This window comes from Nocardia sp. NPDC060249 (genome assembly GCF_042728755.1).
Classification (GTDB): Bacteria; Actinomycetota; Actinomycetes; order Mycobacteriales; family Mycobacteriaceae; genus Nocardia.
Genome location: NZ_JBHXAQ010000001.1, coordinates 480661 through 534565 on the forward strand (window position 1 = coordinate 480661; position 53905 = coordinate 534565).

At 68.3% G+C, this 53905-nt stretch carries 45 protein-coding genes and 1 riboswitch (1 of these 46 cut by a window edge); of the genes, 33 read left to right on the forward strand and 12 right to left on the reverse strand.

The genetic code is table 11. The annotated features are described in order from the left end of the window. From ACFWFP_RS02155 to rpmB, 3 genes are all read right to left on the reverse strand, one after another. A protein-coding gene (locus tag ACFWFP_RS02155; protein ID WP_379292692.1) for an enoyl-CoA hydratase/isomerase family protein crosses the window boundary here: on the reverse strand, positions 1 to 648 show its 5' portion. It extends 141 nt beyond the left edge of the window; the window shows 648 of its 789 coding nt (coding positions 1-648); the start codon lies at positions 646 to 648; the stop codon falls past the left edge of the window. 9 nt (positions 649 to 657) lie between these two features. After that, complete coding sequence (locus ACFWFP_RS02160; protein WP_379292693.1) at positions 658 to 1164, reverse strand: GNAT family N-acetyltransferase; 507 nt, start codon at positions 1162 to 1164, stop codon at positions 658 to 660. A gap of 99 nt (positions 1165 to 1263) precedes the next feature. After that, the gene (rpmB, locus tag ACFWFP_RS02165) at positions 1264 to 1455 is read right to left on the reverse strand and encodes a 50S ribosomal protein L28 (RefSeq protein WP_011210730.1); all 192 of its coding nucleotides are present in this window, start codon (positions 1453 to 1455) and stop codon (positions 1264 to 1266) included. Between the two features lie 313 nt (positions 1456 to 1768). Between rpmB and ACFWFP_RS02170 the strand changes: the two genes are divergently transcribed. Further along, positions 1769 to 3727 (forward strand): DAK2 domain-containing protein, encoded by a 1959-nt coding sequence (locus tag ACFWFP_RS02170; protein ID WP_379292694.1) that lies wholly within the window; start codon positions 1769 to 1771, stop codon positions 3725 to 3727. Beyond that, positions 3728 to 5986, forward strand: coding sequence for an ATP-dependent DNA helicase RecG (gene recG / locus ACFWFP_RS02175; protein WP_379292695.1), 2259 nt, complete (start codon positions 3728 to 3730; stop codon positions 5984 to 5986). Positions 5987 to 5999: 13 nt separating this feature from the next. Here the strand turns inward: recG and ACFWFP_RS02180 are convergent, their stop codons facing one another. Then, a complete protein-coding gene (locus ACFWFP_RS02180) occupies positions 6000 to 7424 on the reverse strand; it encodes a short-chain fatty acyl-CoA regulator family protein (RefSeq protein WP_379292696.1) in 1425 nt (474 codons plus the stop codon). Positions 7425 to 7845: 421 nt separating this feature from the next. Next, the gene (gene metE, locus ACFWFP_RS02185) at positions 7846 to 10110 is read right to left on the reverse strand and encodes a 5-methyltetrahydropteroyltriglutamate--homocysteine S-methyltransferase (RefSeq protein ID WP_379292697.1); all 2265 of its coding nucleotides are present in this window, start codon (positions 10108 to 10110) and stop codon (positions 7846 to 7848) included. Positions 10111 to 10252: 142 nt separating this feature from the next. Then, positions 10253 to 10450, reverse strand: a riboswitch (cobalamin riboswitch). 290 nt (positions 10451 to 10740) lie between these two features. Between metE and ACFWFP_RS02190 the strand changes: the two genes are divergently transcribed. Genes ACFWFP_RS02190 through coaD form a run of 3 tightly spaced genes read left to right on the forward strand, consistent with a single transcriptional unit; the run spans position 10741 to position 15188 of the window. After that, the gene (locus tag ACFWFP_RS02190; protein ID WP_379292698.1) at positions 10741 to 14139 is read left to right on the forward strand and encodes a pyruvate carboxylase; all 3399 of its coding nucleotides are present in this window, start codon (positions 10741 to 10743) and stop codon (positions 14137 to 14139) included. Next, positions 14136 to 14699 (forward strand): 16S rRNA (guanine(966)-N(2))-methyltransferase RsmD, encoded by a 564-nt coding sequence (gene rsmD, locus ACFWFP_RS02195; protein WP_379292699.1) that lies wholly within the window; start codon positions 14136 to 14138, stop codon positions 14697 to 14699. The genes ACFWFP_RS02190 and rsmD overlap by 4 nt, the downstream gene beginning before the upstream one ends. Positions 14700 to 14702: 3 nt before the next feature. Continuing rightward, a complete protein-coding gene (coaD, locus tag ACFWFP_RS02200; RefSeq protein ID WP_358187554.1) occupies positions 14703 to 15188 on the forward strand; it encodes a pantetheine-phosphate adenylyltransferase in 486 nt (161 codons plus the stop codon). Here coaD and ACFWFP_RS02205 read toward each other — a convergent pair. After that, positions 15185 to 15730 (reverse strand): GtrA family protein, encoded by a 546-nt coding sequence (locus tag ACFWFP_RS02205; protein WP_378992136.1) that lies wholly within the window; start codon positions 15728 to 15730, stop codon positions 15185 to 15187. The two genes, coaD and ACFWFP_RS02205, sit on opposite strands and share 4 nt — an antisense overlap. A gap of 252 nt (positions 15731 to 15982) precedes the next feature. On the opposite strand from ACFWFP_RS02205, the gene ACFWFP_RS02210 reads away from it, so the two are divergent. From ACFWFP_RS02210 to ACFWFP_RS02255, 10 genes are all read left to right on the forward strand, one after another. Further along, positions 15983 to 16756, forward strand: coding sequence for a DivIVA domain-containing protein (locus ACFWFP_RS02210; protein WP_379293725.1), 774 nt, complete (start codon positions 15983 to 15985; stop codon positions 16754 to 16756). Positions 16757 to 16866: 110 nt separating this feature from the next. Beyond that, positions 16867 to 17472 (forward strand): YceD family protein, encoded by a 606-nt coding sequence (locus ACFWFP_RS02215; protein WP_379292700.1) that lies wholly within the window; start codon positions 16867 to 16869, stop codon positions 17470 to 17472. Positions 17473 to 17552: 80 nt separating this feature from the next. Continuing rightward, positions 17553 to 17735, forward strand: a complete 183-nt coding sequence (gene rpmF, locus ACFWFP_RS02220) for a 50S ribosomal protein L32 (RefSeq protein WP_040708879.1) — start codon at positions 17553 to 17555, stop codon at positions 17733 to 17735. A gap of 24 nt (positions 17736 to 17759) precedes the next feature. Further along, positions 17760 to 18491 (forward strand): ribonuclease III, encoded by a 732-nt coding sequence (gene rnc / locus ACFWFP_RS02225; protein ID WP_379292701.1) that lies wholly within the window; start codon positions 17760 to 17762, stop codon positions 18489 to 18491. A 3-nt stretch (positions 18492 to 18494) separates the two neighbouring features. Next, a complete protein-coding gene (mutM, locus tag ACFWFP_RS02230; RefSeq protein ID WP_379292702.1) occupies positions 18495 to 19355 on the forward strand; it encodes a bifunctional DNA-formamidopyrimidine glycosylase/DNA-(apurinic or apyrimidinic site) lyase in 861 nt (286 codons plus the stop codon). A 64-nt stretch (positions 19356 to 19419) separates the two neighbouring features. Next, entirely contained in the window at positions 19420 to 20001 is a 582-nt protein-coding gene (locus ACFWFP_RS02235; protein ID WP_379292703.1) for a dihydrofolate reductase family protein, read from the forward strand. 5 nt (positions 20002 to 20006) lie between these two features. Further along, positions 20007 to 21044 (forward strand): PHP domain-containing protein, encoded by a 1038-nt coding sequence (locus ACFWFP_RS02240; RefSeq protein WP_379292704.1) that lies wholly within the window; start codon positions 20007 to 20009, stop codon positions 21042 to 21044. 93 nt (positions 21045 to 21137) lie between these two features. Then, a complete protein-coding gene (locus tag ACFWFP_RS02245) occupies positions 21138 to 22646 on the forward strand; it encodes a PstS family phosphate ABC transporter substrate-binding protein (RefSeq protein ID WP_379292705.1) in 1509 nt (502 codons plus the stop codon). A gap of 285 nt (positions 22647 to 22931) precedes the next feature. After that, positions 22932 to 24101, forward strand: coding sequence for a glycosyltransferase family 4 protein (locus tag ACFWFP_RS02250; protein ID WP_379293726.1), 1170 nt, complete (start codon positions 22932 to 22934; stop codon positions 24099 to 24101). Continuing rightward, positions 24098 to 26242, forward strand: a complete 2145-nt coding sequence (locus tag ACFWFP_RS02255; RefSeq protein ID WP_379292706.1) for a glycogen debranching N-terminal domain-containing protein — start codon at positions 24098 to 24100, stop codon at positions 26240 to 26242. Before ACFWFP_RS02250 ends, ACFWFP_RS02255 begins: the two co-directional genes overlap by 4 nt. 53 nt (positions 26243 to 26295) lie before the next feature. On the opposite strand, the gene ACFWFP_RS02260 is transcribed toward ACFWFP_RS02255, so the two are convergent. The 4 genes from ACFWFP_RS02260 to ACFWFP_RS02275 form a co-directional block, all read right to left on the reverse strand. Then, positions 26296 to 27165, reverse strand: a complete 870-nt coding sequence (locus tag ACFWFP_RS02260) for a potassium-transporting ATPase subunit C (RefSeq protein ID WP_379292707.1) — start codon at positions 27163 to 27165, stop codon at positions 26296 to 26298. A gap of 1 nt (position 27166) precedes the next feature. Beyond that, positions 27167 to 29308: a potassium-transporting ATPase subunit KdpB gene (gene kdpB, locus ACFWFP_RS02265; protein WP_379292708.1), complete on the reverse strand. Its 2142-nt coding sequence runs from the start codon at positions 29306 to 29308 to the stop codon at positions 27167 to 27169. A 1-nt stretch (position 29309) separates the two neighbouring features. Further along, positions 29310 to 30980: a potassium-transporting ATPase subunit KdpA gene (kdpA, locus tag ACFWFP_RS02270; protein WP_379292709.1), complete on the reverse strand. Its 1671-nt coding sequence runs from the start codon at positions 30978 to 30980 to the stop codon at positions 29310 to 29312. Between the two features lie 83 nt (positions 30981 to 31063). Continuing rightward, complete coding sequence (locus tag ACFWFP_RS02275) at positions 31064 to 31147, reverse strand: potassium-transporting ATPase (protein ID WP_067449012.1); 84 nt, start codon at positions 31145 to 31147, stop codon at positions 31064 to 31066. A gap of 223 nt (positions 31148 to 31370) precedes the next feature. Between ACFWFP_RS02275 and ACFWFP_RS02280 the strand changes: the two genes are divergently transcribed. The 10 genes from ACFWFP_RS02280 (at position 31371) to smc (ending at position 42622) form a co-directional block, all read left to right on the forward strand. Beyond that, entirely contained in the window at positions 31371 to 31595 is a 225-nt protein-coding gene (locus ACFWFP_RS02280) for a hypothetical protein (protein WP_379292710.1), read from the forward strand. Further along, the gene (locus ACFWFP_RS02285) at positions 31592 to 34102 is read left to right on the forward strand and encodes an ATP-binding protein (RefSeq protein ID WP_379292712.1); all 2511 of its coding nucleotides are present in this window, start codon (positions 31592 to 31594) and stop codon (positions 34100 to 34102) included. Before ACFWFP_RS02280 ends, ACFWFP_RS02285 begins: the two co-directional genes overlap by 4 nt. Positions 34103 to 34214: 112 nt before the next feature. Continuing rightward, positions 34215 to 34892 carry a response regulator gene (locus tag ACFWFP_RS02290; protein ID WP_379292713.1) on the forward strand — a complete coding sequence of 226 codons (678 nt, stop codon included), beginning with the start codon at positions 34215 to 34217 and terminating at the stop codon, positions 34890 to 34892. A 90-nt stretch (positions 34893 to 34982) separates the two neighbouring features. Beyond that, positions 34983 to 35426, forward strand: coding sequence for an OsmC family protein (locus tag ACFWFP_RS02295; protein ID WP_379292714.1), 444 nt, complete (start codon positions 34983 to 34985; stop codon positions 35424 to 35426). Next, complete coding sequence (locus ACFWFP_RS02300; protein WP_379292715.1) at positions 35423 to 35758, forward strand: acylphosphatase; 336 nt, start codon at positions 35423 to 35425, stop codon at positions 35756 to 35758. Before ACFWFP_RS02295 ends, ACFWFP_RS02300 begins: the two co-directional genes overlap by 4 nt. 31 nt (positions 35759 to 35789) lie before the next feature. Then, positions 35790 to 36563 (forward strand): hypothetical protein, encoded by a 774-nt coding sequence (locus ACFWFP_RS02305; protein WP_379292716.1) that lies wholly within the window; start codon positions 35790 to 35792, stop codon positions 36561 to 36563. Next, entirely contained in the window at positions 36564 to 37727 is a 1164-nt protein-coding gene (locus tag ACFWFP_RS02310) for a glutathionylspermidine synthase family protein (protein ID WP_379292717.1), read from the forward strand. A gap of 35 nt (positions 37728 to 37762) precedes the next feature. Continuing rightward, positions 37763 to 38218, forward strand: coding sequence for a DUF350 domain-containing protein (locus tag ACFWFP_RS02315; protein WP_379292718.1), 456 nt, complete (start codon positions 37763 to 37765; stop codon positions 38216 to 38218). An 87-nt stretch (positions 38219 to 38305) separates the two neighbouring features. After that, the gene (locus tag ACFWFP_RS02320) at positions 38306 to 38803 is read left to right on the forward strand and encodes a DUF1707 domain-containing protein (RefSeq protein WP_379292719.1); all 498 of its coding nucleotides are present in this window, start codon (positions 38306 to 38308) and stop codon (positions 38801 to 38803) included. Between the two features lie 192 nt (positions 38804 to 38995). Continuing rightward, positions 38996 to 42622, forward strand: a complete 3627-nt coding sequence (smc, locus tag ACFWFP_RS02325) for a chromosome segregation protein SMC (protein ID WP_379293727.1) — start codon at positions 38996 to 38998, stop codon at positions 42620 to 42622. Positions 42623 to 42656: 34 nt separating this feature from the next. Here the strand turns inward: smc and ACFWFP_RS02330 are convergent, their stop codons facing one another. Beyond that, on the reverse strand, positions 42657 to 43577 hold the full coding sequence (locus ACFWFP_RS02330) for an NmrA family NAD(P)-binding protein (protein ID WP_379292720.1): 921 nt from the start codon (positions 43575 to 43577) through the stop codon (positions 42657 to 42659). Between the two features lie 123 nt (positions 43578 to 43700). On the opposite strand from ACFWFP_RS02330, the gene ACFWFP_RS02335 reads away from it, so the two are divergent. Beyond that, positions 43701 to 44468 (forward strand): TetR family transcriptional regulator, encoded by a 768-nt coding sequence (locus ACFWFP_RS02335; protein WP_379292721.1) that lies wholly within the window; start codon positions 43701 to 43703, stop codon positions 44466 to 44468. A 47-nt stretch (positions 44469 to 44515) separates the two neighbouring features. On the opposite strand, the gene ACFWFP_RS02340 is transcribed toward ACFWFP_RS02335, so the two are convergent. After that, positions 44516 to 44905, reverse strand: coding sequence for a DUF2237 family protein (locus tag ACFWFP_RS02340; protein WP_067448994.1), 390 nt, complete (start codon positions 44903 to 44905; stop codon positions 44516 to 44518). A 154-nt stretch (positions 44906 to 45059) separates the two neighbouring features. Here ACFWFP_RS02340 and ftsY point away from each other — a divergent pair, with 154 nt between their 5' ends. The 7 genes from ftsY to ACFWFP_RS02375 all read left to right on the forward strand — a co-directional run bounded on the left by ftsY (position 45060) and on the right by ACFWFP_RS02375 (position 53701). Next, a complete protein-coding gene (ftsY, locus tag ACFWFP_RS02345) occupies positions 45060 to 46607 on the forward strand; it encodes a signal recognition particle-docking protein FtsY (RefSeq protein ID WP_379292722.1) in 1548 nt (515 codons plus the stop codon). Positions 46608 to 46921: 314 nt separating this feature from the next. Beyond that, positions 46922 to 48268 carry an ammonium transporter gene (locus ACFWFP_RS02350; protein ID WP_378992171.1) on the forward strand — a complete coding sequence of 449 codons (1347 nt, stop codon included), beginning with the start codon at positions 46922 to 46924 and terminating at the stop codon, positions 48266 to 48268. A gap of 5 nt (positions 48269 to 48273) precedes the next feature. Next, positions 48274 to 48612 carry a P-II family nitrogen regulator gene (locus ACFWFP_RS02355; RefSeq protein ID WP_067449485.1) on the forward strand — a complete coding sequence of 113 codons (339 nt, stop codon included), beginning with the start codon at positions 48274 to 48276 and terminating at the stop codon, positions 48610 to 48612. 91 nt (positions 48613 to 48703) lie between these two features. Then, complete coding sequence (locus ACFWFP_RS02360; protein ID WP_379292723.1) at positions 48704 to 51148, forward strand: [protein-PII] uridylyltransferase; 2445 nt, start codon at positions 48704 to 48706, stop codon at positions 51146 to 51148. 132 nt (positions 51149 to 51280) lie between these two features. After that, a complete protein-coding gene (locus ACFWFP_RS02365) occupies positions 51281 to 51595 on the forward strand; it encodes a hypothetical protein (protein ID WP_245914691.1) in 315 nt (104 codons plus the stop codon). Positions 51596 to 51675: 80 nt separating this feature from the next. Beyond that, complete coding sequence (gene ffh, locus ACFWFP_RS02370) at positions 51676 to 53241, forward strand: signal recognition particle protein (RefSeq protein WP_379292724.1); 1566 nt, start codon at positions 51676 to 51678, stop codon at positions 53239 to 53241. A gap of 184 nt (positions 53242 to 53425) precedes the next feature. Next, entirely contained in the window at positions 53426 to 53701 is a 276-nt protein-coding gene (locus ACFWFP_RS02375) for a hypothetical protein (RefSeq protein WP_379292725.1), read from the forward strand. Positions 53702 to 53905: the final 204 nt, after the last annotated feature.

Genomic DNA, 53905 nt, shown 5'->3' on the forward strand with positions numbered 1-53905 from the left:
GGCCAGCAGCTTTTTCATGGCCGTGTAGGTGGCGCGGGGGCCGTTGACGAAGGTCTGCGCCACGCGCAGGGCTTCGGTGCGGATCTCGTCGTCGGCGACTGTGCGGCTCAGGATGCCGAGGCGGACGGCTTCCTCGGCGTCGAGAACGGCGTCGGTGAGCAGGATCTCGCTCGCGCGACCGAGGCCGACGATGCGCGGCAGCAGCCAGGACATGCCGCCGTCGGGGGACAGGCCGATGCCGGGGTAGGCGGGGCGCAGTTTCGTCGAGGGCCCACCGATCGCGATGTCGGCGGCGCAGACCAGGCTCATGCCCGCACCCGCCGCCCAGCCCTGCACCGCGGCGATCACGGGGACCGGGGCGGCCGCGAGCGCGCGGACGAACTCGTGGAGTTCGTCGGCCAGCTGGTGCAGGTAGGCGCCGCGGTCATCGGCCGCGGCGAAGTTGCGGACATTGCCGCCCGCGCAGAAGTTCGCGCCCGCGCCGGTGAGCAGGATCGCGCCGACCGACGGGTCGAGGGCGCGCAGGGCCGCGGTGCCCGCGTTGATCAGGTCGAAATCCATCGAGGTGCCCGCGGCGGAGGTGGCGATGGTCAGCTGGAGCACGCCGTCGATGATCTCGGCGGCGGCGACCGGTTCGGTGGTACTCATGGCGTCACACTAACCCGGTTCGCGTCGCCACAATTGTTCGGGCAGCAGGGTGAACGGGTCGGTGCGGCGGATGCCGGTGTCGGTGAAGCCGTGCCTGCGGTAGAAGGCGTGGGCACGCGGATAGGCGGCGAAGACCCAGAGGGTGCACGGCGATCCGGGGGCGGCCGCTTCGATCAGGGCGTCGGCGATGCCGGTGCCGTGCCAGGCGCTGCGGACGTAGAGCGCTTCGAGTTCGGCCTCGGTGCGCGGGCCCGGGTCCGCCGGTCGACCGGGCACGGGCAGATCCCGCCCGGCCGCGAAACCGATCAGCCGGTCGCCGGCCAGCGCGACCGGCAACCGGTGGGTGCCCGCGGCGCGACGCCGTTCCCAATTGATCGCGGAGCGTTCGAGGTCGAAGCCGTCGAGGATGTGGCCGGGGACGAGCGCGTCGTAGGCCTCACGCCAGGTGGCGATGTGGCACGCGGCGAGGTCGGTGACCCGGTTCGCCGTGAGCGGCGCGATCCGCCAGTCAGACACGGCGAGCTCGTTCGGCGCCGCTGGGCCGTTGTACGACAAAGCCCCGGACCACCCACGAGGGGTGCCGGGGCATTGTCGGCAGAATGTACGGGCTGAAAATCAGCCGCGGACGACCTTGCCCGCCTTCAGGCAGGAGGTGCACACGTTCATCCGGCGGGTGTTGCCAGGGGCAACCTGCGCACGCACGGTCTGGATGTTCGGGTTCCAGCGACGGTTGGTGCGCCGGTGCGAGTGCGAGACCGACTTCCCGAAACCGGGGCCCTTGGCGCAGACGTCGCAAACGGCAGCCATGTCGCGAGCTCCTTCATGTCATAAGCGGACAGCGGCGCACGTAGGCCCGCTGAACCGGAAACTGATGTCGTCAAATGCCTTGCCGACTGTCGTCGGCCAGCGCAGACCCACGTGGGCCGCACAAAGCAACCCTGCAAGACTAGCGGGCCGGGCCTCGAAGTTCCAAACCGGGTATCCCGGTCGACCCGCCGAGCGCGGCCCGGCGGACAGCCTGTCCGAGGTCAGCGTAGTTCGGTCGGTAGCTGCCGCTAACCTGGCGTGCGTGCTCGGCGCGCGGGTACGCAGAACGGGGAGCGAGGTGGCGGTGGCGCACGTGCGGGAGTCTCTCGACGGCCACGATCTGCTGGTCTGGGCCCGCGGTTGCCGCACCGACCTGGAGCTACGCCGCGCGGAGATCGACGCGCTCAACGTGTTCCCCATCGCCGACGCCGACACCGGCACCAACCTCCTCGCCACCATGCGAGCCGCCGTGGCGACGGCGGAGCGGGCGGTGCTCGAGGTGGAGGACGTCACGTCCCACCTCGTTGCCCAGGCCTTGGCCCGCGGCGCGACCACGGGTGCGCGCGGCAACTCGGGCATCATCCTGTCTCAGGTCCTTCGCGGGATCGCCGAGGCCGTTGTCGCTGGTCCGTTGACCGGTGCCCGGCTGCAGGAGGCACTGCGACGGTCGGCCGTGCTGGTGCGCACGGGACTGAGTGCCCCGGTCGAGGGCACGATCCTGACGGTTCTCGACCGCGCCGCCGCCGCTGCCGCCGAGGTCACCGAACCGTCCCTGGACGCGGTGGCCCGCTCCGCCGCCGAGGGCGCCGCGCGTGCGCTGAGCCGAACTCCGACCCAGTTGGGCGTGCTGCGTGCGGCGGGAGTCGTCGACGCGGGGGCGCGCGGACTGCTGGTGTTGCTCGACTGCCTCGTGACCGAAGTCTGCGGTGAGGCACCCGCGCGAGTCAGATACACGCGGGGCGAACGGGCCGACCAGGGGCCGCAGCGGCGACCCGACGACGGCAACGCGCAGGGTGTCACTCTGCTCGGCCGGTCCGGTGACATCGATCACGGACGTGCGCGCGACGGCGAGGGCGAGGCCGTATCCGACGGCCGGGAGCGCCGGCTGTCCGACGCCCGCGACGAACACGATCACCGCGATCAGGACGCTGATCCGCACTTCGAGGTCATGTACGTGATCTCCGGTACCGACGAGACCGCGGCGGGTGGGCTGCGCGATCGGCTCGCCGTTCTCGGTGATTCGGTGGTGGTGGTCGGCGACGGTGACAGCACCTGGTCCGCCCACGTGCACTGCCGCGACGCGGGGGCGGCGATCGAGGCCGGGCTCGCGGTGGGCACGGTGACGAGCATCCGGATCGAGAGTTTCGCGGTGACCGCGCCGCACGGCGGCCACCACGAACCCGGCCACCACGATCACCGCCACCACACGCAGGGCGCCGACCGGCTCGGTGCGCGGCACGGGACGGGTGCGCGAGACACCTCTGCAGTGTGCGCGCAGGTTGCGAGCGGTGCCGGTGATCGACTGTCGCGTCCCGTGGATGGAGACGTCCTTTCCGTCACCGGCGGCGCTCGCGACGGGCGCGTCTTCGGCGATCCCGCCGCGCGCGGTGTCCTCGCGGACCGCGGTGTCCTGGCGGTGGTCGCCGGCGCTGCCGCCACGCGCCTGTTCGAAGATGGCGGTGCGGTGGTGTTGCGCGGGGATCGGCAGGTCGACACGAGCGCTCTGCTCACCGCGATTCGGCGGATGCCGCACCGTGAAGTGCTCGTCTTGCCCAATGGCGCCCTGCCGGCGCACGAACTCGTCGCGGTCGGTGTGGCCGCGCGTGACGGGTCGCGGGATGTGCTGTTGCTGCCGAGCGCGTCGATGGTGCAGGGCCTCGCGGCGCTGGCGGTGCACGATCGCGGCCGGATCGCGGTGGACGATGCGTTCGCGATGTCGGAGGCGGCGGCGACCACGCGGTGGGGTGCCTTGCGAGCGGCCCGGGTGCGAGCCCTGACGATGGTCGGCATGTGTTCTCCCGGCGACGGACTCGGACTCGTCGGCCAGGATGTGGTGGTGATCGACCCCGATGTGGTCGGCGCGGGACGCATCCTGCTCGACCGGATGCTCGGTCTCGGAGGGGAATTGGTGACATTGCTGATGGGCGCCGACACGGGGCCCGAGCTGGCGCAGGTGCTCGCCGACCATGTGACGGCCGGTTTCCCCGGCGTCGAGGTAGTCGTGTATTCCGGTGGACAGCAAGTGGATCTGGTGCAGATAGGGGTCGAGTAGATGGCGACGTTGAGTGACCGGCTCGACCATGTGCTGGGCGTCAAGGCGGCCGACCGGCTGACCGAGGCGTTCGACATGACCACGGTCGAGGATCTGTTGCGCCACTATCCGGTGCGCTACGCCACGCAGGGCCAGCCGCTCACCGAGGAGGAGCCGGAGGAGGGCGCGCACATCACCGTGATCGGCCGCATCACGAAAACCGAACTGCGCCCGATGAAGAACCGGCGCGGCTCGCTGTTGAAGGTGCAGCTCGACACCGGCGCCCAGCGGCCGCTGGAAGCCACCTTCTTCAACGGCGACAAGGTGCGCTATCTGGTGAAAGAGGGTGTGCGAGCGATGATGTCGGGCACCGTGCACTGGTGGCGCCCCGATCGCTGGAACCTCTCCCACCCCGACTACCTGATCCTGCCCGACAAGGCCGAAGCGGGCGTGGAGGAACTCACCTCCGTGCGCGGCAGCGGCGCGCTGCGCGGGCTGGCGCAGAGCGCGAAAGGCGCGGGCGGAGTGGATGCCTCGTTCTTCGAACGCGAATTCGTGCCCGTGTATCCGGCGACCGCGAAGGTCCAGAGCTGGGACCTGCTCGCCTGCATCCGTCAGGTGCTCGATCAGCTCGACCCCATCGAGGACCCGCTGCCCGCCGACCTGCGCGAGGAACGTCAACTGCTCCCGCTGGCGGAAGCGTTGCGGCTGATCCACCTGCCTGAGCACAAGCTGGATATCGAGAAGGCCAGGGACAGACTGCGTTTCGACGAGGCGCTCGCCTTGCAGCTCGTGCTGGCCGAACGCCGCCATGAGGTGGAGGGCCGCACCGCCCCGGCCTGCCCGCCCGCGGCCCACGGTATCGCCGCCACCTTCGACGAGCGCTTGCCGTTCGAGCTCACCGAAGGCCAGCAGCAGGTGCTCGCGGAGATCTCCGAGGACCTGTCCCGTACCCGCCCGATGCACCGCCTGCTGCAGGGCGAGGTGGGTTCGGGCAAAACGATCGTGGCGCTGAACGCCATGCTCCAAGTGGTGGACTCGGGGCGTCAATGCGCCCTGCTCGCGCCGACCGAAGTCCTTGCCGCCCAGCATTACCGGTCGTTGCGGGCCATGCTCGGCGACCTGGGCAACGCGGGCGAACTCGGTGCCGCGGAGAACTCGACGAAGGTCGTGCTGCTCACCGGATCGATGTCGACGGCCGCGAAGAAGGCGGCATTGCTGGACGCGATGACCGGTGAGGCGGGCATCGTCATCGGCACCCACGCGCTGATCCAGGATGCCGTCGAGTTCTACGACCTCGGCCTCGTGGTGGTCGACGAACAACACCGCTTCGGCGTCGAACAGCGTGACGCGTTGCGCGCCAAGGCGAAAGACGGCATCAGCCCGCACCTGCTGGTGATGACCGCGACCCCGATCCCGCGCACCATCGCGATGACCACACTCGGCGACCTCGAAACCTCCACGCTCACCCAGCTACCCAAGGGCCGCTCACCGATCGTGTCGAAAGTCGTTCCGCGCAAACTGCACCCGGGCTGGGTGGATCGCGCGTGGGAGCGCATCGTCGAAGAGGTCGGCCAGGGCAGGCAGGCGTATGTCGTCTGTTCGCGCATCGGCGAGGATCCCGACGCGCCACCGGCCAAGGGGAAGAAGGCGGAGAAGGAAGGCCCGACCACCGCGGCCGCTGTGGAGATGTACGAGACGCTGAGCGCGGGGCCGCTCGCGGGCGTGCGCGTCGGCCTGTTGCACGGCAGGCTGCCCTCCGATGAAAAAGACCACGTGATGCGCCAATTCAACGACGGCGCGATCGATGTGCTGGTGTGTACCACGGTGGTCGAGGTGGGTGTCGACGTGCCGAACGCGACCGTGATGGTGATCGTCGACGCCGACCGGTTCGGCGTGAGTCAGCTGCACCAGCTGCGCGGTCGCATCGGCCGAGGCAAGCACCCGGGCCTGTGCCTGCTGGTCACCGATGCCGCGCCCGGCGGGACGGCGATGGCGCGACTGGAGGCGGTGGCGGCGACCACCGACGGCTTCGAACTCTCGGTGCTCGATCTGCGGCAGCGTCGCGAAGGTGACGTCCTCGGCTCCGCGCAGTCCGGTACCGCCCGGTCGCTGCGGTTGCTCTCGCTACTCGACGACCTCGAGGTGATCACCGCCGCACAGGAACTCGCCCGCCAGGTCGTCGCCGAGGACCCGGGTCTGGTGAAGCACCCGGGCTTGGCGGGCATGATGCACGCCGCCGTCGACGGCGAACGCATCGAATACCTCGCCAAGTCCTGAAACCTGTCCGCGGTCAGCGCGGTAGGCGCGGGTACGGCAGGTCGGTGCTGGTGTGCTCGGTCACGGTCAGTGGCCGCCCGATCTGTGGGAACGCGCGCTGCGGGCACGACGGGCGCTCGCACACCTTGCACCCGGCCCCGATCGGCACCGCCACCTGTGGATCGTCCAGTTGCAGCCCCTGCGAATACACCAGCCGGTCGGCGTATTCGATGTCGCAGCCGAGTCCGATGACGAAGTTCTTCGAGGCCGCCCCGAACCCCTGCGCGGCGGCGGGAGTGGTGCGGGCGATCCACAGGTACCGGCGCCCGTCGGGCATGTCCGAGATCTGGGTGAGGGTGCGACCGGGGTGCGCGAACGCCTCGTGGGTGACCCACAGCGGGCAACTGCCGCCGACCCGGGAGAAGTGGAACGCGGTGGCGGACTGGCGTTTCGAGATATTGCCCGCCCGGTCGGTGCGCACCAGGAAGAACGGCACACCGCGCTGCCCCTGCCGCTGCAGCGTGCTGAGCCGATGGCAGACCGTCTCGAAACCGACCTCGAACCGCAGCGCGAGCAGGTCGACGTCGTAGCGCAATTCCTCGGCCGAGCGCAGGAACCGGCCGTAGGGCAGGATCAGCGCGCCGGCGAAGTAGTTGGCCAGCCCGACCCTGGCCAGCGTGCGGGATTCGCCGGTGAGCGCCCGGGATTCGGCGAGCACATTGTCGATCTCGCGGCCGTAGAGCAGCAGGGCGAGGGTGGTCGCGATCTGGAAGGCGCGCTGCCCGGGGCGCAATCGCCTGGCCAGAGTGAGGGTTCGGGTGTCGGGGTCGTAATGGCGTTTCGGGATGGCCGGGTCGGCGCCGTCGCCGCGGACCAGCACCGTGACGCCGGCGCGTTCCTCGGCGATCCTGGCCAGCTGACGATCCAGCGAGCCGATGCTCAGACCGGATTCCTCGAACAGTTGCTCGGCGGCGTGATCGAGGGTCGAGATGTGATTGCGGTGGTCGTAGAAGAAATCACGCACGTCCTCGTACGGCATGGGGGTGCCCGGCGCGCCCGCCGGTGTGTCCACGCGCGAGGACAGCAGGTCGAGCTGGTCGGTCGCCGCGCGCAGCCGCCGGTGCATCGCGATGACGATGCGCGCCACCTCGGGCAGCCGGGTGGCCAGTTCCTCGACTTCGGTGATCGGGGCGGTGTCGCCGCCGCCCGCGGCTTCCACCAGTACCTCGTGCAAGTCCGAGACCAGCCGGGCGTCGGAGTCGGCGGCGAAGAACTGCACGTCCAGATCGAAGGTCGAGTTGAGTTTCAGCAGAACAGGAATGGTCAGCGGACGCTGATCACGCTCGAGCTGATTGAGATAGCTGGGCGAGAGGTCAAGCGACTTCGCGAGCGCTGCCTGAGTCATCCGCCGTTCTTCGCGCAGCCTTCGTAGTCTGGCCCCCGCGTACATCTTCCGCACGTCGCAGATCCTAACGCCACCTGTTCGCAATGTTTGCTCAAAGTGGCGAATGCCTCGGGAGAAGTCCAGTCCTGCAAGGGATTCTACCTGTATCTACCCGTGCGTAACATGCGAAGTCGCGGCCGGCGGCAGGAAGAAGTTCGCTCGCGGTGACCGAATCATCGCGGCGGTGCGGTGCGGCGTTCCCTGAGCGGTTGCCGGAGAATTCACCATAGCGCTTCGGCATCGCCGTTTCGAGGCCGATCGCCGATCTTCCCGGCATCCGGCCATACCGATCGCCGAGGTAGCGGCGCCGATCCGGTCGCGGTGACCGCGCGCCGGTCCTGCGCCGAACCACTGCCCCGGACGGAAACGTCGTCCGGGGCAGCGGTTCTGTGTGCCGGTTACCGTCGCGGTGGTCGGCTCCGGTCGGCGGGTGCGGTCAGCGCAGTGCCGCGGCGGCCGTCACCAGATTGCGCAGCGACGCTTCGACCTCCACCGATCCGCGGGTCTTCAGACCGCAGTCCGGGTTCACCCAGAGCCGTTCCGCCGGAACGGCTTTCAGAGCGGCAGCCAGGGAGATCGTGATCTCCTCGACCGACGGCACCCGGGGCGAGTGGATGTCGTAGACGCCCGGTCCGACACCGAGCGCGAAACCGGCCGCGTTCAGATCGTCGAGGACCTCCATGTGCGAGCGCGCCGCCTCGATCGAGGTGACGTCGGCGTCCAGGCCCGCGATCGCCGAGATGACCTCACCGAACTCCGAGTAGCACAGGTGTGTGTGCACCTGGGTGGTGTCGGCGACGCCCGCGGTGGCGAGGCGGAACGAGTCCACCGACCACTGCAGGTAGGCAGGCTGTTCGGCAGCGCGCAGCGGCAGCAGCTCGCGCAGGGCGGGCTCGTCGACCTGGATGATCCGCGCGCCCTGGGCTTCCAGGTCGACGGTCTCGTCCCGGATGGCGAGCGCGACCTGGCGGGCCGAGTCACCCAGCGGCTGGTCGTCGCGGACGAACGACCACGCCAGGATGGTCACCGGGCCGGTGAGCATGCCCTTGACCGGCTTGGTGGTCAGCGACTGGGCGTACCCGATCCACGACAGCGTCATCGCCTCGGGCCGGGCGACATCGCCGAACAGGATCGGCGGACGCACGCAGCGGGTGCCGTAGGACTGCACCCAGCCCGCCTCGGTGACGGCGAAACCGTCGAGCAGCTCGGCGAAGTACTGCACCATGTCGTTGCGTTCGGGCTCGCCGTGCACCAGCACGTCGAGACCGAGCTTTTCCTGCAGGGTGATCACCTCGGCGATCTCGGCCTGCATCCGCCGCACGTACTCGGCCTGGTCGATCTCGCCCTTGCGCAGGGCGGCCCGGGCCAGCCGGATGGTCGAGGTCTGCGGGTAGGAGCCGATGGTGGTGGTCGGCAGCACCGGCAGGTCGAGGTGATCACGCTGGCGGGCGCGACGCTCGTCGGCGGGGGAGCGGGTCAGGTCGTTCTCGTCGAGCGCGGCCAACCGGCTCCGGACCTGATCGTTGTGCAGACGCGGATCGGTCCGGCGTGAGTCGGCGGCGGCGCGGGCCGCGGCCAGCTCGTCGGCGACGGCGTCGACACCCGCGGTGAGGGCGGTGGCCAGGACGCGCACCTCGCCGACCTTCTCGCTGCCGAAGGCCAGCCACGAGCGCAGCCGCTCGTCCAACCCGGTCTCCGGGGCCAGCGCATACGGCACGTGCAGCAGCGAAGACGAACTCGACACGGCCACCGAGCCGGCGCTGCCCAGCAGGGTGCCCAGGGTGCCGAGCGCCGCGTCGAGATCGGCCCGCCAGATATTGCGGCCGTCGACCACCCCCGCCACCACCAGCTTGCGGGACAGCGCGGGCACCGCCGCGACCGCCGAGACATCGGCGCCCGCGGTGAAGTCGAGAGCGACACCCTCGATGTCGGTGTCGGCCAGCACCGCCAGGGCGGCGTCGGGGTGGCCGAAGTAGGTGGCGACCAGGATCGCGGGCCGGTGCTGCTCGGCCGACAGCGCACGGTAGGTCCGGCCGACCAGGGCGAGCTCCGCCTCGGTCAGGTCGGTGACCAGCACCGGCTCATCGATCTGGACCCACTGCGCGCCCGCGTCCGCCAGCTGGGCCAGCAGGTCGAGGTAGAGCGGCAGCAGTTCGGGCAGCCGCTCCAGCGCCGCGTTGCCCGCGGCCTTGGCCAGCTTCAAGAAGGTGATCGGACCGATCACCACCGGCCGCGCGGGCACCCCGAGCTCGATCGCCTCGTCGAGTTCGGTCAGCAGCTTGCCCGGATGCAGGGAAAAGGTGGTGGCCGTGTCGATTTCGGGCACCAGGTAGTGGTAATTGGTGTCGAACCATTTGGTCATCTCCAGCGGAGCGACCGTGTCGGTGCCGCGCGCGGCCGCGAAATAGCGGTCGAGCGGATCGTCGATCCCGGCCACGCGCGGCGGCAGCGCGCCGAGCAGTTCGGCGGTGTCGAGCATCTGGTCGTAGTAGGAGAAGGTGCCCACCGGTACCGAGTCCAGTCCGGCCTCGGCGAGTTCGGTGAGCTGGGCGCGACGGAGCTGACGGCCGACCGCGTGCAGGTGCGCGGCATCGGCGCGGCCCGCCCAGTAGGACTCGGTGGCGCGCTTGAGTTCCCGGTTCGGACCCACGCGCGGTAGGCCGAGAACCGTTGCGGTGAACGGGGTATGCGAAACAGTCACGGAGATTCTCCAGTGTCGTGCGGGGAGAGCCGTCGCCTTTTCGCGGGCACAAGCCACACAGCCGACACCGGTCGCGACAGACACGACAGGTCGGCATCGGTGGTCCGCGCGCCCGATCCACGAGGCGGTGGCCGCCGGATACGGCGTATCCGGCACAGTCGGCAGGTCTTCGGACTCGCGGGCACCGGTCGTGTGATCGACCGACCTACTGGCCGTCGCTTCCCAGGCGTGCAGCCCAGTGCTGATGACGGCGGTCGTTCCTGCTCACCGCTGCGGGACAGTCCCGGATTCTCACCGGGTTCCCTCTCACCCGGTGCGGAACATGATCCGCACCCGGGTTTCGACGCCTACGCGGGAGGTCGGGGCTCCGACTCTTCCACCGCGCATGCGAACCAGCTGCCTGCTCAGCATAGGCCCTCAATGGGGTCATAGGTCACCTCCCCATCCCGAACACGGCCGTGACCTGCGGTTGCGCCCACGGTGTCCGCGCGCACCGCGCAGCGCCGCCCACGGTGAGATGTGACGGCCTGATGAACGCAACTTCGCAGGTAGGCAGGTGTTCGGTGTGAAGATTGCTGCGAAGCCACCTTGCGTGTCCGGCCCCGGCTCCTGGCCGGGTACCGTAGGCCAATGTTCTCGAAAGTCTTGGTCGCAAATCGTGGTGAGATCGCTATCCGTGCCTTCCGCGCGGCCTACGAACTCGGCATCGGAACGGTCGCGGTGTTCCCGTACGAGGATCGCAATTCCGTCCATCGCCTGAAGGCTGCCGAGTCCTATCAGATCGGTGAAGAGGGTCATCCCGTTCGCGCGTATCTGTCGATCGAGGCGATCATCGAGGCCGCCAAGAGCGCCGGTGCCGACGCGATCTACCCCGGGTACGGGTTCTTGTCGGAGAATCCTGACCTCGCTGCGGCGTGTGCTGCCGAGGGCATCACGTTCATCGGTCCAACCGCTGAGATTCTCGAGATGGCGGGTAACAAGGCCACGGCTATCGCGGCGGCGAAGGCGGCCGGGCTGCCGACGTTGAAGTCCAGCGAGCCCTCGGCCGATATCGATGAATTGCTCACCGCCTCGGCCGAACTCGAATACCCGATCTTCGTTAAGGCCGTTGCCGGTGGTGGTGGCCGTGGTATGCGCCGGGTTGCCGCGCCTGAGCAGTTGCGTGAGTCGATCGAGGCCGCGTCGCGGGAGGCGGAGTCGGCGTTCGGTGATCCGACGGTGTTCCTCGAGCAGGCGGTGGTGAACCCGCGTCATATCGAGGTGCAGATCTTGGCTGATCAGCACGGCAATGTGATGCATTTGTTCGAGCGGGATTGTTCGCTGCAGCGTCGTCATCAGAAGGTGATCGAGCTCGCGCCCGCCCCGAACCTGTCACCGGAGTTGCGTGAGCGTATCTGCGCTGACGCGGTGGCCTTCGCCCGCCAGATCGGCTATATCAACGCGGGCACCGTGGAGTTCCTCCTCGACGAGCGCGGCAACCACGTGTTCATCGAGATGAACCCGCGTATCCAGGTGGAGCACACGGTCACCGAGGAGATCACCGATGTCGACCTGGTGCAGTCGCAGCTGCGTATCGCGTCGGGCGAATCCCTCGCCGACCTGGGGCTGAGCCAGGAGACGGTGCAGATTCGCGGCGCCGCCCTGCAGTGCCGCATCACCACCGAGGACCCGGCCAACGGGTTCCGCCCCGACACCGGCCGCATCACCGCCTACCGCACCCCCGGCGGCGCGGGCATCCGCCTCGACGGCGGCGCGAACCTCGGCGCCGAGATCGGCGCCTACTTCGACTCGATGCTGGTGAAGCTCACCTGCCGTGGTCGTGACCTGCCCGCCGCCGCCGCTCGCGCCCAACGCGCGCTGGCCGAATTCCGTATCCGCGGCGTGACGACCAACATCCCATTCCTGCTGTCGGTGCTCGACGACCCCGACTTCCAGGCCGGCCGGGTGACCACCTCGTTCATCGACGAGCGTCCCGAACTGCTCACCTCGCGCGGATCGGCCGACCGTGGCACCAAGATCCTGACCTATCTGGCCGACGTCACCGTCAACAAGCCCAACGGTGACCGCCCGACCACGGTGTACCCCTACGACAAGCTGCCCGCTGTCGACCTCACGCTGCCGCCGCCGGACGGTTCGCGCCAGCGTCTGCTCACCCTCGGGCCGGAGGGTTTCGCGCGTGCCCTGCGCGAGCAGAAGGCGCTCGGCGTCACCGACACGACCTTCCGTGACGCGCACCAGTCGCTGCTGGCCACCCGCGTGCGCACCAACGGTCTGCTCGGCGTGGCGGGCCATGTCGCGCGGCTGACCCCGGAGCTGCTCTCGATCGAGGCGTGGGGCGGGGCGACTTACGATGTGGCACTGCGATTCCTGCACGAGGACCCGTGGGAACGCTTGGCGGCCTTGCGCGAAGCCGTGCCGAACATCTGCCTGCAGATGTTGCTGCGCGGTCGTAACACGGTCGGCTACACGCCTTACCCCGAACAGGTCACGCGCGCTTTCGTTTCCGAAGCCGCCACGACCGGTATCGATATCTTCCGAATCTTCGATGCCCTCAACAACGTCGACCAGATGCGTCCGGCCATCGACGCCGTGCGCGAAACCGGTACGGCCGTAGCCGAAGTCGCCCTGTCCTACACCGGTGACCTGCTCGACCCGAACGAGTCGCTCTACACCCTCGACTACTACCTGAAGCTGGCCGAACAGATCGTCGACGCGGGCGCACACGTGCTCGCGATCAAGGATATGGCCGGTCTGCTGCGCGCCCCCGCGGCTGCGAAACTGGTGACCGCGCTGCGCAGCAACTTCGACCTGCCGGTGCACGTGCACACCCACGACACCCCCGGTGGCCAGCTCGCCACCTACCTCGCGGCATGGCAGGCCGGGGCCGACGCGGTCGACGGCGCGTCGGCGGCGATGGCGGGCACCACGAGCCAGCCCGCGCTGTCGGCGATCGTGGCCGCGACCGCGCACACCGAACACGACACCGGTCTGAACCTGCGCAACGTGTGTGATCTGGAGCCGTATTGGGAAGCGCTGCGTAAGGTCTACGCGCCGTTCGAGTCGGGTCTGCCCGCGCCGACCGGGCGTGTGTACACCCACGAGATCCCGGGTGGTCAGCTGTCGAACCTGCGTCAGCAGGCGATCGCGCTCGGTCTCGGCGACCGGTTCGAAGAGGTCGAGGCCAAGTACGCCGCCGCCGACCGGTTGCTGGGTCGGTTGATCAAGGTGACCCCGTCGTCGAAGGTTGTCGGTGACCTCGCGCTGGCGCTGGTCGGCACCGGTGTCGAGATCGAGGACTTCGCCACCGATCCGGGCCGCTACGACATCCCGGACTCGGTGATCGGATTCCTGCGCGGCGAACTCGGCACCCCCGCGGGCGGCTGGCCCGAACCGTTCCGCAGCAGGGCACTGGCCGGGCGCAACGAACCCAAGCCCGAGACCCCGCTGAGCCCGGCGGATCAGAAGGCCCTCGACGGTTCCTCCGAGGAGCGCCGGGCCACGCTGAACCGGCTGCTGTTCCCTGGCCCGACCGCCGAGTTCAACGCTCACCGGGAGAAATACGGCGACACCACCGGGCTCTCGGAGAACCAGTTCTTCTACGGCCTGCGCCGCGGCGAAGAGCACCGCGTGCAGTTGGAGAAGGGTGTCACCCTGCTCATCGGCCTGGAGGCGATCTCCGAGCCCGACGAGAAGGGCATGCGCACGGTGATGTGCATCATGAACGGGCAGTTGCGTCCGGTCGCGGTGCGTGACCGGTCCGTCGCCTCCGAGGTGCCCGCCGCCGAGAAGGCCGACAAGAACAACGCCGGTCACATCGCGGCACCGTTCGCCGGCGTGGTCACCCTGGCGGTGTCCGAGGGCGACGAGATCCACGCCGGTGACACGGTCGGCACCATCGAGGCGATGAAGATGGAAGCGGCCATCACCGCGCCGCGCGGTGGCGTGGTGGGCCGGATCGCGACCACCAAGGTCGCCCAGGTCGAGGGCGGCGACCTGCTGGTGGAACTGGTCGCACGCGAGTCGGAATGACACGCATCGTCGCGGGTGTGGCGGGCGGGCGGCGCTTGAAAGTGCCGCCCGCCGGCACCCGGCCTACCTCCGATCGGGTGCGTGAAGCGCTGTTCAGCGCGATCGACGCCCGCCTCGATCTGGACGGGACGCTGGTCCTCGACCTGTACGCGGGCTCGGGGGCGCTGGGCTTGGAAGCGCTCTCGCGCGGGGCGCAGCGGGCGCTGCTCGTCGAGTCCGATCGCAAGGCGGGCGACGTGGTGCGCGCCAATATCGCCGAGCTCGGACTGCCCGGCGCCGAACTGCGGCTCGGCAGTGTGTCCTCGGTGCTGAAGCAGGCCGCGCCCAGGGCCTACGACGTGGTGTTCTCGGATCCGCCCTACGACGTGAGCACCGAGGAGGTGATCGCCGACCTCACCGCGCTGGCGAACAACGGCTGGCTCGCGCCGGACGCGCTGGTGGTGGTGGAACGGTCGAGCCGCTCACCCGAGATCACCTGGCCCGCAGGCTATGTGGCGTTGAAGACACGCAAGTACGGGGAGACCAGAGTCGAGCTCGCCGAGTTCGGTGCTAGCGTCTGAGGTATGGCTGCAGCACTGTGCCCCGGCTCCTTCGACCCGGTCACCAACGGTCACCTCGACGTGTTCGCTCGCGCGGCCGCGCAGTTCGACGAGGTGATCATCACCGTCAATGTGAACCCCAAGAAGCAGGGGATGTTCACCGTCGAAGAGCGCATGGAACTCCTGCGCGAATCGGTCTCGCACCTGCCGAACGTGCGCGTCGCGTCCTGGCAGGGTCTGACGGTCGATTTCGCCAAGCAGGAAGGCATCAGCGCCATCGTCAAGGGTCTGCGCGACGCGGGCGACTTCGGCTACGAGCTCCAGATGGCCCAGATGAACCACAAACTGGCCGGCGTCGACACCTTCTTCATCGCCACCAACCCGTCGCTGAGCTTCCTGTCCAGTTCCTTGGTCAAGGAAGTAGCGGCCTACGGCGGCGACGTCAGCGACATGCTTCCCCCCGCGGTCCACAAGCGTCTGCTGGACCGCCTCGCCGAACGTAAGGGCTAGCTGGTCGCGGGGAGGCGGAACAAGCCTCTCAGGGCGAGGAACCGCATGCCGCCGACCGCGGCGGTGATGGCCAGGACGGTCAGCGCCTGCGTGATGTCACCCAGGCCGGGCGCCCAGAAATCCAGTCCGGCCAGACACGCGGTCGTGATCGCGAGCCCGATCAGCGCGATCCCGCCACCTTCCCACTGCGCGGTGAACCAGGTGACCCGGTCGGTGGCGTGGAACGTGAGCTGACGGTGGAATTCGTTGGCGATGATCGTGCTCACCACCGATCCGGCCACATTGGCGACCAGCGGGCCGATGCCGTGCATCGCGAAGAACAGCAGCACATAGGCGATATTGCTCGACCCGCCGACGAGGGCGAATCGGAAGAGCTGGGGGAGCGCGCGGTCGCCACGCAGGTACGTGAGCGCGCCCTCGAACTGCGGGCGCAGCGCGGGTGCGACTTCACTCGGCGTCACCACGGGGAACGGACCGGTCCAGGGAGTGAACATGCCCGCGACGTGCGACACCGGACTCCTAGGAGTTTCCAGGAGGGTCATGTTCGACTCCGATCCCACATGAACAGACGTCGAGGAGTACAACAGCGAAAAGGTTGCGGTGCTTCCCGGCGGACGGCGTTGTCGTGCCTACCGATGGTAGCCGAAGTGGAGGGCTGCACTCCACTTGATATCTGTGCGATCTTGGACACTGTCGCGACACACCGCGACGACATTCGGCACAGCCGCCCGCGACAGGCACACTGGGCGTCGGCGGTAGTGGTTTCGCCGTGAGTCCGCAGGAGGGTAGTGAGCATGTATCGCGTATTCGAAGCACTCGACGAACTGGTCGCCATCGTCGAAGAGGCGCGCGGCATCCCGCCGACCCGCAGTTGCATCGTGCCGCGCGGCGATGTCCTCGAACTGCTCGACGACGTCCGCGACGCGCTACCCGGTGAACTCGACGACGCCCAGGACGTCCTCGATCACCGCGACAAGATCGTCGGCGACGCTCGCAGCGGCGCCGAAACGACGGTCACCACCGCCAACGAGCAGGCGCGCACCACCATCGACGATGCCCGCGCCGAGGCCGATCGCATTCTCGCCGACGCCAAGGACCACGCCGACCGGATGGTCGCCGAGGCCACCGCCCACGCCGACCGCCTGGTGACGTCCGCCCGGGCCGAGGCCGATCAGGTCGTCGCCGACGGCAATGCCGAGTACGACGAGCTCACCGGTCGCGCCCAGATCGACGCCGACCGGGCCATCGAAGCGGGCAAGGCCTCCTACGAGCGTTCGGTCGCCGACGGAAAGGCCGAGCAGGCCCGGCTCGTCGCGCAGACCGAGGTGGTGCGGGTCGCGCACGCCGAGTCCGCGCGACTGATCGACGAGGCGCAGGCCGAGTCCGACCGGGTGCGCGCCGAATGCGACGACTACGTCGACGAGCGGATGGCCGATTTCGGGGGCAGGCTCGCGTCCATGGAGGAGACGCTCAACACCACGCGGCGCTCGATCACCCGCGGCCGCCAGCAGATGCGCGGCGCACCGGGCGCCGAATACCCGGAATACGCTGCCGACCACCGGCGCTGAGCGCAGCCGGCGCCGCCCGTGGAGGCGGGTGCGCGTTTTGAGTTCCGGCGGGGTCCTGCCGTACTGTGGAGTGGTTGCCCATTATCCCCTCGACGGTAAGTGAGTCCGTGATGTCCGCCGGTTCCGGTTCGTCCGCGCGTCCACGCAAGACCAGTGGTCCTGTGTCCGACGCCGGCTTTGTGCTGGATGTCCGCAATCTCGGCCGTCGGCCGGGAACGATGCGGGAGCTGCGTCGCACGGTCACCGACCACGAGCGGCTGGGTCTCGACCTGATCGCCATTCCGGCCGATGCCGAGGTGGAACTCGACCTGCAATTGCAGGCGGTCTCGGAGGGTGTGCTGGTCACCGGCACAGTGTCCGGGCCAACGGCCGGGGAGTGCTCGCGCTGCCTCGAACCGTTCGACGACCAGGTGGAGATTCGTCTGACGGAGTTGTTCGCGTATCCGGACAGCACCACCGAGCAGACGACCGAGGATGCCGAGGTCTACCGCATGGAAGACGACCTCGTCGACCTCGAGCCGGTGATCCTCGACGCCATCGGGCTGGAGCTTCCGCTGCAGCCGCTGTGCTCGCCGGACTGCGCGGGCCTGTGCCCCGAGTGCGGTGTGCGGATGGCGATTGCGGGTCCTGATCATGGGCATGAGATACTGGACCCTCGCTGGGCGAAGTTGGCGAATTTCGCCACTGACGAGCCCGGTACCGGCGACCCCGCCTGAGGGTTCCACCACCAAGACCAAACCGCTGCCGCGGCATCTGATGCCGGTGTAGTCAGCGAAAACCAAGAGGAGAAGTAGCCGTGGCTGTTCCCAAGCGTCGGATGTCGCGTTCCAACACCCGGTCGCGGCGCAGCCAGTGGAAGGCCACCGCGCCGACCCTGGTCACCTGCCCGAACCGTGCGTGTGGTGAGAAGACCCTCCCGCACATCGCGTGCCCGTCCTGCGGCACCTACAAGGGCCGCCAGGTCACTTCTGCAGTCTGATCGTTGTAGATCATTCCTAGCAACGTGACAGCCAGTAAAGACAATGTGGGCGCGGCGGATCACGCCAGCCTGCTCACCGCCCTCGGTGTCGACGTACGACCGGAGCTTCTGCGCCTAGCGCTGACGCACCGGTCGTACGCGTACGAGAACGGTGGTTTGCCGACCAACGAGCGCCTGGAATTCCTCGGCGACTCGGTACTCGGCCTCAGCATCACCGAGCGCCTGTATACCGAGCATCCGGAGAAGTCCGAGGGTGAACTCGCGAAACTGCGCGCCAGCGTGGTGAACATGCACGCGCTCGCCGAGGTGGCGCGTGGCCTCGGCGACGGCGGACTCGGTCAGTATCTGCTGCTGGGCAAGGGCGAAGAGCTCACCGGTGGTCGCGACAAGCCGAGCATCCTCGCCGACGGCATGGAGTCGCTGCTCGGTGCGGTGCACCTCGAGCACGGCATCGAAACCGCGCGCGGTGTGGTGCTGCGGCTGTTCGCCGACCTGCTCGAGCGCGGCCCCCGCATGGGCGCCGGACTCGACTGGAAGACCAGCCTGCAGGAGCTCACCGCCGAGCGTGGTCTCGGCGTGCCCGCCTACGAGATCACCTCCACCGGACCGGACCACAACAAGGAGTTCACCGCCACCACGGTGATCGCCGGTCATCCGTACGGTTCCGGCGTCGGTCGCTCCAAGAAGGAAGCCGAGCAGAAGGCTGCCGGCACGGCCTACAAGGCGCTGACCGCCGAATCCACAGATAACGCCTGATCCGTGCCCGAGCTGCCCGAGGTCGAGGTCGTTCGGCGCGGTCTCGCCGATCACGCCGTCGGGCGTGCGATCGACACCGTCACCGTCACCCACCCGCGTGCCGTGCGCAGGCACGCCGCGGGTGGTGCTGATCTGGCGGCCAGGCTCACCGGGCTGCGGATCGACTCCGCGCAGCGCCGCGGGAAGTATCTCTGGCTCACCTTCGACGAACCCGATACCGCGCTGGTCGTGCACTTGGGCATGAGCGGTCAGATGCTCGTGCAACCCGCCGACGCACCCGTCGAGAAGCACGCGCACATCCGGGCCGTGCTCGGTGACGGCGCCGAACTGCGATTCGTCGATCAGCGCACCTTCGGCGGCTGGTCCCTGGCCGATCTCGTCGAGGTGAACGGGACCGTGGTACCCGATTCCGTGGCCCACATCGCGCGCGATCCGCTCGACCCGCTGTTCGACCGCGACGCCGTGGTCGCGGCCATCCGCGCCAAGAACACCGAGATCAAACGAGTACTGCTCGACCAGACGGTGATCTCGGGCATCGGCAATATCTACGCCGACGAAGCTCTGTGGCGGGCCGGATTGCACGGCACCCGCGTCGCCGCCGAACTCACCCGCCCGGTCGTGCGCACCCTGCTCGACGGGGTCAGCGCGGTCATGACCGAAGCGCTGGCCGTCGGTGGCACCTCCTTCGACGCCCTGTATGTGAATGTGAACGGCGAATCCGGCTATTTCTCCCGGTCGCTGGCCGCTTACGGGCGCGAGGACGAACCGTGCGATCGGTGCGCGACGTTGCTGGTCCGGGAACAGTTCATGAATCGGTCGTCGTTTTCCTGTCCCAAGTGTCAACGGAAGCCGCGCCGCCGCTGATCCGGGCACGCTAACGTTTCCCCTGACAGGTCGTGACAGACCGGGTCCGTGCAGGGAGGACGTTATGCGCAAGCTGACCTATTTCGTGGCATCGACAATCGACGGTTTCATCGCCGCCGAGGACGGAACGCTGGACTTCTTTCCGGTAGGCGGTGATCACGGGCCCGCGATCATCTCGCAGTACCCGGAAACCCTGCCCACCAAGGTGCGCGAGGCGCGCGGGATCGCGGCGGGCAACATCTACTTCGACACCGTGATCATGGGCCGCAAGACCCACGACTTCGGGGTGCGCACCGGCACCGCCAGCCCGTACGAGCACCTGCGCCAGTACGTGGTGTCCACGACCCTGCCCGAAGCGCCCGCGCCCGGGGTGGAACTGATCGCCGACGACCCGACCGCCGCGGTGCGCGAACTCAAACGTGAAGACGGACTGGGGATCTGGCTCTGCGGTGGCGGTGAACTGGCACAGGCGCTGCTGCCCGAGATCGACCAGGTGTTCCTGAAGCTGCACCCGGTGGTACTCGGTACCGGCAGGCCGCTGTTCGGCGGCGGAGCGAAACTGCCCGCGCCGGAGAAGTTCCGGGTGATCACCAGCCGGGTGTACGCCGACGGCGTCGCGTTCCTCAAGTACGGCCGGATCAAGTAGCCGCGATGACATCGGCGGCGAGTCCGGGGCCCGTGGCGGCGCTGCGCGAGGTCGGGTTCTGGCTCGAACGCGGTCGTGCCGAAACGCACCGGGTGAAGGCGTACCGCCGTGCCGCCGATGTCGTCGCCGGGCTCGACGGCGACGAGGTGGCGACTCGCGCACGCGAACACAGTTGGCGTGAGCTCGCCGGGATCGGGCCCAAGACGGCCGCCATCATCGAACAGGCTTGTGCCGGTGAGGTTCCCGGCTATCTTGCCGAGCTGCGCGCACAGGCGAAGCCGATCGCGCCCGCGGGCGAGGAGCTGCGCGCGGCGCTGCGTGGTGATCTGCACACCCACTCGGACTGGTCCGACGGGGGAAGCCCGATCGCCGAGATGATGGGCGTCGCGGCCGCGCTCGGCCACGAATACTGTGCGCTGACAGACCATTCGCCGCGTCTGAAGGTCGCCAACGGTCTGTCCGCCGACCGGCTGTTGCGCCAACTCGACGTGATCGCCGAACTCAACGAGCGGATGGCGCCGTTTCGCGTCCTCACCGGGATCGAGGTCGACATCCTCGACGACGGCACCCTCGACCAGCGCGCCGATCTGCTCGAACGCCTGGATGTCGTTGTCGCCAGCGTGCACTGGCACCTGCGCGACGACAGCGACACCATGACCAAACGGATGGTCTATGCCGTCGCGAACCCCCACGTCGACATCTTGGGCCACTGCACCGGCCGCCTGGTCGAAGGGTCTCGCGGCACCCGCCCGGAGTCTTCGTTCGATGCCGAACTCGTCTTCGAGGCCTGTCGCCGCTACGGAACCGCCGTCGAGATCAACAGCCGTCCCGAACGCCGCGACCCACCCGGGCGTCTGATCGAGCTGGCCGTCGAGATGGACTGCGTGTTCTCCATCGACACCGACGCGCACGCGCCGGGCCAGTTGGCCTGGCAGGGATACGGATGTGAGCGGGCGTTGGCGCACGGTGTGACGGCCGAGAAGGTGATCGACACCTGGCCGGTCGAGGAGCTGCTCGCCTGGTGTTCGGAATCGAATGGGTGAAGTCTTGCCCAACAACTGATTTCGCTCGTCGATCGGCCGAACCCCGCCTGGTACACATCAACTCGCTGATCGACATGTTTAGTGGGGGGTTCGATGGATATTCCGGTGGAACTGATCGTGTCGGCGACAGGCCTCGCTGTCGCGTCGGCCGCGTTCGTTCGTGAGTTCGTCCTGGTCGGGCGACGTCGGCTGGGATACCGCTTCCAGATGGATACGCCGGTGACCGGCGAGACCGACACCGCGTCGCTGGTCGGTGCCCTGGCGAATCTGAGCACCCCGGAAGCCGGTGGTCCACACCTGGACCTGTCCAAGCTCTCGGTCGTGCTGGTCCGCATCGAGAACAGCGGCACGCTCGCCGTCGACCCCGACGACTACACGATGAGTGGAACCGATCCACGGGTCGGACTGCATGTCACGTTCCCCGGCCGTGAGGTCATCGGTCTGGCGGTGACCGAGCTGGACGGGCCGCTCCCCGACAATCTCGGCCCCGGATCGGGCATCGGCAAACGGGCCAGAGGCGAGGGCGAGAACTTCGCCGGCATCATCGATCTGCCGAAGGTCCAGCTCGAACGACGCCAGCACTACAAGATTCTCGCGGTGCTGAAGCGGGTACACGGCGACGGCGAGCCGGCGGAGCCGGTGCTGACCGGGCGCGTCAAGCGGGGCAAGGTTGTCGAGACCACGAGTCACTCCGGCCCGTCGAAGAAACTGATGGCGCTGTCGGGCTTCCTGGTCGCGCTGATCGCGGTGCAAGCGGTACTCGCCCTGCAACCGGACCCGCCACCGCGCGACTGTGCCGAGGGCGAGCTCACGCTGGTCGGTTCCACCGCGATGGCGCCGATGATTCGCACGGCCGCGCAGAACTACGCAAAGACCTGCACCGGAGCGAAATTCACCTTCGACTTCGCGGGAACCTCCGACGGGCTCGTCAAGCTGGTCCAAACAGGCCCGACGCAGGGGATGCTCGCGATCAGCGACGGTCCGAAGGGCAACGGCTTCGACAAGCTGGTCGAGTATCAATTGGCTCTCAGTTCCTTCTCGATCGTGACCCACCCGGGTGTCGACCTGCCGAATCTCACGACGCAGCAGATCCGTGATCTGTACCGGGGAAACATCAAGAACTGGAACCAGATCGGCGGGCCCGATCAGCCGGTGGTGCTGATCGACCGGGAGGCGGGCTCCGGCACCCGAACGGCGCTGGAAAGCCGATTGCTCGAAGGTAACCGAAAGGTGTTCCCGTTCATCCCGTGCGCCGGAAGGCCATCGGCGGGCGAACAATGCGAGGTCAAGACCACCGAGGGGGTGGCGTCGTTCGTCGCCCGGACTCCGGGCGCGGTGGGCTACATGGAGACTTCGGCGGTCAGCGGTGAGGTGAAGCTCGTCTCGCTGGACGGGGTGAGCGCGTCGGAGGACACCATGAAGGCGCGGACGTACCCGCTCACGGTGGTGGAGTACGCGGACACACACGGGCAGGTGGCCGGTGATTCGCTGGCGGCTCAGTTCATCGACTACCTGATGCACGGTCAGGGCAGGGCCACTATTCGGGAGTTCGGCAATATTCCGTGCCTGGATTCGGTTGGGCAGGCAATCTGTACGCCGTAGACCGATTCTGACCGCGTAATCTCCTGCCCTGGTAGGTAATCGATATAGAACATTTCCACAACACGCTGGTTTACTCTGCGGTAGCGGGGTACGTTCCTTGACGGCCCCTCTGTTCAGTCGGGCACCCGAATCGGGTGCGTATCGCGTCTGGCCAGGCCAACCATGCCCCATGGACGGCGGTGAAGCTCTCGTCTCCACCTCCGCCGAGGCGGCCATCTCTTGTTCGCGCAAGTGTTGCTAGGTTGCGTCCCTGGAAGGAAGGTCATGAGTACAGACACGTCGGCAATGTCGCCGACCGGTTTGTCCGCGTCCGATCTCTACTCGATCGATCACCACGGTGGTCCCCTGCGGATCGCGATGGTTGTTCCACCGTATTTCGATGTTCCACCCAAGGCCTACGGCGGCGTCGAGGCCGTAGTCGCCGATCTGGTCGACTCACTGTGTGAGCGTGGCCATCACGTCACCCTGTTCGGTGCGGGTGTCGACGGTACCAAAGCGGATTTCGTTCCGCTGTGGGACCGGATCCAGCCCGAACGGCTGGGCGATCCGTTCCCGGAAATCGTGCACGCGCTGCGGGTACGCCGCGCCATCGAGCGGCTGGCCGATACCGAAGGCATCGACCTGGTCCACGACCACACGTTCGCGGGCCCGCTGAACGCGCCCGCCTACGCCAATCTCGGGTTGCCGACGGTGGTCACCGTGCACGGCCCGGTGCAGGACGACTGCTACCGCTACTACAAGGAACTGGGCCAGGAGTGCTCGCTCGTCGCGATCAGCGACCGTCAGCGCGCGCTGGCGCCCGATCTGCCATGGGCGGGCCGGGTCCACAACGCGCTGTGTCCCGATCAGTGGCCCTACGAGACCGAGAAGCAGGACTACGCACTGTTCCTCGGCCGGTTCAGCGACGACAAGGGCCCGCATCTGGCGCTGGACGCCGCCCACGCCGTCGGCATGCCGCTGATCCTGGCGGGCAAGTGCAGCGAGGCGCCGGAGAAGGCCTACTTCGAGGAGTTCGTGCGACCACGGATGACCGATCAGGATCAGATGTTCGGTCTCGCCGACGCCGCCGCCAAGCGTAAACTGCTCTCCGGAGCTAAGTGTCTGCTGTTCCCCATTCGATGGGAGGAGCCGTTCGGCATGGTGATGATCGAGGCGATGATCTGCGGCACGCCGGTGGTCGCGTTGCGCGGCGGCGCGGTGAGCGAAGTGGTGGTCGACGGGGTGACGGGACGGATCTGTGACGATCCGGCCGAGCTGCCCGCCGCCATCGCCGAAGTCCAGACCTACGATCCGGCGCTGTGCCGCAAGCACGTGGTCGACAACTTCAGCGCCGACACCCTCGGCCGTGGCTACGAACAGGTGTACCGGGATCTGCTCGCCCGCACCACGATCGGGTACGACACCGCGTATGCGATGCCGATGCCCGTCGGGGTAGCGGCCAACGGGCGCGCATGAGCACCGACAGCGCCTCGGCGCCGAGCCCACTCAACGCGGGGGAACCCGCGGGGCTCGGTGGCGGCGGCGGCAACATCACCCTTGTCGAAGGCGGCACGTTCTGCCTGTCCGACCGGCTCGGCGATATCGAGCCGGGCAAGCCGCAGGGCCTGTTCTTCCGTGACGCCAGGGTGATTTCGCGCTGGGAGCTGATGATCGACGGCAAACGGCCCGAGGCGTTGTCGGTGTTGAGCCCGGAGGCCTTCGCGGCACGCTTCGTACTGCGCAGGTCACCGCAACAGGGCAGGGCCGACAGCACCCTGCTCGTGGTGCGGGATCGGCTCGTCGCCGAGGGGATGCACGAGGTGATCACCCTCGAGAACATGAGCCGCGAGGCGACAGCGGTGGTGGTGGAACTGCATGTCGACGCCGATTTCGTCGACCTGTTCGCGGTGAAGGAAGGTCGCACGAACGGGCGAAGGGCGGAGATGACGACCGCCGACGGTGAACTGCTGCTGCACGACCGCGCCGATCTGTCCCGTGGCCTCGCACTCACCTCGACCGTCGAGCCGATGATGCTGCCCGGCACCATGATCTGGCGCATCGTCGTGCCGGCGGGTGGGCGCTGGCAGACCGAGATCACCGCGCAACCGGCAGGCGCCGCGCAACGCCCGCAGACCTCCGGCTCGGTGGGCGAGCGGTACCGCGCGAGCGAGCCGGTACGCAAGATCCAGGCGTGGCGGGCCACCGCCACCGATATCTCCGCCGACTCGGGTTTGCTCAACCAGATCCTGCGCCGCACCGAAAGCGATCTGGGCGCCTTGCAGATCCACACCGATTCGGGTACCAACCGGCCCTTCGTGGCGGCGGGTGCGCCGTGGTTCATGACGCTGTTCGGCCGGGACTCGCTGCTCACGGCATGGATGTCGCTGCCGCTGGAAACCGATCTGGCACTGGGCACTTTGCAGCAGCTGGCCGAGTTGCAGGGGCAGACGATCGACCCGCTCGTCGAGGAGGAGCCGGGCCGGATCATGCACGAGATGCGGCGCGGGCCCTCGGTCGGGCAGGTGCTGGGCGGGCAGATCTACTACGGAACCGTCGACGCCACGCCGCTGTTCGTGATGCTGCTCGCCGAATGTCTGCGGTGGGGCGCGGATCCGGCGTCGATCGCGACCCTGCTGCCCGCCGCCGACGCCGCGATCAGCTGGATTACCGATTTCGGTGACCGCGACGACGACGGTTTCGTCGAGTACGTGCGCGCGACCGATCGCGGCCTGATCAATCAGGGCTGGAAGGACAGTTTCGACGGAATCAACGACGCCGCGGGCCATATCGCCGAGGCCCCGATCGCGCTGGCCGAGGTGCAGGGATATGTGTACGCGGCGTTCCAGGCCCGCGCGGAACTCGCCGACCAGTTCGACGATCCCGAGCTGGCTGTGCGGATGCGGGAACGGGCCGACGAATTGCGAACCAAGTTCGCCGAACAGTTCTGGCTACCCCACTACGGGTGGTACGCGGTGGCATTGGACGGTCGCAAACGGCAGGTCGACGCGTTGACCAGCAACGCGGCGCACTGTCTGTGGTCGGGCATCGCGACCGACGAACACGCCGAGATCCTGATCCGGAATCTGTCCCGGGCAGAGATGGATTCGGGATTCGGGCTGCGGACACTGGCGTCCGATATGGGCGCCTACAACCCGATGAGTTACCACTGCGGGTCGATCTGGCCGCATGACACGGCGATCGCTGTCGCCGGGTTGATGCGGTACCAGCATGTGCCGGGTGCGGTGGAGCTGGCGACGAAGCTGTCGGGTGGTCTGCTCGATGCCGCCGCGGCGTTCGACGGCCGGTTGCCCGAGCTCTTCTGTGGTTTCCCTCGGTCGAGATTCGCCGCGCCCGTGCCGTATCCGACGTCGTGTTCGCCGCAGGCCTGGGCCAGTGCGGCGCCGCTGCTGCTGATTCGGTCGTTCCTCGGGCTCGATCCCGATGTGCCCGCCAAGACGTTGACGTTGCGGCCCCAGGTTCCCCCGGTGTGGGGGTGCGTGCGGATGTCGGAGTTCCGGCTCGGTGACGGGGTGACCGTGGATCTCGAGGTGTGCGGCTCGGCGGTGACCGTGACGGGCTTGCCCGAGGGCTGGGCGCTCATCACCGACGAGGAGTAGACCGCGCAATCGGGGCCGCGACCAGTGATGAGCGCGGCCCCGATTGCTGTGCCTCAGCCCGCGAACGGGTAGCGGGCGTCGAGATCGAGGTTGAGTTCGACCACGTTCACCCTCGGCTCGCCGAGGAATCCGAGCGTGCGCCCGTCGGTGTGCGCGTCGAGCAGTTCGCGCACCTGCGTGCTGGTGATGCCGCGCGCTTTCGCCACCCGTTCGACCTGGATGGTCGCGTATTCGGGGGAGATGTGCGGGTCGAGACCGCTACCGCTCGCGGTGACCGCGTCGGCGGGAACGGCGGCCTCGGCCGGTGCGTCACCGAGGACCGGGACGATCCGGCCGACGGAGTAGTCCCCGCCCTCCTGCGCGCACTCCACGGCGACGCCGCGGAACGTGGCCAGAAACGGCTGCGCGGGGCAGAGCTCGTTGACGCTGACCACCCGCACCGGCCGCGACACGTCACCGTCGCCGTCGCGTGGCCCGATCACCGAGAGCACCGCGCCCACACCGTCTTTCGTGCAGAACTGCCGGGCGCCGTCAACCCCCTCACGGTCGCCGACCTCCTTCGAGCGTGCGCACACGGTGGTGAGCAGGCTGGTGCGGTCGGCGGTGTCGACGATGTCTTCCGGGCCGAGATTGCTCGCGGCGGTGGACAGCGGGTCGTAGCCCTCGCCCGCGGCCGACGGACGGCTCTGGAAGTACTGCGCCATGGCCTTGCCGTCGGCGTCGGCGAACGACTGCCCGATCAGGCTGGAGCCCACCAATCTTCCGTCCCGCTCGATGAGCGAGCCGTCGGCCTTGGTGTCGAGTCCGGGCAGCTGCGCGACCGCGAAAACCACCACGGGATAGATGATTCCGGTGATCGCGGTCAGCACGAGCAGAGCGCGCAAGGCGGCCAGGTGCTGGCGGATCCAGGTTGACATACGCATTTCAGGACATCCCGGGGAGGAGTTGGACGAACAGATCGATGACCTTGATGCCGATGAACGGCGCGATGATGCCGCCGAGGCCGTAGATCGTCAGGTTGCGGCTCAACAGCTTCGAAGCATTGCTCGGCCGGTAGTTGACACCGCGCAGCGCCAGCGGAATGAGCGCCACGATGATGATCGCGTTGAAGATGACCGCGGACAGGATCGCCGACTGCGGACTGGCCAGACGCATGATGTTCAGTGCGCCGAGGCCGGGGAACAGTCCCACGAACAACGCGGGAATGATCGCGAAGTACTTGGCGATGTCGTTGGCGATCGAGAACGTGGTGAGCGCGCCACGGGTGATCAGCAACTGCTTGCCGATCTCGACGATCTCGATCAGCTTGGTCGGATCCGAATCCAGATCGACCATGTTGCCCGCCTCTTTGGCGGCCGAGGTGCCGGTGTTCATCGCCACGCCCACGTCAGCCTGCGCCAGGGCGGGAGCGTCGTTGGTGCCGTCACCGGTCATCGCGACCAGGCGGCCGCCGTCCTGTTCGGACTTGATCAGCGCGAGCTTGTCCTCCGGCGTCGCCTCGGCGAGGAAGTCGTCCACGCCCGCTTCGTCGGCGATCGCCTTGGCTGTCAACGGGTTGTCGCCGGTGATCATGACCGTGCGGATGCCCATGCGGCGCATCTCGTCGAAACGTTCCCGCATGCCCTGCTTGACAACATCTTTGAGATGGATCACGCCGAGCAGGCGCGGTGTTCCGTCGCGGACTTCACCGACCATCAGCGGGGTGCCGCCGGAGGCGGAGATGCCGTCGACGATCGCCGAAGCCTCGGCCTGGACCGAACCACCCTGGGCGCGAACCCATTCGATGACCGCACCGGCTGCCCCCTTGCGCAGCTGGTGCCCGTCGGACAGGTCGACACCCGACATACGGGTCTGCGCGGTGAACTCGACCCAGGTGGCCCCGGGCAGTTCGCCCGCGCTGCGTTCGCGCTTGTTGAACACCTCCTTGGCGAACACGACGATCGAGCGCCCCTCCGGCGTCTCGTCGGCGAGGCTGGACAGCTGGGCCGCGTCGGCCAGGTCGTCGTCGAGAACGCCGGGCACCGGGATGAACGCGGCTGCCTGCCGGTTGCCGAGGGTGATCGTTCCGGTCTTGTCCAGCAGCAGTGTGTTCACATCGCCCGCGGCTTCCACCGCACGACCGGACATGGCGAGCACATTGCGCTGCACGAGGCGGTCCATGCCCGCGATGCCGATGGCCGAGAGCAGCGCGCCGATGGTGGTGGGGATGAGGCAGACCAGCAGCGAGACCATCACGATGCCGGTGATGCCGTGCGCGTCCAGTGCCGAGGTGTCCGGCACGCCGGGGTTGTTCGACTTGGCGAAGACGGCCAGCGGCTGCAGGGTGGTCACCGCGAACACGAAGATGATCGTGAGCGCGGCCAGCAGGATGTTGAGCGCGATCTCGTTCGGGGTCTTCTGCCTGCTCGCACCCTCGACGAGGGCGATCATCTTGTCGATGAAGCTGGCGCCGGGTTCCTGGGTGATCCGCACGACGATCCGGTCCGAGAGCACCGTGGTGCCGCCGGTGACGGCCGAGCGGTCGCCGCCGGATTCCCGGATCACGGGCGCGGATTCACCGGTGATGGCCGATTCGTCCACCGAGGCGATGCCTTCGACGACGTCACCGTCGCCGGGGATGATCTGGCCCGCTTCGACGACCACGTAGTCGCCGCGTCGCAGCTCGGGAGCCGCGACGCGTTCCTCGACGATGCGCCCACCCGGTGTCCAGTCGGCCAGGCGGCGGGCGATGGTGTCGGTCTTGGCTTTGCGCAGCGAGTCGGCCTGCGCCTTGCCGCGCCCCTCCGCGACGGCCTCGGCCAGATTCGCGAAAACGACGGTGAGCCAGAGCCAGACGACGATCGCCCAGGCGAAGAAGCTCGGGTCGGCGACGGCGAGAATGGTCGACCACACGGCGCCGATCTCGACGATCAGCATCACCGGGTTCTTCCACAGCGTGCGCGGATCGAGCTTGCGCACGGCGTCGGGAAGGGAGGTGAGCAGCAACTTCGGGTCGAGCACGCCGCGTTGCACACCCTTGGTGCGGTGTTCGGGCCGCGGTGCGGATTCTAGTGTGGGAGTGGTCATTTCAGTGGATTCCTTCGGCGAGCGGCCCGAGCGCGAGAGCGGGCAGGAAGGTGAGCGCGACCAGGATCACCGTCACACCGACGACCATGCCGACGAACTGCGGCCGGTGCGTCGGCAGCGTGCCGATCGACGCGGGGGTGGTGCCCTGCTGGGCCAGCGAACCGGCCAGTGCCAGCACGACGATGATCGGCAGGAATCGGCCGAACAGCATCGCGAGGCCGAGCGCGGTGTTGTACCACTCGGTGTTGCCGGTGAGACCGGCGAAGGCGGAACCGTTGTTGTTGGCCGCGGAGGTGAAGGCGTACAGCACCTCTGACATGCCGTGTGGCCCGCCGTTGAGCATGCTCGCTCGTTGTCCCGGCAAGGCCATGGCCACCGCCGTGCCGACCAGGACGATCAGCGGGCTCACCAGGAAATACGTCGCCGCCAGCTTGATTTCGCGCGGGGTGATCTTCTTGCCGAGGTATTCCGGGGTACGCCCGACCATCAGGCCCGCGACGAACACCGTGATCACGGCGAGGATCAACATGCCGTAGAGACCGGACCCGACACCGCCGGGCGCCACCTCGCCCAGTTGCATGTTGAACATCGTCATCATGCCGCCGAGGCTGGTGTAGGAATCGTGGAACGAGTTCACCGCACCGGTCGAGGTGAGCGTGGTCGCGCCGGCGAAAGTGGCCGAATCGGCAACGCCGAAGCGGGTTTCCACGCCCTCCATCGACGCGCCGAGCGCGGTCGGCACCGTGCCGTGGTGCTGGAGCTGGAACAGGTTGGTCAGCGAGATGCTGGCCAGGGCGATCGTGCCCATCACCGCCACGATCGCGTAGCCCTGCTTGGTGGAACCGACCATCCGGCCGAAGGTGCGCGGCAGGGAGAACGCGATCACCATCAGCAGGAAGATCTCGAGGAAGTTCGTCCAGGTGCTCGGGTTCTCGAACGGGTGCGCGGAGTTCGCGTTGTAGAAGCCGCCGCCGTTGGTGCCGAGTTCCTTGATGACTTCCTGGCTCGCCACCGGACCGCCGGTGATCGTCTGTTCGGCGCCGCCGATGGTCTGCGCGACCTGATCGTGGAGGTGAAAGTTCTGGATGACGCCGCCGGCGACCAGCACGATCGCGAAGACGAACGCCAGCGGCAGCAGAATGCGCAGGGTGCCGCGCACCAGGTCGACCCAGAAGTTGCCGAGGTCGCCGGTGTGGCGCCGGGCGAAGCCACGCACCAGCGCCACCGCCACCGCCATGCCGACCGCCGCGGAGACGAAGTTCTGCACCGCGAGACCGGCCATCTGCACCAGGTGACCCTGGGTGGACTCTCCGGAATAGTTCTGCCAGTTGGTGTTGGTGACGAAGCTGACCGCGGTGTTCCACGCGAGCGCGGGGGTCATCTCGGTGCCGGGATCGTCGAGGTGCAGTGGCAGCGCGCCCTGCACCAGCTGGAAGAAGAACAGGAACAGCACGCTGACCGCCGAGAACGCCAGCACGCTGCGGGCGTAGACGGGCCAGGTCTGCTCGACCTCGGGTTTCGCGCCGATGGCGCGGAAGATCAGCCGCTCGACGCGGGAGTACTTGTCGCTGCTGTAGACCCGGTACATGTAGTCGCCCAGCGGCACATGCACCAGGGCGAGCGCGAGAACCAGGGCCGCCACGAAGACGATCCCCGCAGTAGTCGTGTTCACCTAGAACCTCTCGGGGAAGAGCAGCGCCGCGACCATGAAGACGGCGACTCCGACAGCCAGTGCGAGACCGACAAGGTTCGCGATCACAGCTTCTCCACCCCTCGCTGGATCAAGCCCAGCAGCGCGAAGATCGCCACGGTGAGCACCGTGAACACCACGACAGACATTTCCAACCTCCTTGTGCTCCGAGGTGGAGCACCTAGGTGAGTGAAACGCCGGATCGCGACTCGGCGTGGCTTCCTTACGACTCCTTAGCGCCCGGCGGCCAGGCCTTTGCGCAATGTTGACGCGGCGGGTGCGTGACGGGTGTGAGGATGCCGTCAAAGCGGGCCCGATTGCCGTCAACACACCGTAAAGATCGAGATCAGGTGTGTGTCCGCGCGGTAGAAAGTGGGCACCGGTGGGCGAACGGCGCCGCCGGTTCCCTTGTGCACGGAAAGTGAGATCGCGGTGTCGGTAGTGACCCTTGCGGTGATCTTCGGTTTTGCCGGATCGCTGCTGCTGATCCGGGTGCTCGGTCGACTGAACACCTCGCATACACCGATGGTGTCGGTCGGCGTGTTGCCGGTGCGCCCTACAGTCGAGGTTCGTCGACCCGCGATGATGGACAGGTGAAACGCGGACAACTGCGCATCTATCTCGGTGCGGCGCCGGGTGTGGGCAAGACCTACGCCATGCTCGGCGAAGCGCACCGGCGGCTCGAGCGCGGCCGTGATGTGGTGGCCGCGCTGGTCGAGACGCACGGTCGCGCGAAGACCGCGGAACTGCTCGACGGCATCGAACGGATCCCGACGAAACTGGTCGGCTATCGGGGGACCGAGCTGCCCGAACTCGACGTCGACGCGGTGCTCGCGCGCAAGCCCGCCGTGGTGCTCGTCGACGAGCTCGCGCACACCAACGCGCCGGGCAGTGTGCACGAAAAGCGCTGGCAGGACATCGAGCAGCTCCTCGATGCGGGCATCGATGTCATCTCGACGGTGAACGTGCAGCACCTCGAGAGCCTCAACGATGTGGTCGCCCAGATCACCGGGATCGAGCAGCGCGAGACGGTGCCCGATGCGGTGGTGCGTGCGGCCGATCAGGTGGAGCTGGTCGACCTCACACCGGAAGCGTTGCGGCGCAGGCTGTCGCACGGAAATGTGTACGCCGCAGACAAGGTGGATGCCGCGTTGCGTAACTACTTCCGGCCCGGAAATCTCACCGCGCTCCGCGAACTCGCACTGCTCTGGCTGGCCGATCAGGTCGACGCCGCGCTTGCCAAGTACCGGGCCGACCACAAGATCACCGAGCTGTGGGAGGCGCGCGAACGAGTCGTCGTGGCGGTCACCGGTGGGGCGGAATCGGAGACCGTCGTGCGCCGGGCGGGCCGGATCGCGTCGAAGTCCAGCGCCGATCTCGTGGTGGTGCACGTGGTTCGTGGTGACGGGCTCGCCGGGGTGTCGACCGAGCGGATGGTGCGGCTGCGTGAACTCGCGGCCGGGCTCGGTGCCTCGCTGCATACGGTGACCGGCGACGATGTGCCCGGCGCGCTGCTGGAATTCGCGCGGGAGGTCAACGCGACACAGTTGGTGCTCGGGACCTCGCGACGGTCGCGGTGGGCGCGGATGCTCGACGAGGGCATCGGGGCCACGGTGGTGCAGCGTTCGGGCAAGATCGACGTCCACATGGTGACCCATGAGCAGGCCAACCAAGGTGTGCGCCGCAACCCGCTGCGCGTACGTCAGCCACTGTTCGCCTGGATCGCCGCCCTGCTGGTGCCGGTGCTGGTGAGCGTGGTCTGCTGGGCGACGCTCGACGGATTCCTCGAACTCGGCGGGCTCAGCGCGATGTTCTTCGTCGGTGTCGTCGCGGTCGCGCTGCTCGGCGGTGTCGTGCCCGCCTCGGTGTCGGCGCTGCTGTCGGGGCTGTTGTTGAACTGGTTCTTCACCTCTCCGCGCTACAGCCTCACCATCGCCGAACCGGACAACTTCGTCACCGTGGTGGTGCTGCTGATCGTGGCGGTCGCCGTCGCCGCGCTGGTCGATGTCGCGGCGAAGCGAACCAGGCAGGCGCGCAAGGCATCCAGGGAAGCCGAGCTGCTCACCCTGTTCGCCGGTGCGGTGCTGCACGGCGCCGATCTGCCGAATCTGCTGGAACAGGTGCGTGAGGCCTATGGGCAGCGGGCGGTGAGCATGCTGTGCGGCGACGTGGTGGTCGCCGAGGTCGGTACCGATCCTCCACGACGTCCTGACGATGCCGAGACGGTCATCGAGGCGGGTGACACGACGAGCCTGCTGTTGCTGGCCGGGCACCCGCTCGACCCGGGGGAGCGGCCGGTGCTCAACGCGGTGGCCAATCAAGCCGCTGGGCTGGTCCGGCAGGAACGACTCGCCGAAGAAGCCAGTGCCGCGGCGGCGTTGCTCGAGGCCGATCGGTTGCGCCGGGCACTGCTCTCGGCAGTCAGCCACGACCTGCGCACGCCGTTGGCCGGTGCCAAAGCCGCCGTGTCGAGTCTGCGCAGCGACGATGTGGAGTTCTCCGCCGAGGACACCGGCGAACTGCTCGAGGCGATCGAGGAATCCGTCGACCAACTGACCGCGCTGGTCGGCAACCTGCTCGATTCCTCGCGCCTGGCCGTCGGTGTGGTGAGCCCGCAATTGCGGCAGGTCTACATGGACGAGGCGGTGCACCGCGCGCTGGTCAGCGTCGGGATGGGAGCACGTGGTTTGCGGCGGGCGGCGATGGACCGGGTGAAGGTCGAGGTCGGCGAGGTGTCGGTCCTCGCCGACAGCGGTCTGCTCGAACGCGTGCTGGCCAACCTGCTCGACAACGCCCTGCATCACTCCGGTCGTGACACCCCCGTTCGCGTCACCGCCGAGCACGTCGGCGAGCGGGTGTCGATCGCGGTCGTCGACACCGGACGCGGGGTCCCCGCGGGCACCGAAGAGGACCTGTTCGAGCCATTTCAGCGTCTCGGCGACCGGGACAACACCACCGGCGTCGGCCTCGGCCTCTCGGTCGTGCGGGGTTTCGTCGAGGCGATGGGCGGTACCGTCCACGCCGAACCCACACCGGGCGGCGGTCTGACCATGCTGGTAGACCTGCCCGCCCCCTTCCCAGGAAACAACGATGCCGACAAGTGAGCACAGGGGTAACTCCGGGACCGGCGAACCCACTGCTACGCCGAACCCACCGCCCGCCCGCACGACGGCCGCCCCACCCGAGTCCGGCCGCGATACGCGCCGAGGCGGAACTGTGAAGGTGCTGGTGGTCGATGACGAGCCGCAGATCGTGCGGGCATTGCGGATCAATCTGTCGGTGCGTGGCTACGAGGTGATCACCGCGGGCAACGGTGCCGCCGCGCTGCGTGCTGCCGCCGAGAAGCATCCCGATGTGGTGATCCTCGATCTCGGGCTGCCCGATATGGACGGCATCGAGGTGCTCGCGGGGCTGCGTGGCTGGAGTAGCGCGCCGGTGCTCGTGCTCTCGGCGCGCACCGACTCCGCCGACAAGGTCGAGGCGCTCGACGCGGGGGCCGACGACTACGTCACCAAGCCGTTCGGGATGGACGAGTTGCTGGCCAGGTTGCGTGCGGCGGTGCGGCGTGGGGCCGCCGATGCCGGGAGCGACGACCCGGTGGTGGTGACCGATTCCTTCACCGTCGACCTGGCCGCGAAGAAGGTCACCAAGCAGGGCGTGGCCGTGCACCTCACGCCCACCGAGTGGGGGATGCTCGAGATGCTGGTGCGCAATCGCGGAAAGCTGGTGGGGCGCAAAGAACTACTGCGCGAGGTGTGGGGTCCGGCCTATGCCACCGAGACCCATTACCTGCGGGTCTACCTCGCGCAGTTGCGGCGCAAACTCGAGGACGATCCGGCCAACCCGCGCCATCTGCTCACCGAGGCGGGAATGGGCTACCGCTTCCAGGAGTGAGCGTGCGCCGGGTCACGTGACCGGAATGCCGGTGGCGGCGGTGGCGTTCCCAGGCGTGGATCGTCCTCGAGCGAATGGCAGGATCAAGGCATGGCTGAGCAGAACGCACCCGTGACCAACGCCCCCACCGAACTGTGGGTCGAGCGCACCGGAACCCGCGCCTACACCGGGCGCAGTAACCGTGGCGCGGAGGTTCTGATCGCCTCCCAGGGTGTTCCCGGCGCCTTCACGCCCGGTGAGCTGCTCAAGATCGCGCTCGCCGGGTGCACCGGGCTCAGTTCGGATCTGCCGTTGTCGCGTCGCCTCGGCGACGAGTTCGACGCCACCATCCGCGTGTCCGGCGATGCCGACCGCGAGAACGAGCTCTACCCGCAGCTCGACGAGGTCCTCGAACTCGACCTGTCCGAACTCGACGAGGCCGCCCGCGAACGACTACTGGTCACCGTGCAGCGCGCCGTCGACAAGGTGTGCACCGTGGGCCGCACGCTCAAGGCGGGCACGAAGGTGACGTTGACGTTCACCATCGACGCATGAGCGAGGAGCCGGTTCGGCTGAGTGCGTGGGTGCACGGGTACGTGCAGGGTGTGGGATTCCGGTGGTGGACGCGCTCGCGCGCACTGGAACTCGGCCTGGTCGGCTACGCGCGCAACCACCGCGACGGCCGCGTCCACGTTGTCGCCGAAGGGCCACGAACGGCGGGCGAGAAATTGCTGGAACTGCTACGGTCCGGCGAAGCGCCCGAGAGCTCGCACGCTGTCGGGCACGTGACGCATGGTCTGTCCGGGCGGGCTCCTGGTCGGGTGGACCTGGTTGTGGAAAGCTGGGAGCCCGCGCGGGGCGACATGACGGGATTCGAGGAGCGCTAGTGGTGACTTCGGGGGCTAGGGGGCGGCAGCGGTGAGCACACAGAACCCTGGACCGCCCGATCGACCGGAACAACCCTCGAACGGCGAGCCGGACAGGTCTCCGTGGACGCCACCCGATCCCGGCGCGGGATGGTCCGCACCGAACGCGGGTTCGACACCGTCCGATCCGGGCGGCGGGGCGTCCCCGCACGACCCGAACGCAGCGTCGCCGCCGCCGGTGTTCGGCGCGGGCGGGCATCCTGTCGACCAGCCGCGTCCCGGCCGGGTGTCACGGCAGGAACCCGGCGTCACCCAGCCGCGGCCGCCGACCGTCGGTGAGGCGCGCGCCAGGGACAAGGCCCGCAGGCAAGCCGAAGAGGCCGAGCGGGCCGCGGCCGCGGCGGCCGAGGAGAAGCGGCGCAACCGCAAACGCGTGATGGTCGGCGGTGTCGCCATCGTCGGCGTCGCCGCGCTGGTCGGCGGCGGCTACCTCGCCTACCGGGCGATCACCGCACCCGACCAGGTGACGGCCTCGTGCGTGCAGATCGACGAGAACGGGCAGGAAGTCGTTGTCCCCGATGAGAACTGCGGTGACGGCAAGACGAACTTCCGCAGTGACGGCTACACCGGCGGCCACGGCGGCGGACTGCTGATTCTGGGCTGGCCGCAGTACCGCTACCACTACGGCGGCACCCCGACGATCGGCAAGCCGCCCACGGGCGGCACCTCGGTGAAACCGCGTAATGCCCAGATCACCACCAAGAGCGGCACCACGGTGCAGCGCGGCGGACTCGGCAGCAAGTCGACCGGCGGGAGTGGATCGTAGATGCGGCGCAACAAGAGCACGCCACGCCAGGACTGGCAGCAGATCATCGAGAAGCAAGGACTCGTCTACGGCGCACCGGGGCGCGACGCCAGCGGTCAGCCGCGCCCGTACTGGGACGAGTCGGTGCACTACGAGTTCTCGATGGACGAGATCCTCGCGCTGGAAGCCGATGTGGAACTGCTGCAGTCGATGTGTCTGCACGCGGTCGAACACGTCGTCCTCACCGAGCGCTTCGCCGATTTCGGTCTGCCGGAATGGACGTGGGGCCCGATCGCCGAATCATGGCGTCGCAGTGACCCTTACGTGTACGGCCGCTTCGACCTGCGCTACGACGCGCGCCGCCCGGCCAAGCTCCTGGAATACAACGCCGATACCCCCACCTCGCTGCTCGAGGCCGCGATCATCCAGTGGCACTGGTTGCAGCAGGTGTATCCCGGTGGCGACCAATGGAATTCGCTGCACGAGAAACTGGTGGAGCGCTGGACCGAACTACGCGGCGTGCTGCCCGGAACCGAGCTGCACTTCACCTGGTCGGGCGCCGACGCGACCGGCGAGGACAACGTCACCACCGCCTACATGCAGGAGACGGCGGCCGAAGCCGGTTTCGACACCGTCGCGCTGCCGATCGAGGAAGTCGGTTTCGATACCGAGCTGAACCGGTTCGTCGATCTGGCCGAGGCGCCGATCGAGGCGATCTTCAAACTGTATCCGTGGGAGTGGATCCTCGACGACGACTTCGGCAAGCGCGTGGTCGGTAGCCTGCCCGCGACCGCGTGGGTCGAACCGCTGTGGACCACGGTGCTGAGCAACAAGGCGATTCTGGCGGTCCTGTGGGAGATGTATCCCGGGCATCCCAATCTGCTGCCCGCCTACCTCGACAACCCGCACGAGCTCACCGAATACATCCGCAAACCCAAGCTCGGCCGTGAGGGCGCGAACATGACCATCGTCGGCCCCGGCATGGAGACCGCGACCGGCGGCGTCTACGGCGCCGAGGGCTTCGTCTACCAATTGCTCGACCCGCTACCGGAATTCGACGGGATGCGCCCGGTGCTCGGCGCCTGGGTCGTGGGTGACACCGCGGCGGGGCTCGGCATCCGGGAGACCGCCGGCCTGATCACCGATGACGGCGCCGCGTTCGTGCCGCACCGCATCGTCGACTGACACCTGACCTCACAACATTGTTCGAAAGGACCACGATGACCGCCCTCGCCCTGGAATCGGGTTATTGGAGTGCGCTCGGTGAAGGCGTCGGCGCCATCATCCTGTACTGCCTGATCGGCCTCGTCCTCATGCTGATCGGCTTCTTCGCCATCGACCTGACCACGCCCGGCAAGCTGCGCGACCTGGTGGTGGCGGGCAAGCCGAACTCGATCATCGTCTCGGCGGCCGGGATGATCAGCATGGCGTTCATCGTCGTGTTCGCGGTGCTGGCCACCGGTGGCAGCGGCAAGCTGTCGGAAGGGCTCATCGCGGCGATCGTGTACGGCTTGGTCGGCATCATCGCGCAGGTGATCTCGGTGCGGCTGATCGAGAAGGTCACCGGCATCGACATCGGCCGCACGCTGCACGCCGAGACCTACACCCCCGAGGTCCTCGTCGTCGCCGCCGCGCATTTCGCGCTGGGTCTCGTGGTGGCTTTCGCCATCCTCTGATCGAGTACGAGCGGTTGACATCGCACTGTGGAGGGTGGACGCTGGAAACCAGCACTCCATCGTGGATGTGACCGAGAGGACGTCGGCATGGATATCACCCCGGGTACGCGCGCGTCCGATGCCGAACGCAACGCGATCGTCGCCCAGCTGGGCACGCATCTGGCCGACGGCAGGCTCGACCTGGGCGAATACGATCAGCGCGTGGCCAAGGTCTACGCGACCACCACGCGCGACGACCTCGCCGTCGTCCTGTCCGACCTGCCCCCGTTGACGGCACAGCAGCAGACCGCGGCGCCCGCCGAACGCAAGCCCGGTACGCGCTTCCCGGTCTGGCAGCGCATCGAAGCGGGTAGCTGGCTCGGCGTCAGCGTGATCGTGCTGGTCATCTGGGGCCTGATCTCGCTCACCGCGGGCGAACTCACCTACTTCTGGCCGATGTGGGTGATCGGCCCATGGGGCGCTGTCCTGGTCTTCCGGGTGATCACCGGCTGGGAAGCGACTCCCGGCACCCAGACTCACCTCCGTCAGCTGCAGAAACAGACGAAGCACCTCAACCCGCACGCGAAGCCCGTCGACCCGCAGTAACCATGAATTGCCTGTACTTTGGCCGACATGCCGACGTAAGAACATCGGTAACTCGTCGGGCACGGGCAGACTCGACTCTCGAGATGACCGCCGCTCGCCCGCGGTAGAGCACCACGCGCCTGGGTCTGGCCCGAGCCCCGGGGAGGCGGGGGAGCTAGCATGGTTGCTCGCGCGCAGGAAGGGTCCTCGGTAGTGCATCTGAAGAGTCTGACGTTGAAGGGGTTCAAGTCCTTCGCGTCCGCGACCACTTTGCGCTTCGAACCGGGCATCACCTGCGTCGTCGGCCCGAACGGGTCCGGTAAGTCCAATGTCGTCGACGCGCTGTCGTGGGTGATGGGCGAGCAGGGTGCCAAAGCGTTGCGGGGCGGGAAGATGCAGGACGTCATCTTCGCCGGGACCGTCGGGCGGGCTCCGCTCGGGCGCGCCGAGGTGACCCTGACCATCGACAATTCCGACGGCGCACTGCCGATCGACTATGCCGAGGTGTCGATCACCCGGCGCATGTTCCGCGACGGCGCGGGCGAGTACGAGATCAACGGCAGCACGTGCCGGTTGATGGACGTGCAGGAACTGCTGTCCGACTCCGGTATCGGGCGCGAGATGCACGTCATCGTGGGTCAGGGCAGGCTCTCGGCGATCCTGGAATCGCGACCGGAGGATCGGCGCGCGTTCGTCGAAGAGGCCGCGGGCGTGCTCAAGCACCGCAGGCGCAAGGAGAAGGCGGTCCGCAAGCTCGACGCGATGCAGGCCAACCTCGCCCGGCTCACCGACCTCACCACCGAACTGCGCCGCCAGCTCAAGCCGCTCAGCCGCCAGGCCGAGGTCGCGCGCCGCGCGCAGACCGTGCAGGCCGACCTGCGCGACGCCCGGTTGCGACTGGCCGCCGACGACCTGGTGACCCGTCGTGGCGAACTGGAATCCCAGCTCAGCAAAGAGGCGTACGCCCGCGAACAGCAGATCACCGTGCAGACCGAACTCGACGCCGCCAATGCCGCGCTCGCGCAGCAGGAGTTCCAGCTGTCCCGGCTGAGCCCCAGCGCCGAGGCCGCCGCGCAGACCTGGTTCCAGCTCTCGGCGCTGGCCGAGCGGGTCAACGCCACCATCCGCATCGCCAGTGACCGGGCCAGGCACCTGCACACCGAGGCGCCGGTCGGCACCGGACGCGACCCGGAGCAGCTCGAGGCCGAGGCCGACAGGGTCGAGGCCGAAGAGGCCGAACTGCGGTACGCGGTCGACATGGCCACCGAGACCCTCGAAGCCGCCCGGGAAGCCCTCGCCGAGCGTGAGCACGCCGCCAAGGCCGCCGAGCAGGCGCATCTGGCGGCCGTGCGCGCGATCGCCGACCGGCGTGAAGGACTGGCCCGGCTGTCGGGCCAGGTCGACACGTTGCGCACCCGCGCCCAATCGGTGGACGCCGAGATCGCGCGTCTGTCCGTGGCCATCGCCGATGCGCGGCACCGCGGCGAGACCGCGCAGGTCGAGTACGACGCGGTGCAGGACGAACTCGGCGAACTCGACGCGGGGGAAAAGGGCCTCGACGCCCAGCACGAACACGCCGTCGCCGCGCAGGAACTGGCCGATGAGCGAGTGCGCGAACTACGCGAACTCGATCGGGAGGCCGGCAAACTGGTCGCCCGCCTCGGTGCGCGCATCGAAGCGCTCGGCATGAACCTCGCGCGCAAGGACGGCGCGGCCTGGCTGCTCGAGCACGGGGTGGGTGGGCTCGGCGACCGGCTGTCCGGGCTGTTGCGCGTGCAGCCCGGCTTCGAGGCCGCTGTCGCCGCGCTGCTCGGTCCGCTCGCCGATGCCATCACCGCCGATACCGCGACCACCGCCGACTTGGCGGTGCGGGAATTGCGCAGCGGTGACGGTGGCCGGGTGGCGTTCGTCTTCGCGACCGAGGGCGCGATGCCGAACAGGCGCGATGACCTGCCCGCCGGCGCGCGGTGGCTCGCCGAGGTGCTCGACGGCGACGACCAGGTGCGAGCTGCCCTGGCCGCGCTCACCGCGGGCGTCGTGGTCGTCGATGATCTGGCCGCCGCCACCGAGCTGGTTTCCCTGCGCCCGGAACTGCGGGTGGTCACCCGCGACGGCGATCTGGCCGGTACGGGCTGGATCGTCGGCGGTTCGGAACGGATGCCGAGCCAGCTCGAAGTCCAAGCCGATATCGACACCGCCACCACGGAATTGGCGGCCGCGCAGCGGCGGGCCGAGGAGCTGGAGGCCGCGCTGGCAGGCGCGCTGGCCGAACAGACCGACCGCAAGGACGCCGCCGACCACGCGCTGATGGCGCTGCACGAATCCGATCAGGCACTGCTGGCGATCTACGATCGGCTCGCCCGGGTCGGGCAGACCGCCCGCGCGGCGCAGACCGAAGGGGAGCGGCTGTCCACCCAGCGCGCGGAAGCCGAAGCGGCGCGGGAGAAGTCGCTCGCCTCGCTCGCCGAACTCGAGGACCGGCTGCGGCACGCCGAGATCGAACACGACGGCAGCGACGACAGGTACGGCGCCGCGAGCACCGAGACCGCGGGCTATGCGCGCGAGGAAGCCGCCGCCGCGCTCGCCGAAGCCAGGACCATGGAGGTCGAGGCCCGACTGTCGGTGCGCACCTCGGAGGAGCGTGCGGAATCTGTGCGCGGCAAAGCGGATTCGCTGCGCAGGGCGGCCCGTGGGGAGCGAGAGGCCAGGGCTCGCGCCGAGCGCGCGCAGGCCGCTCGACGCCAGGCTGCCGCGGTCGCCGCCGCGGTCGCCGAATCCGGGACCCAGATCAAGCACGAACTCGAGCGGGTCGTGGCCGCCGCCGCGGCACGGCGTGACGAATTGGTCCGGCGCCGTGGCGAATGCGCGGCCGCGCTGGAACAGGTGAAGGAACGCGCACGCGCGCTGAACACTCAGCTGACCCAGCTCACCGACGCCGTGCACCGCGACGAAGTCGCCAAAGCCCAAGCGGCGCTGCGCATCGAACAGCTGGAGACGACGATCTCCGAACAGTTCGGCATCGCGCTCGCCGACCTCGTCGCCGAGTACGGGCCCGATGTGCCGTTGCCGCCCTCGGCGCTGGAGCTGCACGAGTACGAGGAGGCCAAGGAGCGCGGCGAGCAGGTCAGCGCGCCACAGCCGATGCCCTACGACCGGCCGACCCAGGAGCGTCGCGCCAAACGCGCCGAGAAGGACCTCACCACCCTCGGCAAGGTGAACCCCCTTGCGCTGGAAGAGTTCGCGGCCCTGGAAGAGCGCTACACCTTCCTCGCCACCCAGCTCGAAGACGTCAAGAACGCGCGCAAGGACCTGCTCGACGTGGTCGCCGAGGTCGACGCCCGCATCCTTCAGGTGTTCACCGAGGCCTACGCCGATGTGGAACGCGAATTCGTCGGCGTCTTCGGGAAACTGTTCCCCGGCGGCGAGGGCAGACTGGTGCTCACCGACCCGTCGGACATGCTCACCACCGGCATCGAGGTCGAGGCGCGCCCGCCCGGCAAGAAGGTCAAACGCCTCTCGCTGCTCTCCGGTGGCGAGAAGTCGCTCACCGCGGTCGCGTTGCTGGTCGCCATCTTCCGCGCCCGCCCCTCCCCGTTCTATGTGATGGACGAGGTCGAGGCGGCCCTGGACGACACCAACCTGCGCCGCCTCATCGGCCTGTTCGAACAGCTGCGTGAGAAGAGCCAGCTGATCGTCATCACCCACCAGAAGCCGACCATGGAGATCGCCGACGCCCTCTACGGCGTGAGCATGCGCGGCGACGGCATCACCCAGGTCATCTCCCAGCGGCTGAACCGGGCCGAGGTCACCGACCCCGACCCGGTCTCGGCCTCTGCCTGAGGTCGGGTCGGCGCTCGCGCGGCGAGGGGGAGTCTCAGCCGAACCGGGTCGCCGGGGCCGTGGCGTCGATCCGGTCGATGATCCGCTCGGTGCCGCCGCGTGCGAGCCAATCCCGCAGGGAGGTCAGCTCTGGATACACGGCGCGCAAGGCCGGGATGTCGGCGTGCCAGCCGCCGGTCGCGCGGATCAGGCGCCAGGTGTTGCCGAGCTGGGGGCCGATCGCGTCGGCTTCCTCCTCGGTGATCTCGCGGTAGTGGACGGGGCGGCCGATGGCCGCGCCGATGGTGGCGGCCGCGTCGACCGGAGTGATGGCATCGCCCGCGAGTTCGAGGATGCGGGCGTGCCAGCCTTCGGGGTCGGCGAAGGCCAGGGCGGCGAAGGCGCCGATGTCATCGACGGCGATCATCTGGAGCGGGTGATCGGCGGGGAACAGGTGTGGGTGCTCGCCGCCGTCGCGGATGCCGTCGACGGGGGAGCCGTGCAGCAGGTAGTTCTCCATGAACCGCACCGGGCGCAACACGGTGTAGCGCAGACCGGACGTGGCGAGAGCCTCTTCGATCTGACGTTTGCCCTGCTGGCCCCATGACTTCGCGTCGCCCATGGTCGCGACGCCGGTGAACACGATCTGTTCGACACCGGCGGCGCGGGCCGCGTCGACCATGGCGATCCCGCGACGAGCCTCGGTGTCTTCACCCCAACCCTTGACACGGTAATCGGCTGGGGGAACGAGAAATACGGCTCGGGTTCCGGTCACCGCCACCCGCAGGGATGCCGCGTCGTCGAAGTCGCCGACCGTCAGTTCGGCACCGGCGTCGGCCAGTGCCCGGGCGGCGGGGGAGTCGGGGTCGCGCACCAGCGCGCGAACCGGATGGCCATCGGTGAGCAATCTGTGGGCGGTCGCGCCGCCCTGCTTGCCCGTCGCGCCGGTGATCAGAACGGGAAGTGCTGACGTCATCGCGGAGGAGCTCCGTTTCGTGATCGATCGTGTGCCTACAATCGGGTCGGTCGACCCGTATTCCGGACGGTACGGGTGGCCGCACCCGGTTGACCAGGTCCGGTGCAGGAAAGGCGTAACGAAATGACGGTCGACCACGGCGTGGAACCGGCGATCCGAGCCGACGCGCGCCGCAATCGCGCGCTGATCCTGGCTGCCGCTCAGCGTGCGCTCGCCGAACGCGGCGCAGGCGTTTCGCTGGCCGAGGTGGCCCGCCGCGCCGGCGTCGGCGCAGGCACGGTGCACCGGCATTTCCCCACGAAAACCGATCTGCTGGAAGCGGTTGTGCAGCAGCGCGTCGACCGGCTGGCGGCGCTGGCCGCCGACCATCTCACCGATCCGGATCCGGGCGCGGCGTTCTTCGCCGTGTGCACCCACGTCATCGTGACCACGCCCAGCAACAAAGACCTGTGTGACCTGGTGCAATCCGACGACGGCTGGCCCCGGGCCCTGCTGCGCGGGGCGGGCAACCGCTTTCACCGGGCACTGGGCGCGCTGCTCGTCTCGGCGCAACGTCACGGCGCGGTCCGGCGCGACGTGGTCGTCACCGACGTGCTCGACATCTTCACCGGATGTGTTGCGATCCAACGGCATCGACGCGCGGAAGATCCCCTCGCCCCGGCCGTCGCCCTCATCCTCGACGCCCTGCGACCCCACCCGTTATCCGTAACGGAACCCGCGGATGCCGACCGTAACGAAACCCCGGGAAGTAACGAAATGCCGGTGCCGTGCCCCGTCTGTAGCGCGCCCGTCCGCCGACCGGCCACCGGCAGACCGGCGCGCTACTGCTCGCCGGCTTGCCGGCAAAAGGCACACCGCCAACGCAACCTGATCACCCACGTTCGCGGGTAGCTCCGGGGCGACTCCCGACACGCCACCCACTACCCGCCGGGAGGCGGCTACAGCAGGTCGCTGACGTCGTCGGGGACGTCTACGGCGTATTTGCGCAGGATGTCCACCGAGATGACCTCCAGCGCGTTCTCGTGGGTCGCGGCCAGCACCACGGGTGCGGCTACCCCGTCCTCGTGGGCGTGCAACCAGCGGACCGCCACCACACACCAGCGGTCGCCCGGTTGCAGCCCGGGGAAATTGTTCTCTGGGCGAGGGGTGCTGAGGTCGTTGCCGATGGAGGCCTGATGCTCCAGGAATTCCGCCGTCACGACGGTGCACACGGTGTGGCTGCCGAGATCCTCCGGACCGGTGCTGCAGCAGCCGTCCCGGTAGAAGCCCGTGAGAGGATCGGCGCCGCACTCTTCCAGCGGCCCCCCAAGCACGTTTCGATCGGTCACTCCGCCGATCCTATGGGGCAAGCGCCAGAAGTTCCGCAGGACAACGAATCTGTAGTATTTCCGCCACGCCGCGACGCGCCCGGATACGCCTCGCCGACCTGCCGCGCAGACGCCGCCGACGTGCGGCAACTCCCCGCCCGAATAGACTCGCCGGGTGAGTTCGCAAGCGTGGATCCTGATCGCCGCGATCGCCGCCGTCCTGTTGGTGGCGCTCGTCGCGGGTTTCGTCCTGTACAAGCGGCGCCAGATTTCGCTGGCCCCGCCCGAGCCGGACAAGGAGTTGACGGACCGCTCCGGTGGTTACACCGCGTCCGGTGGATTCAGCTTCAGCCAGGGCGGCTCGACGGCGACCGTGCCCAAGCCCGAGCCCGTCCCGGAGCGCACCGATACCGACGGTCAGCCACACGTCGGTGACGACGCCGCCATCCCGCGTGACGCCCCGCGCCGCGGCATCACCGATGTACCGCTGCCCGAGGGCGATGTCGCCGTCGACGAGACCGTGGTCGTCCCCGACGACGCGTCCGCCCTCGACACCCTCGCCCCGGCCGAGCCCGAGGCCCCCGCGGAAACGCCGCCCGCTGACACCGCACCGACCGAGACCGCGCCCACCGATACGGCCCCGGCGAAGCCCGCGCCGCCCGAGACCGAGCCCGTGGACACGGCGCCGCCCGCGGCCCCGAGCGAGCCGCTGACCAAGGCTCCTTCCGCACCGGCCCCCGCCGAGCCCGCCCCGGCCGAGGTCGACGCGACCACCGCCGCGATCGAAGAGATCGACCCCACCACCGGCCGTCTCGTCCGGCTGCGCGGGCGCCTGTCGCGTTCGCAGAACGCGGTCGGCAAGAGCCTGCTCGGCCTGCTCGGCGGCGGCGACCTCGACGAGGACTCCTGGGAGGAGATCGAAGACACCCTGGTGCTGGCCGATATCGGCACCGCGAGCACCGCCAAGATCGTCGAACGCCTGCGCGAGGAGATGGCCTCGCGCAGCGTGCGCACTCCCGAACAGGCTCGCGCCGCCCTGCGTGACGTGCTCATCGAGGCGCTGCGTCCTGAGCTCGACCGTTCGATCCACGCCCTCCCGCACGGCGACAAGCCCGCGATCCTGCTCGTCGTCGGCGTCAACGGCACCGGTAAGACCACCACCACCGGCAAACTGGCCCGCGTGCTCGTCGCCGACGGCCGCCGGGTGCTGCTCGGCGCCGCCGACACCTTCCGCGCCGCCGCCGCCGATCAGCTGCAGACCTGGGGCGAACGGGTGGGCGCCGAGACCGTGCGGGGTAAAGAGGCCGCCGACCCGGCCGCCGTCGCCTTCGACGCGGTCACCGCGGGCATCGACCGGGGAGTCGACGCGGTCCTGGTCGACACCGCGGGCCGCCTGCACACCAAGACCGGCCTGATGGACGAGCTCGGCAAGGTCAAGCGGGTCGTGGAGAAGAAGGGCGAGGTCGACGAGGTGCTGTTGGTCCTCGACGCGACCGTCGGCCAGAACGGCCTGATGCAGGCACGGGTGTTCGCCGACGTCGTCGACATCACCGGCGTGGTCCTCACCAAGCTCGACGGCACCGCCAAGGGCGGCATCGTGTTCCAGGTGCAGCACGAACTCGGTGTGCCGGTGAAACTCGTCGGCCTCGGCGAGGGTGCCGACGATTTGGCGCCGTTCGAGCCGGGCGCGTTCGTCGACGCGCTGCTCGGCGGTACCGCGTAACAGTTTCGCCGATGCCCGCCCGATCCAGCGATCGGGCGGGCATCGCTGTTTTCCGGGGCTGACATCACTGTTTCCGGGAAACGGTCGTGCGGTGAATCGCCGCGCGAACACGCGGCGAATCGCACATCCGTACCGACCTCACCGTGAGCTGACAGGCTCATGCCAACCACGCGAAACGTGGACGCAACACAACAGCGGTATCCGTTCACTCAGGTGAAACACCACAGCTCAACGGATGAAACACCGAGTGGCGACCCTTCTGTACAGGTCCTTTTGCCGTCATCGGCAGGGCCCGAGATGAGGAGGAACACAAGGTGGCATTTCCACTGATCGGCGCACCGGACGCCGGTGACACCGCCTGGATGCTGGCGTCAGCGGCCCTCGTGCTGTTGATGACGCCGGGTCTGGCGTTCTTCTACGGCGGTATGGTCCGTGGCAAGAACGTGCTGAACATGATCATGATGAGCGTCTCCGCGATGGGCCTGATCACCATCCTGTGGTGTCTATACGGCTTCTCGATGGCGTTCGGCGAGGACAAGGGCAAGCTGGTCGGTGACCCGCTCCAGTACTTCGGCCTCAAGGGCGTCCTGGGCGGCGACTATCTAGCGACTACCGACCCCGCGGCCCCCGCCGCCATCCCGCTGTTCGGCACGATCCCGCTCTCGGTGTTCGTCGCCTTCCAGCTCATGTTCGCGATCATCACGGTCGCACTCATCTCGGGCGCGGTCGCCGACCGCTTGAAGTTCGGGTCGTGGCTCGTATTTGCCGGAATCTGGGCCACGGTCGTCTACTTCCCCGTCGCGCACTGGGTGTTCGCCTTCAGCGGCTACACCGGTGAGAACGGCGGCTGGATCGCCAACAACCTCAAGGCGATCGACTTCGCCGGTGGCACCGCGGTCCACATCAACGCCGGTGCCGCCGGTCTGGTGCTCTGCCTGATCCTCGGCAAGCGCAAGGGCTGGCCCAAGACGCCGTTCCGCCCGCACAACCTGCCGTTCGTGATGCTCGGCGCCGGTCTGCTGTGGTTCGGCTGGTACGGCTTCAACGCGGGTTCGGCGCTGAGCGCCAACGGTGTCGCGGGTGCCACCTTCCTCACCACCACGATCGCCACCGCCGCCGCCATGATGGCCTGGCTGCTCGTGGAGAAGATCCGCGACGGTCACCCGACCTCGCTCGGCGCTGCCTCGGGCATCGTCGCCGGTCTGGTCGCCATCACCCCGGCCTGTTCCTCGGTCAACGTGGTCGGCGCCCTGGCTGTCGGTGTCGTCTCCGGTGCGCTGTGCGCCCTGGCCGTCGGCCTGAAGTTCCGCTTCGGCTTCGACGACTCGCTCGACGTCGTCGGCGTCCACCTCGTCGGTGGTCTGGTCGGCACGCTGATCGTCGGACTCGTCGCTACCAGCGAAGCTCCCGCAGGTGTCGATGGACTGTTCTACGGTGGTGGAGTCGAGCAGTTGAAGCTGCAGGCCGTCGGTGCCTTCGCCGTTCTCGCCTACTCGCTGGTCGCCACGGCCATCATCGCGTACGCGATCAAGTTCACGATCGGCCTGCGCGCCAGTGAAGAATCCGAGTCTGCGGGGCTGGACGAGTCCGAGCACGCGGAAACCGCTTACGATTTCGCTGCTGTGGGTGGCACGGCACGCACGCTCGTCAAGGAGGCATGACGAACATGAAACTGGTTACGGCAATCGTCAAACCGTTCACGCTCGAAGATGTGAAGTCCGGGCTGGAACAGGCAGGCGTGCTCGGCATGACCGTCAGCGAAGTCCAGGGATACGGCCGGCAGAAGGGCCACACCGAGGTTTACCGCGGTGCCGAGTATTCGGTGGACTTCGTTCCCAAGGTCCGGGTCGAGGTCGTCGTGGACGATGCGTCGGTCGAGAAGGTCGTCGAGGTGATCGTCGAAGCCTCGCGCACCGGCAAGATCGGTGACGGCAAGGTGTGGGTGACCCCGGTGGACACCATCATCCGCGTCCGTACCGGCGAACGCGGAAGCGACGCACTGTAATTCGGTAGGGCACGCACGAGAAATCGATCGAGCGGCGGCCCCGCTCCCACCGGTGGGATCTCTCCGGTCGGGGCGGGGCCGCCCGCATGAAATGGTGGTGTGGGCTGTGGCACAGCGGAACGGTGGTATTCAGAACAACGGAGCGGCGGATCTGGTCAAGGCCAGGGCGCAACTGCTCGACGGGGCGGGCACCCGCAATCCGCGGCTCGATCCGGAATCGCTGCGCGAGGCCCTGGTCGACCTGTTCGAACTGTGGCTCACCAGCAAGGGCAACGAACTCGGCATCACCGCCGACAGCGGCCTCTCGGTCGTGGCGGTCGGCGGACTCGGACGCCGCGAGATGCTGCCCTACTCCGATCTCGACCTCGTGCTGCTGCACGACGACGTCGACCCCAAGGTGGTCTCGGAGGTCGCCGATCAACTCTGGTATCCGCTGTGGGACGCCCACATCAAGCTCGACCACAGCGTGCGCACTGTGCCGCAGGCGCTGCGGGTGGCCGCCGACGACATGATCGCCGCGCTCGGCCTGCTGGAGGCGCGCCACATCGTCGGCGACCAAGACCTCAGCAATCTGCTCATCGGCGGCGTGCGCCGGGAATGGCGTACCGGCATCCGGTCCCGCTTCGACGATCTCATTGCACAGACCACCGCGCGCTGGCAGCGCAGCGGCGAGATCGCCCACCGCGCCGAACCCGATCTCAAGAACGGTCGCGGCGGGCTGCGCGACATCCAGTTGCTCGACGCGCTCTCGATCGCCCAGTTGACCGACGCCATGCCGGGATTGGGCCCCGAGGTCCCGGGCGGCGGCCTGCAACAGGCGCACCGCAGACTCCTCGACGTGCGCACCGAACTGCACCGCGTCGCGGGCCGGGCCCGCGATCAGCTGCGCGCCCAGGACGCCGACGAGATCGGCGCCGCGCTACGCATCGGCGACCGTTTCGATCTCGCCCGGACATTGACCGATTCGGCGCGTACGGTGAGCTATTCGTGCGACGTCGGTCTGCGCACGGCCGCCAACGCGCTACCGCGGCGCGGCCTGGCCAGACTGCGCCGGATGCCGGTGCGCCGACCACTCGATGAGGGGGTGGTCGAGCACTCCGGCGAGGTCGTGCTGGCCAGAGACGCCCGTCCGCAGCGCGATCCCGGGCTGATCCTGCGCGTCGCGGCGGCGTCGGCCCAGACCGGGCTGCCGATGTCGGCGACCACGCTCAACCGGTTGTCCGAGGACGCGCCCGAACTGCGCGAACCGTGGCCCAAGGACGCGCTCAACGATCTGCTCGTCCTGCTCGGCGCGGGCCGCGGCAGCATCGACGCGGTCGAGGCCCTCGATCGAACCGGATTGTGGGGCAGGCTCTTTCCCGAATGGGGCGCGGTCCGCGATCTGCCGCCGCGCGATGCAATGCATACCTGGACCGTCGATCGGCACCTGATGGAGACGGTCGCCTACGCCAGCAGCCTGAGCACCAGGGTCGCCCGGCCCGACCTGCTCGCGCTCGGCGCGCTGCTGCACGACATCGGCAAGGGGCGCAGCGGCGACCACAGCATCGTGGGCGCGGAACTGGCTACCCATATCGGTCGCAGGCTCGGGATGTGGCCCTCGGATGTGCGCACCCTCAGCGCGATCGTGCGCTACCACCTGCTCCTGCCCGACACCGCGACCCGGCGCGACCTCGACGACCCGGCGACCGTGCAGCACGTCGCCGACGCGCTCGGTGGTGACATCGGCCTGCTCGAACTGCTGCACGCGCTGGCCGAGGCCGACTCGATGGCCACCGGCCCCGGCGTCTGGGGCGACTGGAAAGCCTCGCTGATCGGTGAACTGGTGCGCCGCTGTCGGCTCGTCATGGCGGGCGAGCCGCTGCCGCAACCGGAACCGATCGACCCGGAGCTCCTGGACAAGGCCGCTGCGGGCGGCGTGCACGTCACCCTGGCGCCCGGCGACGGCAAGCACACCTTCGTGGTGACGGTGATCGCCCCTGACGAGCCCGGCCTGCTCTCCGACGCGGCCGGTGTGCTGGCGCTGCACGCGTTGCGGGTGCTCTCGGCCTCGCTGGGCAGTGCGGGGGATTCGGCGATCAACACCTTCGTGGTGATGCCGAAGTTCGGTGATCCGCCGGATGCGGGCCTGCTGCGTCAGGAGCTCATCCGGGCCACCACCGGCGCGCTCGACCTGCCCGCGGTGCTGGCCAAGCGCGAAGCCGAAGCGGTCGGGACCGGGCCGGGCCGGTACGCGCGCGCCGCGCCGCGCCTGATCTGGTCACCGACCAGCACTCCCGGCCAGGTGATCCTCGAGCTGCGCGCCGACGACCGGATCGGTTTGCTGAGCAGACTGGCCGGTGCGTTCGCCGCGACGGGAGCCAATGTCCGTTGGGCCAAGGTGGTGACGATGGGCTCGGCCGTGGTCGATGCCTTCTGCCTCGAACTGGGTGACGCCGACAGTCCGGCCCTGCGTGACCGTATCGAAAAGGCCGTCCTCGACGTGGTTCCGCGGCCCGCGCCCGCCCCGCCGCCGACCGAAACCACCGAGGCCGGCTGACGTCGCCAGGACACGGTTTACTCACTGATTGCTATCAGGTTGCTACACAGCGTCCTCGCGGTCCGATAAGTCGAGATGTGACCTATAGCATTCCCCTGGTCCGGCTGTCACTCGTTCGAGGGGAGCTGATCCGTGGCTATCGAAGTCGTTTCCGCGTCAATGATGACCAGCGACGCGACCGCGCACATCGCGCGGTGCGTCGGTGGTGACCTGTGGGTGGTTTCGTGGTTGCCGGGTCGCACTCTCAGTGGTGCGCAGGCGCTGGCCGCGATGACCATCGCCTCGACCGCCGCCCACCACGCCGACAGTGCCGATTCCGAATGGCTTCGCATCGAGGCGCTCTCGCGGGAACTCGGCCTCACCGGCAGAGAAGCGGTGTACCTGGTGGACATCGAATCCCACGAGTTGCGCCGCACGGCGCCACCGCACGTGCAACATACCGAATAACCTCCATTACCCTGGGAGGGCAATAGACGTCCGACTTCGGTCAGACGACCTGAGACCCTTTCAGATCAGGAGCGCGATCGGTGTTCGAATCCCTGTCCGACCGGCTTACCGGTGCACTGCAGGATCTGCGCGGTAAGGGGCGTCTGTCACCGGCCGACATCGACGCCACCGCGCGCGAGATCCGACTCGCACTCCTCGAGGCCGACGTCGCGCTGCCCGTGGTGCGCGGCTTCATCGCCAATGTCAAAGAACGCGCCAAGGGCGCGGAGGTCTCCGGCGCGCTCAATCCCGCGCAGCAGGTCGTCAAGATCGTCAACGAGGAACTCGTCGCGATCCTCGGTGGCGAGACCCGTCGCCTCAACCTCGCCAAGAATCCGCCGACCGTCGTCATGCTGGCCGGTCTGCAGGGCGCGGGTAAGACCACGCTCGCCGGCAAGCTGGCCAAATGGCTCAAGGGTCAGGGGCACCAGCCGTTGCTGGTGGCCTGTGACCTCCAGCGTCCCGGCGCGGTCACCCAGCTGCAGGTCGTCGGTGAGCGCGCGGGTGTGCCCGTGTTCGCCCCGCACGCAGGCACCTCCATCGGTGGCGGCGAGAACCCGCTCGGGATCACCGCGGCCGACCCGGTCGCCGTCGCCGCGGCCGGTATCGAAGAGGCCAAGGCCAAGCAGTACGACGTGGTGATCGTCGATACCGCCGGTCGCCTCGGTATCGACGCCGAGCTGATGCGCCAGGCCGCGGGTATCCGCGATGCCGTGCAGCCCGACGAGACGCTGTTCGTGCTCGACGCGATGATCGGTCAGGACGCGGTCAGCACCGCCGAGGCGTTCCGCGACGGTGTCGGATTCACCGGTGTCGTACTCACCAAGCTCGACGGTGACGCCCGCGGTGGTGCGGCGCTGTCGGTGCGCAATGTCACCGGCGCGCCGATCATGTTCGCCTCCACCGGTGAGAAGCTCGAGGACTTCGACGTCTTCCATCCCGACCGGATGGCCTCGCGCATCCTCGGCATGGGCGATGTACTCACCCTCATCGAGCAGGCCGAACAGGTCTACGACGCCCAGCAGGCCGAGGAGACCGCCCGCAAGATCGGCAGCGGCGAGCTCACCCTCGAGGACTTCCTCGACCAGATGCTGGCCATCCGCAAGATGGGCCCGATCGGCAACCTGCTCGGCATGCTGCCCGGCGCGGGCCAGATGAAGGACGCACTGGCCGCGGTCGACGACAAGCAGCTCGACCGGGTGCAGGCGATCATCCGCGGCATGACCCGCGCCGAGCGGGACAACCCGAAGATCATCAACGCCTCGCGCCGGCTGCGCATCGCCAACGGTTCCGGCGTGCAGGTGTCCGAGGTCAATCAGCTCGTCGACCGGTTCTTCGAAGCCAAGAAGATGATGGCGATGATGGGTCGGCAGATGGGGATGCCCGGCGCACGTCGCAGCAGCACCAAAAAGGGCGGTAAGAAGGGCAAGAAGGGTGGGCGTGGGCCTACCCCGCCGAAGGTCCGTGGTGGGTTCCCCGGGATGCCCGCCGGAATGCCGGGGTTGCCGCCGGGCATGGATCTGTCGAACATGCCGCCCGGTCTCGATCAGCTGCCGCCAGGCCTGGACGGAATCGATCTATCGCAGCTGAAATTCCCGAAGAAGTAGTGGAAACGACTGCGGCGTACCCGCATCGGGCGGCCCACGGCCGAGCCGGTTGTGTTGCGGACCTGGTTTGATCAATACTGGCCACGGCTCGCCGCTGGCGAGCCAGCGTGATCAACGGGGTGGCCGTGTCGGGGCGGTTCCAAAGCCGTGCGGTTTCGTTTCCCACGTCGAGGAAGTACTACGAATGAAGAGGTCTCTCACGCTCGCGTCACTGGCCGGTGTCGCAGCGGTCGGCAGCGTCGCCTTCGCGGGCCAGGCCGCGGCCAATGAGCAGATTGTGCAGCAGTTCTCCGGGTCAGGCTCGAGCCAGGCCTGTCAGAAGGCGGCCCGTGCCTATCCGGCCGGTGTCGCGCACTGCCGCTTGGCGCATGGCACCACCTACAGCTTGTTCGTGGACTGGTCCAAGGAGAACAAGCCGGGGGGCGGCAAGCCGAGCAGCGGCTCGGCGGGCAGCTCCTAGGAATCGACGGAGCTCCGAGCGACTCCGCACCGGGGTGTAGGTCGACCAGCTTCGATCTCTCACAGCTGAAGTTCCCGAAAAGCTGACTTTTTCGCAGTGAAAGCCGTGGTGGTGGGGGGGTTAGACACCCACCCACGCGGTTTTGGGTGGGGGAGCGGGGGCCGGGGAACCACCCATTAAGCGGAGCCCGGGGGTGGGGGGAAA

What these genes read in the sequence shown, in the direction of transcription:
- ACFWFP_RS02190 (WP_379292698.1), top strand. Translation starts at nt 10,741, where the DNA reads ATGTTCTCGAAAGTCTTGGTCGCAAATCGTGGTGAGATCGCTATCCGT.
- ACFWFP_RS02215 (WP_379292700.1), top strand. Translation starts at nt 16,867, where the DNA reads ATGTCCGCCGGTTCCGGTTCGTCCGCGCGTCCACGCAAGACCAGTGGT.
- ACFWFP_RS02210 (WP_379293725.1), top strand. Translation starts at nt 15,983, where the DNA reads ATGTATCGCGTATTCGAAGCACTCGACGAACTGGTCGCCATCGTCGAA.
- ACFWFP_RS02250 (WP_379293726.1), top strand. Translation starts at nt 22,932, where the DNA reads ATGTCGCCGACCGGTTTGTCCGCGTCCGATCTCTACTCGATCGATCAC.
- recG (WP_379292695.1), top strand. Translation starts at nt 3,728, where the DNA reads ATGGCGACGTTGAGTGACCGGCTCGACCATGTGCTGGGCGTCAAGGCG.
- ACFWFP_RS02330 (WP_379292720.1), bottom strand. Translation starts at nt 43,577, where the DNA reads ATGACGTCAGCACTTCCCGTTCTGATCACCGGCGCGACGGGCAAGCAG.
- ACFWFP_RS02375 (WP_379292725.1), top strand. Translation starts at nt 53,426, where the DNA reads ATGAAGAGGTCTCTCACGCTCGCGTCACTGGCCGGTGTCGCAGCGGTC.
- ACFWFP_RS02255 (WP_379292706.1), top strand. Translation starts at nt 24,098, where the DNA reads ATGAGCACCGACAGCGCCTCGGCGCCGAGCCCACTCAACGCGGGGGAA.
- kdpB (WP_379292708.1), bottom strand. Translation starts at nt 29,308, where the DNA reads ATGACCACTCCCACACTAGAATCCGCACCGCGGCCCGAACACCGCACC.
- ACFWFP_RS02310 (WP_379292717.1), top strand. Translation starts at nt 36,564, where the DNA reads ATGCGGCGCAACAAGAGCACGCCACGCCAGGACTGGCAGCAGATCATC.
- ACFWFP_RS02315 (WP_379292718.1), top strand. Translation starts at nt 37,763, where the DNA reads ATGACCGCCCTCGCCCTGGAATCGGGTTATTGGAGTGCGCTCGGTGAA.
- rpmB (WP_011210730.1), bottom strand. Translation starts at nt 1,455, where the DNA reads ATGGCTGCCGTTTGCGACGTCTGCGCCAAGGGCCCCGGTTTCGGGAAG.
- coaD (WP_358187554.1), top strand. Translation starts at nt 14,703, where the DNA reads ATGGCTGCAGCACTGTGCCCCGGCTCCTTCGACCCGGTCACCAACGGT.
- ACFWFP_RS02335 (WP_379292721.1), top strand. Translation starts at nt 43,701, where the DNA reads ATGACGGTCGACCACGGCGTGGAACCGGCGATCCGAGCCGACGCGCGC.
- ACFWFP_RS02245 (WP_379292705.1), top strand. Translation starts at nt 21,138, where the DNA reads ATGGATATTCCGGTGGAACTGATCGTGTCGGCGACAGGCCTCGCTGTC.
- ACFWFP_RS02320 (WP_379292719.1), top strand. Translation starts at nt 38,306, where the DNA reads ATGGATATCACCCCGGGTACGCGCGCGTCCGATGCCGAACGCAACGCG.
- ACFWFP_RS02355 (WP_067449485.1), top strand. Translation starts at nt 48,274, where the DNA reads ATGAAACTGGTTACGGCAATCGTCAAACCGTTCACGCTCGAAGATGTG.
- ACFWFP_RS02260 (WP_379292707.1), bottom strand. Translation starts at nt 27,165, where the DNA reads ATGCGTATGTCAACCTGGATCCGCCAGCACCTGGCCGCCTTGCGCGCT.
- ACFWFP_RS02300 (WP_379292715.1), top strand. Translation starts at nt 35,423, where the DNA reads ATGAGCGAGGAGCCGGTTCGGCTGAGTGCGTGGGTGCACGGGTACGTG.
- ACFWFP_RS02205 (WP_378992136.1), bottom strand. Translation starts at nt 15,730, where the DNA reads ATGACCCTCCTGGAAACTCCTAGGAGTCCGGTGTCGCACGTCGCGGGC.
- ACFWFP_RS02275 (WP_067449012.1), bottom strand. Translation starts at nt 31,147, where the DNA reads ATGTCTGTCGTGGTGTTCACGGTGCTCACCGTGGCGATCTTCGCGCTG.
- ACFWFP_RS02240 (WP_379292704.1), top strand. Translation starts at nt 20,007, where the DNA reads ATGACATCGGCGGCGAGTCCGGGGCCCGTGGCGGCGCTGCGCGAGGTC.
- ACFWFP_RS02235 (WP_379292703.1), top strand. Translation starts at nt 19,420, where the DNA reads ATGCGCAAGCTGACCTATTTCGTGGCATCGACAATCGACGGTTTCATC.
- ACFWFP_RS02295 (WP_379292714.1), top strand. Translation starts at nt 34,983, where the DNA reads ATGGCTGAGCAGAACGCACCCGTGACCAACGCCCCCACCGAACTGTGG.
- rsmD (WP_379292699.1), top strand. Translation starts at nt 14,136, where the DNA reads ATGACACGCATCGTCGCGGGTGTGGCGGGCGGGCGGCGCTTGAAAGTG.
- ACFWFP_RS02360 (WP_379292723.1), top strand. Translation starts at nt 48,704, where the DNA reads ATGGTGGTGTGGGCTGTGGCACAGCGGAACGGTGGTATTCAGAACAAC.